Here is a 57372-nt window from a genome sequence, read left to right as displayed (position 1 = left end):
ATAAGGATTGATGGAATAAAAACATGTTTCGAATCGTTGTCTTAAACCCGAAGGGTGGCTGTGGAAAAACAACGCTGTCAGTCAACCTGGCAAGTCATTTCAGCCAGCAGGGGAAAGTAACTACCCTGATGGATCTGGATCCCCAGGCAGCTAGCGTTTACTGGGCACATCGTCGCTCCGAAGAAGAAGCGGCCATACAGCTGGTAGACGCCCATAACTGTTCAGCCAGAGTCACTCGCAGCTGGGCTATTCAGCCGCCCAGAAATACTGAAGTCTTGGTAGTGGACACCCCTGCCAGACCCGACATGCATACCATTCAGCCACTGCTCAACGAGGCCTCGGTTCTGGTAATTCCTGTGCTGCCATCGGAGTTTGATCTGCACGCAGCGGACAACTTCATAACCAAGCTAACCCACAGCATGGCATCCAGGCAAAAAATGGCTATTGTTGCCAATCGTGTACGAGAAGATTCACGAGGCTATCAGAAGCTGAAAACGTTTTTTGCCCACCGGGAAATACCGGTTATTGCCACATTGCGTGACACACAAAACTACGCAACTGCAGCCGAGAATGGTTTGGGTATTCTTGAAATTCAGGGCAACCAGTACAAGCGAGACAAAACTGATTTCGGCGCCCTAACCCTGTGGTGCGAACAACAATTCGAACAGCAGGCCGTCATCAGCCGCCCACTCTCACCAGCTCAGTACATCGGGCTCACCAATATCGCATGACAACAGGCCCCTCAAGAACTAGTCGATAAAGGCCATTACTTTGCCAATATCGTTTTGCCCTAACAGCTGCATGAGTAGACGATCAACACCCAGCGCAACGCCCACACAATCCGGCAACCCCGCCTGCAAAGCCGCTAACAATTTTTTGTCCGGTTCGATTCGCGCCTTGCCTGCCGCCCGACGCAGCGCCACGTCCGCCTGAAAACGGGATTGCTGCTCCAGCGGGTCTGTAAGCTCACAATACCCGTTTGCCAGCTCTACACCATTCAGAAAGACTTCGAAGCGCCGGGCAACCAGTTCGCCAGCAGCATCCTTTGCGAGCCGGGCCAGAGCTGACTGGCAAGCCGGGTAGCCTTCAATACACACCAGCCCGGACGGTAATGACGGTTCAACCACCAGGCTGAAGACAAGATCGAGGCATTCACTGCGACTACTGTCTGAAAAATCGCGTCCGGAGACCTCTGCAGCCAGCCTTTGCAGTTCCGAAGTTTGAGTACGATGTGGGTCCAGCGTCGTTTGCTCAACAAAAACCTCGCGATAAGTGCGCATTGCTACGGTGAGTGGTTGACCGGCAACCGTTTCCACAAGCAAGGCTAATTCAGCCATCAGTTGCTGCTCATTCCAGCCCTGCCGATACCATTCCAGCATCGTAAACTCCGGGTTGTGTCGCCTGCCTGACTCATCGTTGCGAAAAGCTTTGCCAAGGTAGTAGATCGGACCGCTACCGGCCGCCAATAAACGCTTCATGAAGAATTCAGGCGAACTCTGCAGATACCGCCTCTGACCCGAAACTTCTGCCATGATGCAATCGATATGCAGGTCTGTTACCGCGGCCTGCCCGAGTACAGGCACATCCACTTCCAGAACCCCGCGCTCAGAAAAAAACAGTCGAATATCTTTTAACGCTGCTGCGCGCTGTTGCAGGGTGTCGATCGTTGCCGTCGGTTGCCAGTGAATCATAACGTCTCTATTGTATTTGGCTTTTCCAGTTTTCTGCCTGAACACAGTATCTAGCTGGCGTATGGCGCCACAAGAAAAAAGGCAGCCAGCTGGCTGCCTCAGAACCTGTTCACGCGATTATTTGGTGGCGCGACTCAAGTACTCTCCAGTGCGGGTATCCACCTTGACAACTTCGCCAATGTTCAAAAATAGCGGCACTTTCACCACAGCACCGGTACTCAGTGTTGCCGGCTTTGTTCCTCCCTGAGCGGTATCACCTTTCAAGCCCGGGTCAGTATCAACAATTTCGAGCTCTACATGATTGGCTGCGGTAACGGCCAATGGCGCGCCGTTATACAGTGTTACGATCACATCATCCTGTTCACGCAACCACTTGGCAGTCTCGCCCACAACCGCTGCGTCAGCCTGGTGCTGTTCAAAGCTGTCCGGTTCCATAAAGTGCCAGTATTCGCCGTCAGTGTAGAGGTACTGCATGTTCCTATCCATAACATCAGCACCTTCCAGCTGCTCACCAGAGCGGAATGTTCTTTCCCAAACCCGGCCTGTTTTCAGATTGCGCAACCTAACGCGATTGAACGCCTGCCCCTTGCCCGGTTTTACAAACTCATTTTCGACGATGGCACAGGGATCACCATCGAGCATCACCTTCAGACCGGAACGGAATTCATTGGTAGAATAGTTAGCCATTATTTCCTCAATATTTGCTAGAGCATAAAAATGCCTATGATAACCGGTTCTGCCATAACTTTGGATAGTGCTGCAGACAAACCTCTAAATGACACCATCAGCTGGCAAGAAGAGCTGGCTGCCAGCATTCGCGACCCGCAAGAGCTGATACATCTACTGGAGCTGGACGAGTCTCTGCTGGAAAACGCCCTCAATGCCCACAGGGACTTTGCACTGAGGGTACCCCGCCCTTACCTGGAACGAATTCGAAAAGGTGATATGAATGACCCCTTGCTCAGGCAGGTGCTACCCCTGGGAGATGAGCTGTCGGCAGCGCCTGGGTACAGCACCGACCCGTTACAGGAAAATACGGCCAACCCGACTCCAGGCCTGATTCACAAATACCACGGCAGGGTATTGTTAATCGTCAGCCCGAGCTGCGCTATCAATTGCCGCTACTGCTTTCGTCGACACTTCCCCTACCATGACAACAAACCCGGCCGTCACGAATGGCAGCGAGCCCTCGATTATATTGCCAGTAACAATACCGTCAGTGAGGTGATCTATAGTGGTGGCGACCCGTTGGCGTCCAGCGACAAACAGCTACTCTGGCTCACCCGACAGATAGCGGACATCCCTCATGTGAAAAGGCTCAGGGTTCACACCCGACTACCCATCGTCATCCCTGCTCGAATCACCGAGCAGTGCATCAACTGGCTATCTGACACCCGCCTGCAGACGACTATGGTCATTCACAGCAACCACCCTAACGAGCTGGATGAAGCTGTTGAGAAGGCACTCAAAAACCTGCGGCGAGTTGGCGTTACATTACTGAATCAAGCCGTGCTGCTGAAGGGTATTAACGACGACGGGGCGACCCTGGTCAGACTCAGCGAACGATTATTTGAAGTCGGGGTACTGCCGTATTATTTGCATTTGCTGGACAAGGTCAGCGGTGCTGCTCATTTCGAGGTAGATGAAAATCACGCAGTATCCTTGAGAGATGTTATGCTGGCACAATTACCCGGCTATCTGGTACCAAAGCTTGTCAGGGAAATACCCGGCCAGCCACACAAGACAACCGTTGTTTAGTTGGCGAATTACCTTCGCAAACAGCGAGCACACCGCCAAACTGAAACACCCGGTAAAAGAGTGTTTTTGGACACAAAAACAACTGCACAATTTTGAAAGCTGCCAGTAGCCATAGATCAACTATTGCTTATAATGAAGCGCTAACCAACCTCTATCATGGAAACGGATTCGGCATGCAACCAGATGGCAGCTTAAAAGTCATTTTCATACATGATGACCAGAATGAAGCCAATCGTATGGCCAGCCTGTTGCGCAATGCAAAATACAAGGTTGACCCCACCCACGCAGATTCTCCTGAAGTGCTCGCCAAGCTGTTACAGGACAAGCACTGGGATCTGGTAATTGCACAATACGAAAGCCAGCAAATACCCAACAAGGAAATCTTTCCTCATCTGCGACGACTAAACCTGGACTTACCCGTGTTGTTTATTTGCGATCACTGGTCATTCGAAGCCACCAGTGATGGCTTGCGCATGGGAGCTGCCTGGGTGACTCCTGTCGATCAGGATCAGGTTTTCCTGCTGACCGTTGCGCGCACGCTGTTCAACCTCGAGCAACGCCGCAAGCTGCGACACTGGAAGCGTCGCCATAATGAAGCAGAACTGCGTGCGGAACGCCTGCTCGACAGCTCCAGAGATGCCGTCGCTATCGTTCAGGAAGGCACTTATCTCTACGCCAACGATGCCTATGCCAATATGTTTGGCTACCTCGATGCCGACGCCATGATTTGCCTGCCTGTGATCGACACGGTGGCAAAAGAAGATCAACCGCGCTTGAAAGAGTTTTTACGGCCGGTTTCTGATGAAGAAGAGTGGGAAGCCAAGCAACTGGAATTTTCAGGCTTACGATCAGACGGTTCTACTGTGCCAGTGGAGTGCTCGGTTTCACAAGTCAACTATCAGAGTGAGCCCGCGCTGGAATTTTTGATTACCGGCGACATCCTCTCGACTGATGAAGTGACTCAAACAGCACATAACACCAAAACTATCAGCCAGCGCCAGCGAACCATCGAAAACATCCAAACAGCCATACGCAAAGCTACGCAAAAAAATCAAACATCATCGCTGCTGTACATCAGCATAGATCGCTACCAACACCTTGAGCAGGAGCTTGGCTTCCAGCTCACGGAAGAATTGATTGCTGCATTAGTCGGCCGCATCGAAGCCAAACTTGAAACGCCTGCATTAATTAACCGTTTCAAGGAAGACGGCCTGGTTCTGCTGCTCAAGGAAAAAAATGCCGAAAGCGCCCTTGAAATAGCCGAGCAGCTCTGCAACGCCGCCACCGAAAAACCGCTGGAACTACATGGCCAGACGTTTAATATCACCCTCAGCATTGGTGTCAGTGGTATCACTGAAGCGGTCACGTCTCCCGAAGGCTGTATTTTCAGGTGCTTACAGGCGATTACCGATCTTCAGTCAACCCAGGATCAACCCAACTACGGCAATGGCGCAAAACTCTACGAAGCCGATTTAAATACACTGGAAACTTCCGACTACGACGCACTTGCCCGGGGCGAAAAACTGTTGGAAAAAGAGCAGTTCGACTTATCCTATCAGCCCATCATCACGCTTCACGGTGAACCTGGAGAATTCTACGAGGTGCTCCTGCGAGTCAGTCCCGAAGGCAACCCGAAAGAATTGCCAGCCGACTTTATCGACCGCCTGTTTAAAACCGATTTGGGCAGCAAAATTGATCGCTGGGTCATTCTCGAATCGGTGAAAGTTCTGTCTGAAAAAATGAAAACCGATCCAGACACAAAACTGTTTATCAATATCAGCAGCAGCACTATCTGCGATGACAGCTTTATTGCCTGGCTGAAAGTTGCACTGAAAGCATCCGGTATCGCACCAAAACAACTGATCTTCCAGTTGCGGGAAATCGATGTCGGCAGGCATCAAACCCAGGCTATAGCCTTTATCAATTCACTAAACGGAATCCAGAGTAAAGTTGCACTGTCTCACTTTGGTCTCGCCATTAACCCCACTCAGCTATTGAAAACCATTAAAGTTGATTATGTAAAATTTGATTCACTGGTGATTGAAAAAACCCAGACCGCCGATGGCAGCAACCTGGAAGACATTGAGCAACTGATCAATGCACTTATCGCCGAAGATGAAAAAATCATCGTGCCCTTTGTTGAACACGCAGACATGATTCCATCTCTTTGGCAATTCGGTATTCACTACATTCAGGGGCATTTTCTGCAGGCACCCATGGCCGCTATGGATTTCGATTTTAACGACTCGGAATGATAGAGTTCCAGCATCCGCCGTTAATGATTCATATCCCTGTCAGAAAATCCCATCAGGTACAGAATCGCATCCAGTCCAAGAGTGGAGATCGACTGTTTGGCTGACGCCTTCACCAGCGGTTTCGCCCGGAAAGCGATACCCAGCCCGGCAATACTCAGCATAGGTAAATCATTCGCACCATCACCAACGGCTATCACCTGTTCAAGGGCAATTCTCTCTGCCTGGGCAATTTCCCGTAACAACTGGGCCTTGCGCTTGCCGTCAACCACTTGCCCTGTCACCCGGCCCGTAACCTTACCATCGACAACTTCCAGCTCATTGGCATAAACGTAATCAATATTCAGGTTGGCCTGTATACGATGGGCAAAATAGTTGAAACCACCAGAAAGAATAGCAGTTTTATATCCCAGCCGGTGCAATGTGGTAATCAGGTGCTCGGCACCCTCCGTCATATTGATACGTTGGGCAACACGATCGAGCACCGACTCCTGCAAACCCTCAAGCAGGGCTACTCGCTCGGCAAAACTTTCTGAAAAGTCCAGTTCGCCGCGCATCGCCCGCTCAGTAATTTCTGCCACCTGCTCACCAACACCGGCTTCCTTGGCCAGCTCGTCAATCACCTCGGCGTCAATAAGTGTTGAATCCATATCGAACACCACCAGACGGCGATTGCGGCGATAAATATTGTCTTCCTGAAAGGCGATATCGACATCCATTTCCGCCGACAACTCAAGTAATTGTCGGCGCAAAACTGCCATATCTTCCGGCTCCCCCCTAACCGAAAATTCCACCGAGGCCTTACCGGTTTCCCGGTTTCGGTTTGCTATCTGGTCGAGGGGAAGACGCCCGGAAAGACGCGTGATTTTATCAATATTCAGGCCGTTGTTGGACGTGATAGCAGTGACTCGGGAAATCTGTTCCGCAGAGATCCCCCGAGACAGTAAGGTCACGATATAACGCGCCTTTCCCTGCTGATCGACCCAGCGTTGGTAACTTTCCGGTGTAATGGGCTGAAAGCGCACACTCATTAACAACGAGTCTGTCAGCTGAAGAATGTTATCTCGGAGCTTTTCACCGTCGGTTTTGTCATCAATCTCAACCAGCATCCCCAGACTGAGTGATGAATGAATAACCGCCTGACCAATGTCCAGAATGCTGGCTCCAGCAGATGCCAGAACCGACGTTATCGCATTGGTAATACCGGGTTTGTCTTCGCCCGTCACATTGATAATGAGAATCTCTGGCACTGCGTTCCAACCCGTTTTTTCAGCTTCTAATTGATGGCGCTCATTATAGGTGAGCACATGCCAAGTTAGAATGCGAAACCCATGAAATATTACAAATCGCTAATTCCTCAGTGACGCTTACAACTGTCGATCAATATCGATTAGACTTAGCATGTACTCATTCCTGGCATCAGAGTGCCATCGGTTCCATCTGATACCCGTGATCAATGCCCATTTTAGAGTTACTTTTTATGAAGCAATCTTCACTCACTCACCTCGACGAACAGGGCAACGCCCACATGGTTGACGTTGGCGGCAAGGCGGTCACCAGCCGCAGCGCAACTGCCGAAGTCACCGTTAACATGCAGCCGGAAACCCTGTCACTGATTGAAAGCGGCGGACACAAAAAAGGCGATGTGCTGGCAGCAGCACGCATCGCCGGCATCCAGGCAGCGAAAAAGTGCCCCGACCTGATACCCCTCTGCCATCCGTTGATGCTGACTTCGGTAAAAGTCGAGTTTGAATTCATAGATAAAACCAGCCTCCGTATTCAGGCTCGCTGTGCTCTTGATGGCAAAACCGGCGTGGAAATGGAAGCATTAACAGCCGCCTCGGTCGCGGCACTGACTATCTACGACATGTGCAAAGCAGTAGACAAAGGCATAGTGATCAACCACCTCCGACTGTTGGAAAAGACCGGCGGCAAATCTGGTAGCTGGCACGCAAAAGCGCTATAGGTAACCCATGAATATACTTTTTTTTGGCAATCTTCGGGAACAGCTGGGTACGGGACAGTTCAACTATACTGGAAGCACACCGAACACCGTTGGTGAGCTGCGCTTGGCGCTGCAACAATCCAACCCCGATTGGCAGCTACCCCTTGCAGATAACAATGTGTTATTTGCGGTGAATCAGAATATGGCTGACGAAAACACGCCTATCTCCGCAAATGATGAAATCGCATTTTTTCCACCTGTTACCGGAGGCTAGGTATTCAGATGATCTCGATTTCTGTTCAGAGTGAAGACTTCGATACCGGCGCGGAATATACCAGACTGCAATCCGGCAATACTGAAACAGGTGGCATTGCCTTGTTCTCCGGCCAGGTGCGCGATAACCCTCAACAACCTCTGGCCTACATGCGTCTTGAACACTATCCGGGCATGACCGAAGCCTCGCTCCAGCAAACGGCCGAGCAAGCGGCCAACCGCTGGCCCACACTAAAGATACGCATCATTCACCGAATTGGCGATCTGAAACCCGGCGAACAGATTGTTCTCGTTGGTGTCAGCAGCGCTCACCGGGATGCAGCATTTGCCGCCTGTGAATACATTATGGATATCCTCAAAACCTCTGCGCCGTTCTGGAAAAAAGAGCAATATCTCAACGGTGATGCCAGCTGGGTGGCAGCCAAACAGTCCGACGACAAAAGGGCTGATCGTTGGCAACCGTAGTGGTTCGTATTGCCCGTATTCTGGGTCTTATTCTTACGCTGAGTATCGCTTGTTCAAACGCAACAGCAGAAACCATTACTGTTGCCTGCGCCAGTAACTTCAAACCGACTCTGGAAAAGCTAGCGCGCGCATTTGAACAGCAGAGCAAACACCGTATCAGAATCAGCAGCGCCTCTTCGGGTGTTCTTTTTGCGCAAATAAACAACGGTGCACCGTTTCAGCTGTTTTTTTCAGCCGACGCCATTCGACCTGAAAAACTGGTTGCCTCAGGAAAGGCAAATGAAAAATCTCTGACCACCTATGCCATAGGCCGATTGGTACTGCTGCATCATCAGGCATATACCACTGACCCCGAACAGGTTATCGCCCACGCCAAGCGAATCGCTATTGCCAACCCTGCAATAGCGCCTTACGGCGTTGCCGCCAAATCATTGCTCAACAATTGGCCTGTGCAGAAAGACGCGCAGGTACTTCAAGGTAACAATATTGCTCAAGCCTTGCAGTTTTTTCAGAGTGGCCATGCAGATGCTGCACTGGTAGCCGCGTCCCTGCTCTCTACCCAGCAACGCCAAAGTGGCATTGATGTGACCACCCTGCTGACCAGACCTATCCGCCAGAAAGCGGTACTGATCAACTCACAGAAAAGCACCGACGCGGCAATGGCATTTATGGCTTTTATCCGCTCCGGCACCGCCAGACAAATTATCACTGATAGCGGCTACCTGATGCCGCTATAATGCTCTGATGGAACTGAACGGCAACGATTTATCCGCCTTGTGGATCACCCTGCAACTGGCTTCTGTCACCTGCGTGATATTACTGATGATATCGACGCCTCTGGCCTGGTGGCTGGCCCGCTCCCGTTCACGCTGGGCTGGCAGCATTGAAGCCATTGTGGCATTACCCCTCATTCTGCCTCCCACAGTAATCGGCTTTTATCTGCTGTTGGCTTTTTCCCCACAATCCTGGCTCGGAAATGCCTGGCTGACGTTGTTTGGAAACTCGCTGGCTTTCAGTTTTAGCGGTCTCGTCATCGGCTCACTGATCTACTCACTACCTTTTGTTGTGCAGCCGTTGCAAACCGGCTTCCAGCAGTTCGACTCCCGTTTACTTGAAGCAGCGGAGACCATGGGCGCGAATAAGATCGACCAGTTCGTCAATCTGGTTTTCCCCATTACCCGCCGCGCTTTTGTCACAGCAGGATTGCTCGGATTCGCCCACACAGTTGGCGAGTTTGGAATTGTACTAATGATTGGTGGCAATATCCCGGGCGAAACCCAGGTGCTCTCGATTGCACTCTATGATCATGTAGAAGCATTGAACTACCAGCATGCTCACTGGATGGCAGGAGGCTTGCTGCTGTTCAGCTTTCTGTTGCTTGTCACGCTGTACAGCCTGAATCGTCGCTCCGGGCAAGCAGGCTACAAATGAGCATTACCTTTGATCTCTGCGCAGTCCGGGGTTCTTTTCAATTACAGGTGGAAGCCGGTATCCCCAGTCGTGGCATCACTGCCATCTTCGGCCATTCCGGTTGCGGCAAAACCACCTTGTTGCGCTGCCTGTCAGGACTGCAGCCCTGCCGGGGAAGCATCAACATAAGCGGTATCGATATCGCTTGCTTGCCTCCACGCGAACGCCAGATGGGGTATGTTTTTCAGGAAGATCGCCTGTTCCCGCACCTCAGTGTACAGGGCAATCTCGACTTTGCTTACCAACGGCGCTTCAACGACCACGGACCTTCCATTGACCAGGTCTCACAGTGGCTCAGTCTGGGTCAGCTTCTACAGCACCACCCCGAGCAATTATCCGGGGGGCAAAAGAAGCGCGTGGCTATCGGCCGCGCACTGCTGTGTTCTCCCCGCTGCCTGCTGCTCGACGAGCCCCTGGCCGGACTGGATGCATCCGCCAGCCATGAGATTCTGCATCAGCTGAAGCGTCTGAGTGCACAATTGGCAATCCCTGTTCTCTATGTTAGCCACCAAATGGACGAAATCATTCGTATAGCAGACCAGCTGTTACTGATGGAACAAGGGCAATTAATAGCAAATGGGCCGCTGCTGGATCTGCTGACACGACTGGATCTGTCTCTCAGCAAAGCAGAGCAATCTGCAGCCATCCTTTGTGGGCAAGTAGCCGGGCACGAACCAAAACACGGGATGAGTACACTGGATATCGGCGGTGGCAATACACTTTGGCTAACCCGTGCCACCAGTGCTGTAGGCGAGACTCTGCGCGTTCGCATCCCCGCCCGCGATGTCAGCCTGACGCTGTCAAAATCTGCTGACACCAGCATTCTCAACATCTTGCCAGCAACCATTTCCGGTATAGAACTGGTCAATACTTCGAGAGCAGTTGTTAAAGCCGAGATTACGGGAAGCGGGCAATGTATTCTGGCCAGAATCACCCAGAAGTCTCTGCAGCACCTGGGGCTGCAGGTTGGCAAACCTGTGTATCTTCAAATCAAGAGTGTTGCGCTGTTGTCAGAAAAACTCTGACCTTTCAAATTTTTTTCTATTTGGGCCGGGGTACAGATATTAGCTCTCCCAGGCGACCATACTCTTCACCACCCAGCCGGGATAAAGGGTCAACGGCCAGCGCATCGACGTGTAACCGGCCACTATCGTCAACAGTCGCCACCCTGTCATTGAGGAACAAGTGTTTCACCTCACCCAAAATGAGAGTCTGTGGAACCTCACCGACTTCCTCTACTTTGTAGAGCTCACAGCCGTAGGCAATACGGCACTCCGCTACCCGTGGCAAACTGAAATCGTCAAACTTGGTCAGAGTTAGGTCGACACTCTTTAGCTCTGAATCGCCATGTCGCAGTGTTCTTGACGTTTCTGTCACAGCGCCTGCCAAATCCCAGTGGGGGATATGAACGACAAAGCGATGTCGTTCAACAATATTGACTATAGAATCCTTTTTATCGCCGTTGGGCTTTTTACCTATTGACAGCATCAGCAGTGGAGGTGCCGAACATATCGCGTTGAAATAGGAAAAAGGCGCGAGGTTATAGCCACCATCGCCATTATCAGAGAGCACCCAGGCCACTGGCCGCGGCACGATGGTTTGAGTCATCGAAAAATAGCGTTGGTTGGGGGATAACGTGGAGAAATCAATCTGCATGGTTAAAGCCTGACTTTTTGCTGAAGCATATCAGGAATAATGAATACTTAAAAAGGGAGTCATCGACTCCCTTTTTAACCGTCAGATTAACACAGTCAATTTCTACTAGGCTGCCTTGTCATTGAGCCATTCTGTTTCCGCATTAACAAATTCAACAGCTGTGTGCACTATATCCTCATATTGTTTCGCTACATCAATCCTCAGCTTGTTATTTACTCCGTTCAAAAGACGCCGCAAATGGCGGGTTAGAAAATCACGCTGCGCAAGCCGCAAGGATTTTAAGTCTCCTGACTTAGAGGCATCCATCTGCTGCTCCAGGTATGTCAGGTAATGCATAAATTCCAGCTCAACAGCAATATGATCAGGCAATAGTGCATCGTCAGATCTGGACAAGCCAAAGTAGTCATAGAAACGGGTGAGCTCCTCAAAAAGCGAGCTCTGGTCCTGATCCACGTAACTCGCTTCATGCAACGAGCATGCACCTTCGGACACTGACGGGTCGAAAGCCGACGTATATTCTGCACCACTGACATTGGTGGCTCCCCGTCCTTCCTGAGGGTAGGTAAAGGCCGAAGCGAGGCTTTTATATATGTCGCTTCGCTCTGCCGCATCCAGACAAGCGCTGTCATTGGTCATACGAGTTGCCCTCCCGGTAGACGCTGCACTTCAACCCGCGTATCGCGGTCAAATTCACCGGTCTGGGCAAACATTAGCCCGGCATCCAGATGAGGGTGACCACCGGCCAGCTCAACCGGGTTCAGAGGCGATGCCGATACCGCGTTCATATCCGTTTTGCCCCGGAACTGGTGGCTCTCCCAGGCATGGTAGATAATCGACTGCCCTGGCTGAACACTCGGTGCGACCTTGGCTCGAACGATATAAGAGCCGGTGTCGTTATAGACTTTTATCCAGTCACCGTCTTCAATATCTCGCTTTGACGCGTCCTCAATCGACAACAGCAGGTAAGGATCCGGACGGTGCAGTCTCAACATGGTTTCGCTGTCCCGCCACGCGCCATGAATACTCCAGCGAGTGTGCCCCCCAGTCATCATGATGGGGTAGTCGCCACCAATTTTCGGCGGTTCCTTGTGGCAGGCCAGCGCTTCGTCCATCTCATCGTACAACGCGTGATCCACAAAAAACTGGATTCTGCGGGTAGACGTCGGGTACGGCTGTTTGTCGCGGATGTGGAAAGTCAACGGTACAACCGAATCGTTCTCCGGAATCTCGCACATATTCCCGATGGAAATAGGATCTTCCGAAACACTCTCGTAACGTGCGATGCCCCGCTCGCGGGTTTCTTCCCAGGTTTGCTTGGAGAAAGAAGAGCTAAGTTCATAAATCGCTTTAGCGACTTTCTCGTTATCTTCCTCCTTGAACTCACCCCCCATAGTCATATCTTCGTAAAGCTGCCCCAGATTAACATCCAAACCATGCGAGCTCTTGATGGTTCCAATACCACGTTCCCGCGCCTTCTTCTGGATATGCTTTGACAACGATACAATGATGGCCCAATCGGTTTTGGATTCCCCCAGCGGCGGAACAGCTGCATCGCTGGTCACCAAATATGGCGACAATGTCGTTACCCACTTCAGATTGGCGTGTTCGTACCAACCAGCGCAGGGCAACACGTAGTCGGCGTGGCGCGCTGTAGTACTCATACGCCAATCCAGCACCACCGCCATTTTCAGCTTGGGCCAGAGCACATCGAGCAGTTGCTGGCTGCTGCGTTTACGGCGCAAAGGATTACTGACCATACTGAACAGCAGTCTGGGTTCTCTCTCTCTTGGCGGGTGCAACGGCTGCCACTTGTTATCAAGGGATTCATCGAGATATTCGTCGATTGACCGCTTGATGCCCAAATTCCAGGTTTGTGATTGTCGCGAAAGCGAAGGCATATCCGAGTGGACTTGCCAGAATAACTCACCTGAACCCCACAGTGGCATGCGAATGGGTGCGGAACCCGGCTTGAACAGTGACCGGCCAAAATCGTTGACGATCATCTCATGGGTATCCCCATCCGCCAGTCGCTGGTCGATGATCGGCTGAACCTTGGCAAAGTGACTTTGCACTTCTCTGATATTGGGGGTCATCGAAAATTTGTCAGTGCCATCGGGCGTCAGCAATGGGAAACCGACAAAACCGGCACCTGACCGCCCCATATTACCGGTCAGACAATAGATCATGGCAATACTGCGCTCCATCAGATTACCGTGGTAATACTTGTTCAGACAGGACTGGGTTGTGCCGGCAACCGCTTTCGCTGAGACGATTTCCTTCACCAGCCTGCGGATCATATCCGGATGCACACCGCACATTTTTGACGCTGCTTTCGGCGAGTACTTTTTCAACCGCTCACGCAACAGCGAATACACACTACGCACCTCAACCTTCTTGCCGTTATTGAGGCGGACTTTGGTGCGCACATCCAACTCCGGATCCAGGCCGTCAAGCGCAAGACTTCTGTAAGGCGCACTGGCCAACTCGTCTTTCTTTGCATCCCAGAACATAAAGAAACGTTCATCGCCGTCTTCCGCTACATCTGACTGTTTCAGGAATGTTCGGGTATCACTGCGCACTAGTAAGGGCAGGTCGGTCTGCTCCTTAACAAAACTTTCATCAACATGCCCGCCTTCAATAATTTCGCGGCAAACGGATAGCGCCAGTGCCGCATCTGTCCCCGGCTTGATCGGAATCCAGAGATCAGACTTAATCGCAGAAGCGTTGTAGTCAGGCGCTATCGAGATAATTTTCGCGCCGTTATATTTCGCTGCAATAAAGAAGTGCGCCTGTGGAATCTGGGTATAGATCGGGTTGCCTGCCCAGAACAGTATGAGATCCGATTTGAAGTAATCGTCGGCTGACCGCTCGAAGCTGATTTTGCCAAACATCTCCACACAGCCACGGTGGGAATCCCCAATATCACCGTTCATATCCAGACTCACCGACTGGGTCAGCATGCTGAATTTCGACTGTGCTGCGATACCTGTACCCAGATCGACACCGGGTCCCAGATCCCAGACCGTAGTATCTGTCCCCTCATTTACTGCGGCGTCGAGATAGGCTTCTGCAATATCATCCAGCGCTTCATCCCAGCTTACTCGCTCCCAGCGGTTACCTCCGCGAGGGCCGACTCGCTTCATTGGATGGGTCACCCTGGTCTGATCATACATCCTTTCGCTGTAACAGCAGCCTTTCTGACAGCCACGTGGATTGAAATCGGGAAGCTCCTCATTGACCTGCGGATACTGGGCTGCCTGCTCCTCCCGGTAAACCAGGCCGTCCTTCACATACACATCCCACGAACAGTGCGCCTGATACCAGCAGTTCAGCAAGTGGGTGCTGCGGACGACTCGATCCCAGGTCCACTGCCCCTTATAGATATCCTTCCAGGTGGAATATTTGGGTATTGCCCCTTGGGAAACTTTGGTTGCAGCACGCACAACAAAGCTGGGCAATGATAGCCCACCTACTACGATGCCACTCATTTTCAGAAAATTGCGACGGTCGATATTCATGCCACACCTCCTTTACCAGTCATTACTCCCGGAGTCACCATTTGTACCGGGTTACCTCCCACTTCACGCGGGTGCTTGTCAAACGGGCCAAACATATCAAGCCATTTTCTGGAAATCAGCAGATCCAGCATTTCCGACTTCTCCCCTTGGGCGACTCTCTCCCGTTCTTTTTGTAATCGATCGAGCACCTCCTCCACTTCCGGCCCAAATAGCGAAACCAGATATTCCATCGGAATTCTCGGCTTGTCGGTTGCGACCCCATTTTTATCCAGCGTTGGTGGCGACATTGGTGGCACATAGAACACATTGGGCTGAGTGCCGTACTCCGGGTGCAGCGGCAAGGCAATTTTGTGCTCGTGGACCAGTTTGTATATCGGCCCATCCGGATCATCCAGATAACCCACAAAGCGAACCCGGCCCGGACACTGTCGTGAACAGGCGGTGGTCACGCCTTCGTCAATGCGCGGGAAACAGAAAATACATTTCTGGGAAATGCCAAGTGTTTCGTTGTAGTAGATCTTTTTGTAAGGGCAGGCTTCCTGACAAAAGCGATAACCGCGACATTTATCTTCGTCAATAAGGACTATGCCGTCCTCTTCCCGTTTATCTATTGCCTTGCGAGGGCAAGCTGCCAGACAAGCCGGTTTGGTACAGTGGTTACATATTCTTGGCAGGTAGAAATAATAGCCATTAGGGTAATCCCCGGCACCAATATCCTCGTCCCAGTTCGGCCCTTTATCGGCGTCGCCGTCTACCGGTGTCAGCGGAACATGATCTTTACCGCCATAAAAAACATCCTGATAGTTAAACTCCCACGCCTTGCCATATTCATCCACTGTAGGCCTGTGACCAGCTTGGGCTACCCCATTTTTAAAACCCCCACCCATGTTCTCCCAACCATGCGGGGTTCCTGTACCCGGTTGCGAATTAACCGTGTTCCACCACTGGTGCTTCATTCCTTCCCGACGCGTCCAGAGGCGTTTGCAGGCCACCGTGCAGGTTTGACAACCGATACACTTGTTCAGATCCATTACCATTGCTACTTGTTTGTCGCTCATATCTCCCCCTACGCACCCAGTGCCAGGTTAATCCAGTCAACAGAAAAAGCCTTAATGCCGGCTCGTTCCTCATTGGCGCCATACCAAACTGCAAATCCAACTCCCGTGGATTTGCCCACCATTAAGGGAGCGATATTCTTGCCCACTCCCAGCTGTCGCGTCAGCACCAGGTGCCAGCTTCCATCCTGCTTTACAGCCTCTGCAGCAGCCACAATTGAAGGTCCGTCGTCGGATAGTCCAATACCTTTTGACAGAATCGATGAAAGAGAAGAACTGTTGGCTGTCCAGCGTAAAATGTGGATCGGCTTGTCTGGCATCCCCATTAAAGCCAGAGGAGGTGGCTCTCCAATCGGCATAGCCACTGCAAGTGCATCGGGGAAATCCACGCCATCGGGACTGACGCCCTTCCAGCTTATTTTCAGAGCAAGTGTTTTTCCGTCGTGAACACTGCCGACAGATAACGAATCCACTTTCCCGTAAGGCTTGTCATGCCATGACTGCCTGATATATTCCGTTGGCTGCATACCCAGCGGTGTTGGTGTCATCCGGACTTGTACTGCATCAACCCCCTTCCAGACATCAGCTACCGGTGACAAATAACTGCTGACGTTCTTTACACGACGACTGTCCATTTTTTACCCCTTTTTTTGCTTTCTAGACAAATAGGGCCAACGGCAATACTTCAACTGTCTGCTCTATTTTTTTCCCATTGATTACCTGTAAAAATGACTACTTTCATAGCAGCTTGACGGGGCACGTTATTCGACAAAAAAGAGAAAAGACCCTCGCACTGAACCAGACAATGACCCAACAGCTACTATCAACTTATCGTTTTGTGTGCATATCTATGTACGCTTTGTAAACCACCATACGCCTGCCCCCGACGAATTCTCTTGATGAAGGTCAACGGCATTACTCTTCAGCAAGCTGCCCTGATTAGATTCTTTTCCTGATCTAATCCAATTTGTCGCAACCCCACACTTGCACAGTCGCCTGGCATCACCGCCCGTACACCACCAATCCATTTTTAACCCACAACCATCATGACGCTTTGGCAAACGAAGGCCTGCCTGCAGGAAATTCTGCCGTTTTAAGGCGAACGTGACCGAGCACGGCACAGCCAAGTGCCGCGGTGTATTGCGGAAGGTCGCCCTCGGGCACATTGACGTGGACATCAATTTCACCGGCGATGGCTTCAACCATTCTGCCCCAGCGGAGAATTCCACCCACCAGGGTCACCTCGTTCTCAATTTTCACGCGCCTGAGAAGCTGTACCGAGCGCCCTGTCAACGACAATCCGGCACCCAACATAATGTTTTCTGGCGGGACACTTTCACTGAGATGGTTGATAACCTCTGACTCGGCAAACACCGTACAGACTCCCGAAATAGACGCTGCGTCGGAGGCATCCTTTAACAGACCATCAATGTCCTTGGTGTCAAAACCCATATAACGGACTGTCTTCTCCAGGAAAGTACCTGTCCCGGAAGCACACTTATCATTGAGCCGAAATGTCTTCACCTTCTTGTGTTCATCAATCCTGCTGGCCTTCACTGTCTGTCCGCCAATATCAAGAATGGTTCTGGTGCCGGGGAAGAGGAAACTGGCTCCCCGTGCTGCAGCCGTCACATCGGTCACTTGTGTATCTCTGACCGCAAACTGGTGTCGCCCAAATCCCGTCGTAATGCAGTACGCAATATCACCCTGATTGAGCCCCGCCTTATTGATGACATCGTTCATCACATTTTGGGTTGATGCCTCCAGCTCTATACCACTAGGGCTCATCGACTTCGACACGATATTGCCGCAGTGATCGAGTATTAAACCCTTTGTATACGTTGAGCCAATATCCAATCCAATTGTGTACGTCATGAATGCACTCCCTCCAACACTTTCGATTCACCATAAACGGCTTCATCCATAGCAAATAATGCAGCCCCGAGAGCACCCATATAATGACTGTCCTCACTGACATTCAGCTTGCACTCCAGCAGTTCTTCCAAGGCCTTGATCATGCCCGTATTTTTGGCAACACCGCCGGTAAAAGTAATTTCACCAGCAATCCCGACCCGGCGCAGCAAGCCAAAAGAGCGAAAAGCGATAGATTTGTGTACGCCCCAAAGCACATCCTCAATGGACTTCCCTTTGGCGCGCCAGGACAACACCTCCGCTTCTGCAAAAACAGTACAAGTAGTGCTTATTTTTACTGGCTTACTGGATTTCAGTGCTGTCTCACCCAATTCATCCAGCGGCAAACCAAGGGCCTTTGCTGCGGCACCAAGAAAACGACCGGTGCCTGCAGCACATTTATCGTTCATGCAGAAATCTATAATTTCACCGCCTTCATCAACTCGTATGGCCTTACTGTCTTGCCCGCCCATATCGATGACGGTCCCCGTGCCAGGAAACATATGCGACGCGCCCCGACCATGGCAGCTGATCTCGGTAACTTGCTTGTCACCAAATGAAACCTTGTATCTGCCATACCCGGTTCCGATCACAAAAGCGACGTCGTCCTCGCTGATATGGCCGTCACGAAGTGAACTGTTGAACGCGTTTTGAGCTGCTTTCATGACATTTGCGCCGGTGTCGGTCAACGCACGGGCAACAATTTTCCGATGTGAATCAATAATCACTGCCTTGGTCTGTGTTGATCCAACATCAACACCCGCTGTATAAATCATAAATGCCTCCTATTCGGAATCAGTCGAACATCACGTTTTCGACAAAGGTTTCAAGCTGGATGGAAATGTCATCAAACGTTGTCTGGTTTTCTTCAAATTCACTGATGAAATAGGGGACACCCTTTTCATCCAGCTCCTTCCCGTAAGCGACCTGTTCATCAAGCCCCGGTTCACACATTTTCGCTGAAGCCAGAATGACGGCCTCGGCGTTGCCATTTTTGACGCGCTCCAGCAGCATCTTTTCATTGGGTTTGTCATCGTCATGCTGAACAGCACTGTAGGACGAGTGAAAGAGGTAGGCATCGGCAAGGTTCTGTAATGGATCGCCGGATGTCTCGACGTCGTCAAGCAAATAGCGAAGCCCTATGAACAGATCGTCATCAACCACGTAGCAAGACCGTGATACAGCCTGCAGGAAATCAAACGGCGGCGTTTCGCAAAAACCACCCTCAAGCACAACCCTCATTTTCTCGCGCTGTTGCGCCTCTCTTTCGCGAATCATGGGCAGAATAAGCTCAGCCAGATCTATCCACTCCTCTCGAAGCAGGAATCCGGCTGACGCGATCAACGCCATCGATTCGTCAGCAGACAGCTTCCACGGCTCGGCGCGCCGAATTTCATAAATTTGATACATCAGCTTTCGAGAATAGTTATAGAGCTCGATCGACTTTCTCAGCGATTCATCACTGATAGGCTGCCCGGTTACTTCTTCAATATCGTTGGCTAGACGCCGGTACTCATGCCTTAAAAAGGCGGGTGCGGCAGCGGAACCCGGGTTCTGAGGCAAATGGAGGATTTGTGACTTATAGGGGAAGTTTCGGCCCCAGATACCCGCCAGATTCCTGGCCCCGTCGCAAATGGGCAAGCCGACAAAAAGGTCTAGCTCGATGTTTTTGTCCAGAGCCAGTCCCAGCGATGTTTTCAGGATGGAGCACAGGTAGGAGCCAAAGTGCTGGGAAACGGCGACTCCGTCGGTTTGACTGCCACAAATCCTGACCGGCAGCATACCGGCAGCATGAGCTATTTCTTCAGGGAAATAGACCTGAAAATGCCCCAAGACCTTGCCGCCGCCTTCGCGCCATTCCTTTACTGTCGGGTATTCCGCATCCTCGACCAGATCGCGAAGACTGATGAACATTTCGTCCAGATTTTTACCGACCAATTCTTCCGTCAGGGAGCTGACAAAGCGATCACTGTTATTCATACTGCTTGCTCCTTTTGCTGGCGAGAAATCAAGCCTTCGAAGAAGGCGTCAACACGGTTCTTCAGCTGTGCCTTGGAGACTGCACGAGGGTCAACCAGCTCCGACTCAATCAGCAGTATTGGCAAGCCCTTTTCCCCGGTGGAGCAGAAACGCCGGTCAGCCAGACTGGAGGAAGCGGTTCTACAGCTTTTCACACCGTGATAGACGACGCCATCAAGGTTGAATCTCGAATTCCTTTTTTCAATTTCCGGCATGTCGAAAATCACGCCGCCCTGCACTTCGCGAACCTGGCGAACAGTGCCTTCGGCAAAACTTTCAATCGGATTATTCAAGTCAAACTCAAAGGGTCTGGACATGCCACCAGAAGCCCAGGTTAAATAACCGGAGGCCACAAATACGCCACCCCACTTTGAGAACATTTCGTCAAATTCACGAATGATGGGATAGCAGGGAACACCCCTGAGTCCCAGCCGGAATTTCTGTTCAAGGGGTACAAGCTTTCCATCCACACGGGTCATGGCGCCGATGCCATGCTCTACCCGATAGCTCATTTCTTCATAGAGCTCTTTGAAGTATTGAGCGCCTTCAGCGGAACCTCTGTAGCAATTAGCCATCCCGAGGTAAGCTAACCCATCCGTCAAATGGTTAAATACCGCCGGTGTGTTGGCATTCAGATCCAATACTTTTTTGTAATAGAGGTTCATGGTATTGGAGTGCGCGAGAAACTCGCGAAATTTATCGATATCGAATTTTTTCCCGGTTATCTGTTCGCACCGGGCAATGAGTTCTTTGATCTGTCCAGCGACATAGTCAACTTCAAACTGGTAGTCGATATCCTGCGGCATACTTTTGCAGCCATTGGCTCGCTCTGAAGGCACATCAACCGTTATCGTCGGCGCATCAAAAATTCGCTCCCAGGCTTCCACCCACTTGAAATAGGTATTACAGGCATTGGTGGCAATGGAAAGGCAGGCTTGCGGAATCCGGCCCATAGGGTGGTTCCCACCACTCAGATGCAGCGCCACATCAGATTTAACATAGCCGCACACATCGGGGGAATATCCGTAGTCCTCCGACTTTTTGAGCAACTCCTCCGACATCCCCCGAACGGCCAACTGCAAGGAAGTCACTTCGGGAAATACAATGGGCAAGTCAAATGTACGCAACACCTCGCTCATGCTTCCCATCACGAACACATAAGCCGCCTTTTTATCCTCTCGAGCAGCCTTGTCCAGCGAGGAAAACCATTCTCTGGTAAGCCTTGCCGCCTCCCGCTGACCTCGACCAACTATCCCTTGATCAAAATCTGACTGAACATCCCGTGCTCTCTCTTTAACACCGACATCACTCACTTTTTTACCCTCTCGCTAAACCCTGTTAACTGGCTACTTTTCAAGCTTAAATTGCTGAACCGCAATCTTCCCGCTGCATGGCTAATCGCCAATGACTGTGAATCCCTTACCTTTTTTTCCGGACGCAGCCCCTTCAATCTGACCCGTAACTGCTTCGAGACGCCGAACACAGTCCCCCAGAGACGACATATCGCTGTCTCCCTGGGCAATTCCGTCAAAAATAAGCGATACAATACTTTCCGCCGCAACACCGATATTGACGTCCTTGTTGTTATACAAATAACCTGATACCAAGTGATCTATCCCTCCAAAGACCAGATCACGAAGATACTTGACCGGAATATTTGCGCGCAGCTCCCCCTGCTTTATTCCCTCTTCGCAAACTTCCACCAATACATTGGTATATTTTCGATTCAACTCATAAATAGCGCTGCCGAAATAGTCGTTACTGTGCCGGACCTCGAAGTACATTAAGCGAGCCAGCGCTGCGTCATCCTTTAACGACTTCAGGTGGCGCCAGATAATGTAGTAAACCTTCCTGCGCGAGCCACTAATTGCTTCCAATTGCTCCTCAAACTCATGAAGAATGGCGCTGTACCAGTTTTCCAGCACCTTGATCAACAAATCCTTTTTACTTTCGAAATAAGTGTAGAGGGTTCCTTCAGCCACTCCCGCACACACCGCTATTTCCGCCATGGATGCCTCAAAGCCTCTTTCACAGAAAACAATCCGTGCGGCGGATTCAATTTCCTTTCTTCTTAATTCACGATCCACCCTGGGTCGCCGTACCGGCAGTTGTTCGTTTTTCACATCAATAACCTTAAAAATTGATTGAAGTCATCAAATAAATACTTTCAAGCTCTAATATGAGCGCTGCTCAGTTTCAGATTAGACACACCACGCTACTTTCGTCAACTTCAAAAAACTGAAACCCAGCTTACCACCCAAAAAACTGAAATATTCTTGATATATATCATCTAAATTACTCAAATCCTGATATAAAAATTTCTAGCATTAATAGAATAACGATATAAATAGTGAGTGAGTGAAACTCAATTTATGTAAGTAATTGCAAGAGAAGCTGGTCGAAAGAACGAACTAACAGGCAATATTCAGGAAGCAGTGCAACAACAGACTGTAAAATTCACTTAAGATTATTAGCGACAAACAGCGGAGAAAAACATGCCTTCAATCAGCGATTTTATGACCGATAACCATCGCCACTGCGACAACATGTTTGCAGCTGCAGAGCAGGCGGCCAACCAGGAACACTGGGAAGAGGCAAAGAGAGCAACCAAAGAATTTCTCAACGAGATGGAGCTCCACTTCCTCATGGAGGAAAACGTCCTTTTTCCCGCACTTGAGGAAAAAACCGGTATGACTATGGGCCCAACCCAGGTTATGAGGCTGGAGCATGGCCAAATGAGAGAGCTGTTCGAGCAAATGCAGCAAGCGCTTGACTCAAAATCAAAAGATGACTTTCTCGGGGCCAGCGAGACCTTATTGATCACCATGCAACAACACAACATGAAAGAAGAGGGCATCGTCTACCCCATGAGCGACGAGCAGTTTTCCGAAAAATCAGCCGACGTACTCGAGCAAATGAAGCGTGCCTCCTGACCACACACACAAAAACCGCGCGCTCTTTCTGGACGCGCGCAAGATGGAACCCCCTGAACCCTTCATCAGAGCGGTTGAAATACTGGCAGCACTGAATCCGGGCGATTACCTGCACTTCCTGCACACACATACGCCCTTCATGCTCTTCCCGGAGCTTGAGGCTCTCGGCATGATCGAAGAGACAGTTCAGAACCATAGCGGCCTTATCCATGTTTTTGTGTGGCGAGAAAACGACAGCGCCGCACAACAGGCGGCACGGCATGACATCGCCGCAATATTGAAAGGCGACAATCACAAATGAAACTGACAGGACTTTCATTACAGCAGGCCCCCCCGATTTCATCGCCCTTTCGTTTTTTCCTGTCAGCACCCCTGTTCGGAATCGCCTCAGCGATAATAATGCTCTGGACTGGAGAAAACATATTCAACTCACGCTGGACACCAGAAACGCTCGCGCTCACACACTGCATGCTGCTGGGCTTTGTGACAACCACCATGCTCGGAGCACAAATGCAAATGCTGCCAGTATTGGCGGGCGCCACCATCAACCGGCCAAAACAAACCGGGTGGATCACTTACACTCTCTGGACGCTGGGCGTAACCCTTCTGATAGCAGCCTTTCTCTTCGGGCTGCCTCTGCTTTTTCAGGCGGCCGCACTGATACTCGCAACTGCCACCGTCTTTTTTGCAGCGGCAACAGGACTGGCACTACTGAGATCCACTTCGAAAATCCCGTCGATCCTCGGAATGAAGCTGGCGCTGACAGCGCTACTGATTACTGTCACTTGGGGCGTCATCTTGGCGCTGGGTCATACTGGATATACCCCCCTAAAAAGACCTTTTGGCACAGACATTCACGCAACATGGGGGATTCTCGGATGGATTACCTTGCTGATGATCGTCGTTGCCTATCAGGTGGTCCCACTCTTCCAGATCACCAACACCTACCCAAAACCAGTAACCCGCTGGCTTGCCCCTGTATTTTTTACACTGATAATACTGCGAATGGGCGTCTACTTATGGCATCAGGAACTCACTGCAAACCACCCACTTTTTGCTTCAAATGCCTTGCTCGTCATCGACCTGCTAATATCTTCAGCCCTGACCATCTTCGCCTCGGTCACTTTGTACCTCCAGCACCATCGGCGCAGAAATATCGGCGAAAGCCATCAGCGATTCTGGCGCATCGCCTGTATCGGTTTACTGGCAACCCTGGCCTGCTGGTGGACTTCATCACTCGCCAGAGACCCCCTAGCGGCGGAACAGGTAAGGTTTTTTTGCGCCATCTTATACACAACAACGTTTGTAACCCCGGTTATCGTCGGCATGTTATACAAAATCACTGCTTTTTTGCTGTGGTTTCACTTACAGGCAATCAACACACAACGCACCATAGCCGGCGAAACCGCAATATCCGTTCCCCACATGAAAGGGTTCATCCCCGAACAAAGAACAAAAACACAACTTTACCTCCTTGTTACAGCCCAATTATTCACCCTGTCCATCCCCGCCTCCCCTGAGATACTAACCACGGCAGCGGGGGCAGCCTGGCTGGCACACTTCTCCGTGATGGCGTTCAACCTCTTCAGCGCCAGCCTGAAATACCGGCGGCTATCAAATTCAGATTCCCGCCAAGACACCCAGAGCGAATAACTACCAACCGAAGCAATCGCCCTTTTGCTACAGGAAAAACCCACACACATCGGATATTGAATCGTTGCCGGGACCAAAAACTGAGCCTAACTCATAAAAACATCATCACCCCTGAGTTACTGCACCTATTCCAGAAAAAAACACTCTATTTTGTTGATCAAAATCAACAAAAAAACACAAAACAAGCAGTTTCACCAAATTTATCTCTGTGCTTGTTGCCCAATTTGCAACAAAAGGATTATCTTTAAAATGAGTTGGACTCATATCTAGGCGAGGTCAGTTCTGTGAACAGGCTAGCGCCACAGAAAGTCAACGGCGGAAAGCGACGATGATTAGCACCTCAATACCACAGCTCCACGGAGGTAACCATGGCTGAAACAAAGATACCGCTCAACGAGCTGAGCCTGTCTTTCGGCTGCGGCGCACCCTGCTCAAGCCCTTGCAGCAGCAACCCGGCAACCGCCAGAGAAGCTAATTCAGATAGAAACAATGCGCTGCAAGCCGAAGGCTGGATCGCCAGAAGCACTATCGACGAGCCCAGGCTCTCGGAAATAGCCAACACTTATCGTGACATCGGCTACGAAGTAAAGATTGTCTACTCGGACACAGACGCTCTCGACGAGGACTGCACCCTCTGTTTCGATGGCCTTACCGCAAGTAACAGACGCTGGGGAACTGTTCATGTTCGTAAAAGTTGAGCGAAAACATCGTTGATGTCAGCCGCTGTGAGCCGACCGACAATCGAGAGATTAACGACAACGAATCAAGAGGAAGAAGACATGGCTTTAATGATTACTGATGATTGCACCGGTTGCGACGCCTGTATAGATGTCTGCCCTAACGAGGCTATTACTGAGGGCGATATTTACAAAATTGACCCGATGAAGTGTTCAGAATGCATAGGCGCGAAAGAAGAACCCCAATGCATACTGGAGTGTCTCGCCGACTGCATTATTCCGGACCCCGAATGGCGAGAATCGGAAGAGGAATTACAGGAAAAATATAATTCTCTCCACTAAAACAGGCCACCAATAAAAGTTGAGGAGCTTTTGACAACCATATCGAACAAAAGCAGCCCAACAAAGGTATTCTTCTTATGACAGAAACTTTCGTTAATTCAGTGTCTGTTGCCGTCGCAGGGAGCGGCGGTGCAGGTGCATTAACTGTCGGCAACCTGCTATTCAATGCAGCGGCAAAACTAGGCTGGTTTGGCACATTTACACGAACTTTGGGCCCTCAAATCCGTGGCGGGGAATCCGCTGCAATGGTGCGATTAACGGCAGAGCCATCTTCCAGTCCGGATGATTACTTTAAAGTTTTTCTTGCTATCGACTGGCTGAACATTGAGCGCTTTGCATCCGAAATCCCCCTGACAACAGACAGCTGGATAATTTGTGACAGCCATGCGGGTGATGTACCAGACGTTATGGCGCAGTCGGGCGCACAGATTCTACAACTACCTATTGCCAGCTCCGCCACTGAAACAAAAAATGGTCGGCCCAACATGGTTGCGCTCGGTATCCTGGCAAGCTTGATCTCACTTCCTGAAGCAACACTATCAAGAACAATAACAGAGAAGCTGAGAAAAAAGGGACCGGAGACCATTGAAAGCTGCCTGCAAGCTGTTGAAGCTGGACGGACACTTGCCCGCAAACTTCCCACAATTACCAGAGCCGAATTTCCGCAACCGGCACAGGGCGAGCGACTGGTTATTTCGGGAAACGAAGCCACCGGATGGGGGGCAATGAAAGGCGGCATTCGCTTCGTCGCCGCCTACCCAATAACCCCTGCCACTGAAGTTTTAGAATGGATGTCACCTGCGCTACCCAAGCTGGGAGGATCATTAATACAGGTTGAGGATGAACTGGCCTCGATCAACATGGCGATTGGCGGCTCCTTCGGGGGAGTGCCCTCCATGACAGCGACTTCTGGCCCTGGCCTGGCGCTGATGACAGAGAGCCTAGGACTCGCTGTGGCCGCTGAAGTGCCCGTCGTCGTCGTGGATGTTATGCGCGGTGGCCCCTCCACCGGATTGCCTACAAAATCGGAACAAAGCGACCTGAATATAGCCGTTTACGGACTGCACGGCGATGCGCCACATCTGGTACTGGCACCAACGTCAGTCGACGACTGCCTTTTAACCACACAGTGGTCTGTCCATCTGGCAGAGTCCTTGCAAACCGCAGCTATCGTACTGTCTGATCAATTTATGGGCCAGTCCAAAGCCGCAATACACCGCCCTACAGATATTAGCTTTAACACCCAGCGACTGGTATTGAACAACTCCGGGGAGCCGTGCGACTACAAACGCTACGCCATAACGGATAGCGGCGTTTCTGCAATGGCCATACCCGGCACCCCCGGCGGCCAATACACCGCAGATGGCCTGGAGCACAGTCCAGTCGGAACACCTTCGACCAAAAACGAACACCACGCAGAACAGATGGACAAACGTCTGCGAAAACTCACCAGTTTCGACTATGGCAACTATTGGGCTGATATAGAGGGCGAAGGTGATACAGCAATCATTACCTGGGGATCTACGACTGGCGCTGCACGCGAAGCTGCCTGTCGTTTACGACAAGAGGGGATCAAAGTCCGGCTGATTGCGGTACGTCTGATACTGCCAGCTCAGCCGGAAAAAATGGCTGAAATACTGCGAGGCGTGGAAAGGATCACAGTCGTTGAGCAAACCCACTCCGGTCAATTTTTCAGCTTCCTCAAAGCCCACTACGAACTACCTGGTGAAATAAACAGCCTGCGCCGGGCAGGCCCCATTACTATTCGCCCGGGCGAAATTGTCAACAAGATCAAAGCGTGGACTCAATAATGGATACTTCTATCGCCTGTCAAGTTGCTCGCGAAGCTTCCGATTACAAATCCGATATCAAACCCGTATGGTGCTCCGGTTGTGGCGACTATTCTGTTTTGCTGGCATTAACCAAAGCCATGGCAAGCCTGTCACTACCACCCGAGAATGTTGCTGTCGTCTCGGGGATTGGATGCTCCTCACGTATCCCCGCCTATACCTCGACCTATGGATTTCATGGCGTTCACGGTCGCGCGTTGGCAACCGCAACTGGCTTAAAGGCTGCACGACCCGAATTGACTGTTATCTGCACAGGTGGGGATGGTGACGGCTTTTCCATTGGCGGCAACCACTTTGTGCATGCCTGCCGTCGGAACATGGATATCACCTATGTCGTCATGGACAATCAGGTGTACGGCATGACCAAAGGACAATCTTCACCAACCACCGACCCTTCACGAGATAGCGCGCTAACACCCGGCGGAACAGGTGTCAGCCCTTTTTATCCTCTGGTCATTGCGCTCGCATCAGGCGCAAACTTTCTGGCGCGCACGTTCGCTGGAGACCCGAAAGGTACAGCGGCAATTATTGAAGAAGCTATCACCTACCCTGGGTTTGCTTTTGTTCAGATATTGAGCCCATGTGTCACCTATCGTCCAGATCAGAAAGAGTGGCGCAATATGGTGCGGAAGGTTTCTGTTGAACCTACATCTGATCTGGGTGTAGCAGCGAAACGGCTGATGCTGGATGACGGGTTTAATACTGGCATATTGTATAAGGGAAAACGCAAAGCCTTTAAGTTAACCCAGAATAACGAAATGACTGGCGAATACGACTTTACCAGTCAATTTGAAATATAGTTCTGATTTACATTTTCGAGTTGATGCCAGACCAAGACATGCCTGCGAATTCAGGCTGAACATGTGACAAGCCAGAGCTGTTTTCAACCGACCGCCGAAACGCGCCCCTCAAAGGGCGCGGTATGAAATACTTAGTGAGCTGTCTCGACAGAAGACTCACCCGCTTTCTCCTGCTCGGCCTTGGCCTTCGCCTGCATCATCGCCTGAGAAAACAAAACATCAAAATTGATGGGCGGCAAAGCCAGCGCCGGGAATCCACCCTTGACAACGGCATTGTCAATGACTTCCCTGACGTAAGGAAATAGTGTCGCCGGACAGTGAGTATTCAACACCTGTGCCAACTGCTGCCCCTCGATACCGGTTATGGCAAACAGACCTGCCTGCTGAACTTCCACCAGATATATGGTGTCTTCCCCATTCTTTACAGCTACCGTAACAGTGAGTGTGACCTCATACTGATTATCACTGATTTTTTCAGTTTTGGTGGATAAATCCTGATTCACCTTTGGGTTGAGCTTTTCAGTAAAAGCCTTGGCACCCATCGGGGACTCGAACGACAGATCTTTCAAATAGATTTTTTGAAGTGCCAGCTGGGGGCCGGTCTGGTCAACCTGATTCCCTGCCTGCGCATCATTATTTTCTTCAGCCATGCTCCCGCCTCTTTATATATCGCAATTATTTTGATGTAGATAAAGCTATATAAGGACTATCCGATCCACTTCAAGCCCCGCCCTGCAAAAGTTTATCCAATTTGCCACTGCGTTCCATTTCCTGCATATCAGTAAAACCACCAATATGGGTATCTCCTATCCATATTTGAGGAACTGTCCGCCGCTGGCTTTTCCGGATAACCTCCATTCTCAATTCGGGGTTTGCATCCACCAGAATCTCTTTAAAAGTGACGCCCTTGTCGCGAAGAAATTTTTTCGCGGCACGACAGTAACCACAATACCGGCTACTGTATACAGTAACTTCAGCCAATACGAAGCTCTCCTCTTAATCTTTTACAACAGGCAAATTCTGGTTTTTCCACTCTGCCATGCCACCACTTAAACGGCGCACCTGGAAACCTTGCTGTTTCAGAATACGTCCAGCTGCGCCAGCATGCTGACCGAGTTTATCTGCGATCACAATCACTTTATTCTTGTGGTTATTCAACTCCGCTGAGTTTTCCTTGATCTTGTTGAACGGGATATGAATGGCGCCAACTATGTGCCCTTCCTTGAAATCTTTCGACTCGCGCACATCCAGCAATACCGCCTCGTCAGCATTCAGCATGCGAGTCAATTCATGACTGGAAAGCGGCTTGCCGCTTTTTATACGCTCTGTAAATGCAAACACGTACACCAGCACCAACAGAATACTAACCAACACCCACTGTTCGCTGATAAAAGTAAAAAATTCCACGTTTGAGCCTCAATAACGTTTTCGGTTTTGTCGCGACTTATCTAAAAGCGAGCGTCAATCTCAAATCAAATAAAGCGCGCAAGTATACACGCAAGGCAACAATTTAAGAAACCGCCAACTCCCCCCGTCGGGGGACTCCGCAATAGCACTTTATGAGCAATACCGGTAAGATTCGCAGACCATTGCCGCTTTCCCTGAAAAGCGCTTTTTTGACCTACCTCCAACGATTTATGAATAACATGAAAAAACCACTTGCACTACTGATTCTGGATGGCTGGGGCCATCGTGACAACACCGAGCACAACGCTATCCACGCTGCCAAAACCCCGATCAGAGACCACCTTTGGGCCGAGCGCCCTCATACGCTGATTGATACCTCTGGTCTGGCAGTAGGGTTGCCGGAAGGTCAAATGGGCAACAGTGAAGTGGGCCATATGACGCTCGGTGCTGGCCGTGTGGTTTATCAGAACTTCACCCGAATCAACAAAGCAATCTCCGACGGTGATTTTTTTGAAAATCCGACTTACTGCAATGCCATTGACCAGGCTGTTGGAAATAACAAGGCAGTACACATTCTCGGCCTCCTGTCTCCAGGCGGCGTACACAGCCATGAAGATCATATGCTGGCTATGGCCGAGCTGGCAGTGGGCAGGGGCGCCAGAAAAATATTTCTGCACGCCTTTCTGGACGGCCGCGACACGCCGCCACGCAGCGCAGAAGCATCACTGGTGAAAGCCTCACGTAAACTGGCAGAATTGGGGGCAGGCCACATCGCCAGTATTTGTGGTCGCTTCTATGCTATGGACAGAGATAACCGCTGGGACAGAGTTGAAGCCGCCTACAACCTACTCACCCAAGGTAAGGCAGAGTTCACTGCGAAAAATGCAGTCGATGGATTACAGGCTGCTTATCAGCGTGGAGAGAATGACGAATTCGTCAAACCTACCACCATCTGTGATGACAATCAGATGCCCGTCACCATTAATGACGGTGACACTGTACTGTTCATGAATTTCCGGCCAGACCGCGCCCGCCAGTTAAGCCATGCCTTCGTAACCGAGAGCTTTGCCGGTTTTGAACGCGCCACCCGCCCCAGACTGGCGGACTTTATCATGACAACAGAGTATGCCTCTGATATCCACACCGGCTGCGCTTTCCCTCCGGAAAGCCTGAAAAATTCGCTGGGAGAATACCTCAGCCACCAGAACAAAACGCAGTTGCGCATTGCCGAAACAGAGAAATATGCACATGTCACATTTTTCTTCAGCGGCGGGCAGGAAGAGCTTTACCCCGGCGAAGATCGAATACTGATACCCTCCCCCAAAGTGACAACTTACGACCAGAAGCCGGAAATGAGTGCCTATGAGGTCACCGACAAACTGGTTGCCGCTATTGAAAGCGGAAAATACGACACGATTATCTGTAATTACGCCAACTGTGATCAGGTTGGCCATACCGGTATTTTTGAAGCGGCGGTAAAAGCAGTAGAGATCGTTGATGAGTGCCTGGGCAAAATTGTGGATGCACTGAAAAAAGCAGGTGGCGAATGCCTGATCACTGCAGATCACGGTAACGTTGAGCAAATGTTTGATGAAGTCTCGGGACAACTACACACACAACACACCACTTTGCCTGTGCCATTAATTTATGTTGGGGAAAAGGATATTACGCTGGATGAGGGGGGTATTCTCGCCGACGTTGCGCCGACCATGTTAACGCTTATGGGTTTGCCTCAGCCTGAAGAGATGACAGGGCGATCACTGATCAAATAATTCCGGGCTGCTCTTCATGATCAAAGCCGAGGTTCCTCTACTGTGCTTATTATTGCTGCTCCTCTGCACCACCGGCTTTGCCGGTGAGCAACAGGACAGGGAAAAATTAAAAGCCGTCAGTGCCGATATTCGAAAGCTCGAACGCTCATTGAAGGATGCCACCGGACAAAAGAATAGTCTCGCTGAAGAACTGAGAGCGCTCGAAACCGAAAGCGCATCTCTCCAGAGAGAGATCTCCCAATTAAAGTCCCAACTGAATCAGCTGGAAGCTGACCTGAAGCAGCTCGGCACACAGAGGGCTGAACTGCAAAGTCAAAGCCGCAGCCAGCAGCGCCTGATCTACAGCCAGGTTAACGCCGCCTATCGTCTCGGCAAGGAAGAGCCGGTAAAACTGCTGTTGAATCAGGAAGATCCCGCACTGTTCTCTCGCACACTCAAATACTATAGCTATTTCCTGCAGGCCCGGGCCAACAAACTCAACAGCTATATATCCACACTGCATGCGCTTGCGGAAACAGAAACATCTATCAAGCAGAAGACCGATAAGATCACAGTACAGCGGCAACAGCTACAAAACCGGAATGACACCCTCAGTTCTCGCAAGACGCAGCGTCTTCAGGTTATGGCAAAGCTTGATCAGCAAATTCTCACCAAACAGCAACACTTGAAAAACCTCCAGCGGGAGCGGGCTCATCTGGAACAGGTTCTGTCTGCTCTCGAAGAGGCGATAGGCGATATTCGGGTGCCGACTGACTCCCGCCCTTTTGCCAAGCAGAGGGGAAACCTGCACTGGCCGGTAAAAGGCAAACTCAGGCACAGTTATGGCAGCCTTAGAAATACCGAAATGAAATGGGAGGGCTGGCTATTAAGCGCACCGGAAGGCTCGGGCATTCACAGCATTCATCATGGCCGTGTCGTATTCTCTGACTATCTGCGCGGCCATGGATTACTGATTATTGTTGATCATGGTGATGGCTACATGAGCCTGTACGCACATAATCAAGTATTACTGAAGGAAGCAGGAGACTGGGTAACCACCGGCGAGACCATTGCCAGAGTTGGAAACACCGGGGGCCAAAAAGAGCATGCGCTCTACTTCGAAATTCGTCAGAATGGCAAGCCAACCGATCCCAGGAAGTGGCTTGCAAAAAGCTGACAGCTGCATCAGGGAACAGCTTTTATACTTTAGAGGTCACAACTAAACTGCTGACACCTCGATTAAAGGAATATTTATGAAAACCCTCTTTCCCGCATTACTTCTTTTGGCTGCCGCGCTCCAATGGAGCGCCTCGGTGCAAGCGGAAAACCCGGCACCTTCTGCTAACCCTGTCAAAAGTCAGCTGCCATTGGAAGAACTGCGGACCTTTACACAGGTTTTCGACCAAATCCGACAAGCCTATGTGGAAGAAATTGATGACAAAACGCTGCTGAAAAATGCCATTATCGGCATGCTGGCAGAACTGGACCCCCACTCCACTTACCTCGATCAGGACGCCTTCGATAGTTTACAGGAACACTCCACCGGAGAGTTCGGCGGCCTCGGCATAGAGGTGGCAATGGAAAACGGACTGGTGAAGGTCATTTCACCTATTGACGATACCCCCGCAGCAAAAGCGGGTATCAAGGCAGGCGACTTAATTATCAAACTGGATGATCAGGCAGTGCAGGGCATGAACCTGCAGGAAGCAGTAGGCCTGATGAAAGGTGAAGCTGGCGATTCTATACAGCTGACTATCATCAGGGCAGGCGAAGAAAAGCCTCTGGAAATAGAGTTGGTCAGGGCCATTATCAAGGTTCGCAGTGTTCGCAATGACATGCTTGAACCAGACTATGGATATGTCCGCATCTCACAGTTTCAAGAACACACCGGCGAACAGTTTATCGAAAGCCTGACATCGTTAAAGAAAGACAGCCCCCTTCTCAAAGGTATCGTGCTTGATTTGCGTAATAATCCAGGCGGGCTGCTCGGCGCCTCTATTGAGGTTGCTGACGCAATTCTTGAAGAAGGTCTGATCGTCTTTACCAAGGGGCGCCTTGGCGCAGCAAATATTCGCCATACTGCAAAGCCCGGCGATATACTCAGCGGTCTCCCCATCGTTGTTATCATCAACAGCGGTTCTGCTTCGGCGGCCGAAATTGTAGCAGGGGCACTGCAAGACCATCGCCGGGCACTGGTTGTAGGGACCACCAGCTTTGGTAAAGGGTCCGTGCAGACAGTACTGCCCATATCCGAAGGCCGCGCGATAAAGCTTACAACAGCCCGCTACTTTACCCCTAATGGTCGATCGATCCAGGCCGAAGGCATTGCCCCCGACATCCGGATTCCGGATGCAGAGCTGCGCTATCTGGACTCATCCCTGTCCCTCAAGGAAAAAAACCTGGCAGGGCATCTCGACAACGACCAGGAACACGCCACCAAAACGGACCAGACCAGCAGACTGGCCGATGACCATCAGTTACTTGAGGCCCTCAACCTGCTGAAAGCAGCCAACTGGTTAAGGCAGCCAAAAGTGAGAACTGAGTCACAATTATAGAGAGAAGGGTGACAACAACCCTTTGATTTCCTCTTTTTTCATTCAAAAAAGTGCTTTTTTGCTGTTTTTGATGAATAATCCGAAGTGCTTTAGGTCTAACAAAAACAAAGGAATCAAAAGCAGTTAAGGTATGCAATTATGGGTGCATTGAGAAAAGGCGAAAATGTAACGTCCTCGCAATTGAGAAGCGACCGCTTCTTTCAGTTGCATCACTTCTGGTTTTTTGCCACAAGAGAGGGCGCAGCTGTAGGCCCGTTTGATTCAAAGAACTGCGCTGAAAAAGCTGTTAAAGACTACATCGAATTCGCTGAGAAAGCCGACCCTCAGGCTCTGGAATTTTTTACCCCCGGAACCCGATACGCCGGCTAAAAGGTCCACCTTATTCGAGGCTGTAAACAGCCTCGACAGTTTTCTGCCCGCTACTCTTTTTTCTGTTCATACCCTGACTTCAACTCCTGCACGCTGCATATAAGCCTTTGCCTCGGGAATCGTATACTCTCCAAAATGAAAGATACTGGCCGCCAATACCGCATCGGCTTTGCCTTCCACAACACCATCAACCAAATGCTGCAGATTACCCACACCGCCTGAAGCAATGACCGGCACATCCACTGCCTCGCTGATTGCTCGGGTCAAAAGCAAATTAAAACCATCTTTGGTGCCATCACGATCCATACTCGTTAACAGAATCTCGCCAGCACCGTAATCGGCCATCTTTCTTGCCCAGGCAACAGCGTCAATACCGGTGGGGTTGCGCCCTCCGTGGGTAAAGATTTCCCAGCGATACGACTCACCCTCAGCACTGACTTGCTTGGCATCAATGGCAACCACAATGCACTGCGAACCAAACCGTTCAGCCGCTTCCTTGACAAAGTCAGGATTTTTAACAGCCGCGGAATTAATGCTGACCTTATCCGCACCGGCATTGAGCAATGCCCGAATGTCCTCAATTGTTCGTACACCGCCACCCACAGTAAGCGGTATAAACACCTCACTCGCCATCCGCTCGACAATGTGGACCATTGTGTCGCGATCTTCATGACTGGCGGTGATATCCAGAAACGTAATTTCATCAGCCCCCTGCTCGTTGTAGCGCTTTGCGACCTCAACCGGGTCTCCGGCATCTCGAATGTCCACAAACTGGACACCCTTCACCACTCGACCATTGTCCACATCCAGACAGGGAATTATGCGTTTCGCCAGGCTCATTTCGGCTCCCAGTAATTTCTCAATTTTCAGAGGGGTCAAACAGATGGCCCAACTTACCGGCCTTGGTTGCCAGATATTTGGCATTGTGCGAATTGCGACCGGTTTCCAGAGAAATGCGTTCAGCAACATCAACACCCAGAGCCTCGAGCGCTGTAACTTTGCGGGGGTTGTTGGTTAACAGTTTCACCCGATTGATATTGAGGTGTTGCAGCATCGCCAGACAACCACTGTAATCTCTCAAGTCAGCACCAAAGCCCAGCTGCTCATTTGCCTCGACGGTATCAGCACCCTGATCCTGGAGGTGGTATGCCCTGATCTTGTTCAGAAGGCCTATACCCCGCCCTTCCTGACGCAAATAAAGGAGTGCCCCCCTGCCACACTCGGCTATCTGGCGCATCGCCTCTTGCAACTGCGAACCACAGTCACAGCGCAGACTGCCCAGCGCATCACCCGTCAGGCACTCTGAGTGCACCCGCACGAGCACTGCCTCATCGCCCTCGCCAGGCTCGCCCATTGAAATTGCAACGTGCTCCTTTCCGGTATCGTCCTCTTCGAAACCATGAAGATGAAACACCCCCCATTGGGTGGGCAAAAGTGATTTTTCAACAAAACGTAGTGTCACCAGGAACTCCGAAAGCCATATAATTCAAATACCCCAAGAGTGGGGCGTGTATTGTAGCGGGGAACACCGGTGAGTAAAGCCGGTCATGAGCCATTCGGTTAATACTTCTGGCGCAGAATCATCACACCCTGCTCTTCTGACATTTCAACGTTGCTAAGGAAGCTGTTCCCCAATAAGGTAATGTCAGGGAAGTCTCCGATATGGACAACACCTCTGACTTTATATTGGGTGATACTACCTATTGTCAATTTGTCGAGGCTGACCTCATAAGCTTTGGCAAGCCCGCTGGCAGTGCGCATCATCACTTCTGCCCCGTTGCGATAATTTATACCCAGCCTCTTGGCCACATGCATATTCATGGCAACAACACTGGCTCCCGTATCAACGAGGAAATTCACTGGTCGGCCATTAACAAAACCATCGACGTAATAATGGCCATTATGACCACTCAGCAAACTAACCTCTGCCAATTGAGCTTCTGAATAGCTGGCAGCGATATGTTCAGAAACACCTAGCGAGAGCTTTTTTCCATTCACTTCCAGCACCGCCTGCTTGCTGTCACTGCTTATCAGCTTAACACCTTGATGTCCTGCCTCTCCCGCCTTCAATAATATCGATTCACCATCGATAGTTATCAGTGCACGTCCGTTAAACAGGCCGTCGACTCGTAATTCGGGTGCGGAACATACCGTGCCGGATACACTAAGTGGAACCAATAATGCCATCATCCTCAAAAAGCTGTTAAGCAAAACGGGCTTCATCATCACCACCATTTTGCTACCGAAAAAAGGATTAACCAGGCCATAAAGCCCGCCACGATATCATCCAGCATAATGCCCACACCTCCATGTACATGTTTATCAAGGTAACCGATTGGCCAAGGTTTCCAAATATCAAATAACCGGAACAGCAGGAATGCAGCCAGCACCCAGGACCAGCTAAAGGGGATGGCCGTCATTGACAACCAGAGCCCCACCATTTCATCCCAGACAATTCCGCTGTGATCGTGCACCCCCAATAACTTTGCCGTTTTACCACAGAGATAAATTCCCAGCAAAGCCATCAGCAGTACAACACCCAGGTATTCCAACAACGAGAGCTGTGTGAGCAGAGGTAAAAACAGGATACCCACCATCGTACCCGCTGTACCGGGCGCTTTTGGTGACAACCCGCTGCCAAACCCGAATGCCAGTAATTGCACCGGATTACGCAACAGTTGAGAAAAACCGGGGTTCACAAATACTCCTGAATCATAAAATCACACTCAGCAAAAATGCTGATAGCCTCCTACGTCGCAATTCAACACCTCTCCCTGTCGACCGATACAAACAACCGAATCACCTTCAACAATGTGTCCAATAGCAGAGGCCTCCAACTCACCCAAAGAGATCATGGCTTCAACGATATCCACCTGCTTTTCGGGCACAGTAAAACAAAGCTCGTAGTCATCTCCACCGGTCAATGCCCATTGAATCACTTGCGCATCCTCACGAATAATCGACTTCAGTGCTGCTGACAATGGCAGTTTGTGCAAGAATATTTCAGCCCCTACACCACTCTGACATGTAATATGACCTAGGTCAGCCAACAAGCCGTCGGATACATCCAGAGCAGAAGAGGCGATACCGCGCAACCTCACTCCTTCCTGCAACCTTGGAATAGGTTGATAAAAACGCGATAGCAAGTACTCACTTATTCTCTGCAGATCAACATTAAGATGCTTGATGAGTGACAGCGCAGCGGCCGCATCACCCAGCGTTCCCGTTACGTAAATATGGTCTCCCGGCTTTGCCCCCGAACGCATTAGCGCCTGCCCGGCAGGGACCGCTCCGAAAACAGCAATGCTGATGGTCAGCAGGCCGGCCGTGGTATCCCCCCCTACCAAAGGGCAGGAAAAAGTCGCGGCATCTTCCAGCAAAGCTGAACTGAATGGTGCCAGCCAATCCTCTTTAACACCGGGGATGGTAAGCGCGAGGGTAAACCCCAAAGGGCTGGCTCCCATCGCAGCAAGATCACTCAAGTTGGTTCTTAATGCCCGCCGGGCAATATCATTTGGTGCGGCATCCTGGGGAAAGTGCACCCCTGAAACCAGAGTATCAATACTGGTAACAAGTTGCTTATCGGTTCCTACCTGGAGAATTGCACCGTCATCTCCGACACCGGCAACCACGGACTCACCGTGTTGAGCTCCTGAAAAGTAACGCTCGATAAGGGAGAATTCGTTCATGAGTATAATCGTTCAGCTGCGAAGCTAAGCTCTGGCAGCCTTAATTTCTACCGCTCGGCTGCTGGTTGCAACCTTGTCCAAAATACCATTGATATATTTATAAGTGTCCGTAGGACCAAACTTTTTAGCCAGATTGACCGCTTCATTGATCACTACTTTATAAGGCACATCCACCCGGTAGAGTAATTCATAGCAACCTATCCGCAAGAGCGCTGTGGATACAGGATCCAGATCATCAGCATCCCTGTCCAGGTGACAGCTATAGGCACCATCAATGTCACCCAGCTTTTTGGGAATGCCGTGCAACAGTTCGCCAAAATATTCCGTATCCACTTTTGACATGTCGTTATCAGTATAAAATTCGGCTTCAATGGCAATGACACTCGAACCCGATAGCTGCCATTGATAAAGAGCCTGAACCAGTAAGTGGCGAGCTCGTCGACGCTGTGAGGGTAATGACACGCTATACTCCTAGATCAGTTCCGGTATCTGACAATACAGATTAACCATTTCAAGAACCGTCAACGCCGCTTCCTCACCCTTGTTTTCTTCATTATCGCCAGAACGGTCCAACGCCTGTTGCAAGTCTTCTGTTGTCAAAACTCCAAAGGCAACGGGCAGACCCGTTTGCAATGCCACTTCACCAATGCCGCGGGCACATTCACCACAGACATATTCAAAATGTGGCGTGCCGCCACGGATAACACAACCTAAGCAAATCACTGCCGAGAATTTTCCGGTTTCCGTTATTTTCTTTGCGGCTGACGGAAGCTCGAATGCGCCAGGCACTCGCACAACTGTCACTGCCTTCTCAGGCACGCCATGCCGAACCAAAGCTCGCAACGCACCTCGCAACAGCCCTTCCGTAATCTCCCCATTCCAGCGAGCCACCACAATCGCAAAGCGGGCGTCACCGGCATCAAAACTGCCTTCCACAGGTCGAAATTCACTCATTTTTCAGTACCAGTTACTATTCGCCTGTCAATCACAGGCAATATACTCAACCACTTCCAGATCAAAACCGGAAATGGCACTAAATTTAAAGGGCGCACTCATCAAGCGCATTTTGGTTACACCCAGATCCCGGAGTATTTGGGAACCCGTACCAATCTGTTGATATACCTGTTCAGCCGCGCTCGGCGCTCTTTGCAAGCCGCCAAGAAATGCTTCTATCTCGTGCTCGACATCGTTTGCCGTTTCCGGCGAAAAGATGAGCACCACAACACCGCGGCCTTCATTGGCTACGGTTCTCAAAGCCTTGTGCATGGTCCAGCTCTTGTAGCCCTCTTCACTCTCCAGAGCCAGTACATCCCTGGCGCTATTGGAGAGATGCACCCGAACCAGCACCGGCTCACCATTGGCAATATCGCCCTGGGAAAGCACAAAGTGCTTTTCCTGCCGGATATTGTCGAGATAGGTTTTAAGGGTGAATTCGCCGTAGCGAGTACTCACTTCACGCTCAGTGATACACTCCACGGTCTTTTCGTGAAGAACACGGTAGTGAATCAGGTCTGCGATCGTGCCAATCTTCAGCTGGTGCTTTTTCGCAAAGGCTTCCAGATCTTCACGGCGCGCCATAGTGCCATCATCATTCATGATTTCGACGATTACCGATGCCGCCTCAAACCCTGCCATGCGAGATAAATCACATCCGGCCTCAGTATGCCCGGCACGGCATAACACACCACCGGATTGCGCCTTAAGCGGAAAGATATGGCCGGGTTGCACAATATCACTTGGCTGTGCATTTCTCGCCACAGCAGACTGGATGGTTCTGGCCCGGTCTGCCGCAGAAATCCCTGTTGTCACACCTTGCGCAGCCTCGATGGAAACCGTGAAGTTGGTGCCGTGGCTCGCTGCATTATCATCCACCATCAATGGCAGGTTCAACCGCTTGCAGCGCTCTTCGGTAAGCGTTAGGCAGATCAATCCTCTGGCATGGGTCGCCATAAAATTGATATCTTCCGGACGCACCATTTCCGCGGGCATCACCAGATCGCCTTCATTTTCGCGATCCTCATCGTCCATCAGAATCACCATCCGGCCCTGCCGAATGTCCTCGATTAACTCTTCAACGGTATTCAGTTGCATAACTTCTCTTAATGATTGTTTTCCACAATTACTTTCAGACGTTGGCTGCGGCGTCCCCCTGAAGCAACCGCTCCAGGTACCTGGCAACCAAATCCACTTCAAGATTCACTTTGCTGCCCGACTGATACGTTCCCATTACGGTGTTTTCCAACGTGTGAGGAACAATATTTAACTCGAATTCAGCACCTTCAACCCTGTTGACTGTCAGACTGGTGCCATCGACCGTAATCGAGCCTTTATGGGCAATATACCTGGCCAGATGATCCGGGGCTCGCAGCCTGAAGCGTTCAGATCGAGCTTCCGGGTGGCGGCTTACCACTTCACCTACCCCATCTACATGCCCCGATACCATATGACCACCAAAACGAGCAGTAGCCGCCATTGCTTTTTCCAGATTTACTCTGGTGCCAACACGCCACTCGCCAATAGTGGTCAGAGCAAGACTCTCAACAGAGACATCTGCAACGTAGCCATCACCTGGCAATTCAACCACTGTCAGACAAACGCCGCTGGTGGCAATGCTATCACCCAACGAAATGTCCGCCAGATCCAGTTGATCAGCTTTGATCCGCAACCGCACGTCACCCTCACGCGTTTCACAGGCAGCCACTTCACCAACAGCTTCAATAATTCCGGTAAACATGCAAAACCTCAATCTCAACGCTGCAACGCAGCTGTTATCCGCCAATCGTCACCGACAGCCCGTAAATCCGTAATGATCAAAGGCACTTGCTGGGCCATTTCCTGAAAGGGCAATTCAAGCAATGGTCGGCCGTGGCTTCCCAACAGCTTTGCCGCCATGTAGACCACCAATTCATCAACCAGTCCAGCCTCCATAAACGCACCCGCCAACCCTGCACCTGCCTCAACCAGGACATCGTTACAGTCCCGCATTGCCAGCTCTTTCAGCAGCGCTTCCAAGTCAACGCGTCCGTCTCTTGGCAAACAAATCACTTCAGCATTTTCCCGCACACCTTCTGCGGCACTCGCCATGAGCACTGAACCGGGTTGGGCGAATATTCTTGCCGATGCGGGTGTTCTCAGTCGACTATCAACTAACACCCTCAGCGGTTGCCGCTGCACAAGCTCATCAGCCAGTATTCGTTCCAGGCCCAGTTCGTCAGCCCGAACCGTCATGGCGGGGTTATCCTGCAGCACTGAGCCAACACCGGTGATGATTGCTGCATGGCGGGCTCTGAGTCTTTGTACATCACGCCGGGCATCTGACCCGGTTATCCACTGGCTTTCGCCGCTCGCCATTGCTGTACGGCCATCCAGACTCATGGCCAATTTCACCGTCACCCAGGGTAGCCCGCGACGCTGACGCTTCACAAATCCTTTATTCAGGGATTCCGCCTGCTCCTCCTGCAAAGGCCCCACTACTTCAATACCAGCACTGCGCAGTTTCTCCAGCCCGGCACCCGATACCCGCGGATTAGGGTCTTCCATAGCGTAGACTACGCGCAGCACACCTGCACTAATCAACGCGTCAGCGCAGGGCGGCGTGCGGCCATAATGACTGCATGGCTCCAGTGTGACATATACCGTACTACCTGAGGCTCGATCTCCCGCTGCATGCAAAGCATTAACTTCAGCATGGGGTCCACCGGCCTTTCGGTGCCAACCTTCACCGACAATATCGGCGCCTTTGACTACCACACAACCCACACAGGGGTTAGGCCGCGCGGTATAACGCCCTTTCGCAGCGAGCCTCAAAGCATGAGACATCATCCGATTGTCAAAAGCAGTCAGCATTATTCAGGTGTTCTTGGCGGCCGCAGGCGTGCTTTCGAGCTTGTCCAGCTCAGCACGAAACTCACTGATATCCTGAAAGCTGCGGTATACCGAAGCAAACCGGACATAGGCAACTTCGTCCAGCTCACGCAACCTTTTCATTACCTCTTCACCCAGCAACCGGGAAGGAATCTCGCGTTCTCCCGTCGCTTGCAGGAAATGCTTAATCTGGGTAATGGCGGCTTCCACTTCTTCCACGCTCACCGGGCGTTTTTCCAGCGCACGTTGCAACCCAGCACGCATTTTTGCTTCATCGAATGGCTCGCGGGTGCCATCACTTTTAATCACCCGAGGCATTAACAGTTCAGCCATTTCGTAGGTAGTAAAGCGTTCCTTACAGGAAAGGCATTCCCGACGGCGACGCACCTGACCACCCTCAGCAACCAGTCGTGAGTCAATCACCTTGGTATCATCTGTGCTACAAAAAGGACAATGCATGCTCAACCCCTGGGGGCATCAAAAACAGGACGCGTATATTACCATATTTTGGCCGCACTCCCCGCACACCCACTGAGCGCATTAAAGATGCCACGGCTTAATAAAAAGCCCCGCCTGGGCGGGGCTCTGGAAGTATTCCTCAATAAACCCGTCACTGCCGATCAGGCATAAACCGGGAATCGGGCACAGATCTCCAGCACTTTCGCTTTCACATCAGGAATAACTGTTCCAGATGTTCCGTTTTCCAAGCTATCAAGCACATCGCAAATCCAGTGCGTCAGCTGTACGGTTTCAGCAACCCCAAAACCACGTGTCGTGATGGCCGGAGTTCCAACTCTTAATCCGGAGGTGACAAATGGCGAACGAGGATCATTCGGCACCGCATTTTTATTCACCGTGATATAAGCCTCCCCCAGAGCGGCATCAGCATCTTTGCCGGTATATTCCTTGCCAATCAGATTAACGAGCATCAAATGGTTTTCCGTACCGCCGGAAACAATATCAAGTCCGCGCTCAACAAATGTTGACGCCATCGCCTTGGCATTTTCTATTACCCGCTGCTGATAGACTTTGAACTCATCGCTCATGGCTTCTTTAAAGGCAACGGCTTTGGCTGCAATCACATGACACAAAGGGCCACCCTGGCCACCCGGAAAAACAGCTGAATTGATTTTTTTGGCAATCTCTTCGTCATTGCAAACGATCAGGCCACCACGCGGGCCACGCAGGGTTTTGTGAGTAGTCGATGTCACAACATCCGCAAATGGCACAGGATTAGGGTACACGCCCGCCGCGATCAGGCCTGCCACATGCGCCATATCAACCATTAAATAGGCACCCACTTTATCCGCTATCTCGCGGAACCGGCCCCAGTCGATAACCTGAGAATATGCAGAAAATCCGGCGACAATCATCTTCGGCTTGTGTTCAAGAGCCAGAGACTCAACTTCACTGTAATCAATCAAACCGGTATCAGTATTAACACCGTATTGAACAGCACGATAGATTTTGCCGGAAAAATTGGGTTTCGCGCCATGAGTCAGGTGACCACCTGCATCCAGACTCATACCCAACACCGTTTCGCCTGGCAGCATCAACGCCTGATAAACTGCACTGTTCGCCTGAGAACCCGAGTGTGGTTGCACATTGGCAAAATTGGCGCCAAACAACGCTTTCACACGCTCAATCGCCAGCTCTTCCGTTTTATCCACAAATTCACAACCGCCGTAATAACGCTTGTGTGGATACCCTTCTGCATACTTGTTGGTCAACTTGGTACCTTGCGCCGCCATCACCATCGGGCTGGTGTAATTCTCGGAGGCAATAAGCTCAATATGCTCTTCCTGACGGGTCTCTTCCTGCTGTATGGCCCGCCATACTTCGGGATCAAACGCTGCGATAGTTAAGTCTTTATCAAACATGATTTCAAATCTGACTGAGTGGTGGATGTTAGGTGAAAATGAAGCGCGAATTCTACACGAACAGCAGAGCAGTCTCCATGCCTACTGGCGAAAATATGATCAGCAATTCGCCACCAATCTTTAACAACCAGGCATTGATGGAACGGTCGTGAAAACTACACGCCCGGCATCAGGCCGGGCGCAGATTCTGCAATAATTAAACCGTTATTTCTTGCTGGCAAACAACTGCATGATACTGGCAAAGTCGATATCCGCATTATTGCGGCCATCCACCTGCGAGCCCTGACTGTGCTCTGCGTAAAGGTCTGCAGCCAGCTGTCCCATTGGCGTGTAAGAACCACTGCCGCTTGCTGCCTGTTGAGCCAACCCCAGATCCTTTTGCATCAGCTTGACCATAAATCCGCCCTGATAGTTGTTGCTGGACGGCACGCCATCCATCACTCCCGGGCAAGGGTTGTATTTTTCCAGCGACCAGTTGCAACCCGAGCTTTTCAACATAATTTCACTGAGTGCAGCCGGATCGAGGCCATTATCAATGCCCAGCTGAAGCGCCTCCGCAGTACCAGCCATGTGAATGGCCAATAACATATTGTTACAGATTTTTGCTACTGACCCGGCACCGTGGTCGCCAGCGCGAAACACGTTGTTACCCATTGCGCTCAGAACAGTTTTTGCCTGCTCAACATCTTCAACCGGACCGCCGCACATAAAAGCCAGGGTTCCCGCAGCCGCAGCCGCAACACCGCCTGAAACCGGCGCATCAACAAACTTCAGCCCGCGCTTTTGGGCTTCTTCAGCGACGCGGCGAGAATTTTGTGGCGCCACCGTTGAACAGTCAATGATCAGCGCACTACTTCCCACGTGGTCCAGCAGCTTGTCGTTATCAATCATCACACTTTCAACAATGTGACCGTTTGGCAGCATGGTGATAATAAAATCGGCACCATCAATTGCCTCTACGGCAGTACTGGCTGCATGACAGCCGCCGTCTACTGCATGCTGCAAAGCTGCGGGTGACAAATCAAAAGCATGTACCTCAAACCCGGCTTTTACCAGGTTTATGGCCATTCCTCCTCCCATATTACCCAAGCCAACAAAAGCTACTTTCTGTGCCATGGTCTACTCCTGATCAATCTTTAAATTACTCGGATGTTATTGTCCGCAAATACAAACGCTATTACAGTTCTGCCAGAGGGTGTTCGCCATCCCAGGGTGGAGTGAAGTGCTGCTCCACAAACTCCGGTGTTACTTCCGCGACCGTCGCCGGTTTAAATTTCGGATCTCTGTCCTTTTCAATCAGCAGCGCCCGCACACCTTCCTGGAAATTACCAATACGGGCACAATTCGCTGAAATAATCATTTCCATTTTAAAAATATCGTTCAGGGACATACCCTTGCCGCGCTGTAACTGCTCCCAAACCAGATAAATGGTGGCGGGACAGCCTTGAGCCATCCCCTTTGCTGCATTTACCAACCATTTGTCATCACCATCGTAACCGGTTATTGCCGCAACAACTTCCGGCACCGATGAATAGTCAGTGCTCTGCTGGATATAATCGTAGTGCGCTTCCACCTGGCCAGCAGGTTTGGCTCCCGAAGACTTGCTTTCAAATTCGGCAATCACCTCAGCAACCTGGTCGTGGGCATTTTCCGACCAGGCAATCGCTGCCAATGCATCGATCACCGCCTGGCGCTGATCATGGGTGACAAAACTGTCTGCCAAGCCTACATAAATAGCATCAGCGGCGTTGATGGATGCTCCCGTCAGGCCAAGAAACAGGCCGGTATTACCCGGCGCGTGATTCAAAAACCAGGTGCCGCCGACATCCGGGTACAATCCGATAGTAACTTCCGGCATCGCCATCCGCGTGGTCTCGGTAACAACGCGATGACTACCACCACTCATTAAACCGAGTCCGCCGCCCATAACAACACCGTTACCCCAGACAACCAGAGGCTTGCTGTAAGTATGAATGGCATAGTCGAGCCGATATTCTTCGGCAAAAAAGGTTTCCGGATAGTCGGTAGCGTCCTTCATGCCGTGATAGAGCTGCACAATATCGCCGCCGGCACAAAAGGCTTTATCTCCCGCACCCTGCAAAATCACACAGGCGATACTATCGTCATCTGCCCAGACATTGAGCTGTGGATGCAGCAACCGAACCATCTCAAGACTGAGAGAGTTCAGCGCTTTTTCCGCATTCAGTGTCGCTACCGCGATTTTCTTGCCATTGCCTGAAGGAATCTCTTCAAACAGGACGACATCTTCTGTTACGACTTGATCTGTCATTAATTCCTCAACCTACCTGTCTTGTTTCTACATTTTGCAAGGAGACACGTATCTAACAACCCCCAAACGGGATCAGGCGTTTTTCCACTCCGGCTTACGCTTTTCAACAAAAGCACCGACACCTTCTTTCTGGTCTTGCGTATCCCAAAGCTTCACAAATAATTCACGCTCTTTGGTGTAGGCGCTATTGATGTCACCACCGCGAGCCTCCATGATCAATTCCTTACAGAAGCGAACAGAAGTGGGGGACTGCTTGGCGGCTTTTTCCGCCAGCTCTATTGCTTTTTCAAGGCCCGCCCCGGTCGGCACAACTTCACTTACCAAACCAATTTTTTCAGCCTGATCAGCTTTCAAACGTTCACCGAGCAGTATCATGCGCTTGGCCCACTGCTCGCCAACCAACCAACTCAACTGCTGCGAACCCAAACCACAAGGCAATAAACCAACCGCAGCTTCAGGCAAAGCCATTTGGGCTTGCTCTTCACAAATTCGAACATCGCAACTCAACGCAACTTCCAGGCCACCACCCATGGCAAAACCGGTAATAGCCGCAATAGAAACACCCTTATAGGAAGCCAATGCTTCAAAGGCCGAACCAAAGGCTTGGGCAAACTCAAATGATTTACCTTTGTCATCGTGATTAAAACGGTTCAGGTCAGCACCCGCACAGAAGAACTTTTCGCTTTCACTGGCAATCACCAGCGCATAGTTATCTTTATCTTCATTTAACTCAGCAACCAGGTTTTCTAGATGCTTGAGACTTTCTGGTGTCCATGTGTTGGCCGGCGGATTGTTCATGGTAATAATCGCCGTATGGCCACGTTTTTCAAATTTTAGCAAATCGCTCATGAGCTGCTCCTTACATGTCTGTCATCTTTCCTGACAATGCATTCACTGTCAGGACTCAACCACCCGAAGAAAACCTAACGAATAACATCCACTGCACCTTCCTGCAGTATCCGGCGGGCAACAATGACTCGCATAACCTCATTGGTGCCTTCAAGAATCTGGTGCACACGAGCATCACGAAAATGGCGCTCAATTGGGTACTCCTTGATATAACCATAACCACCATGCAGCTGAATCGCTTCATTACAGACCTGAAAACCGATATCGGTAGCAAAGCGTTTTGCCATTGCACAGTAGGTCGTTTTATCCGCATCACCATTATCCAGCTTGGAGGCCGCCAGACGCACCATCTGCCGGGCGGCAACCAGATCTGTAACCATATCCGCCAACTTGAACTGCAAAGCCTGAAAATCAGCCAAGGCCTGACCAAACTGCTTGCGTTCCAGCATGTATTTTTGAGAATGATTAATGGTGGCTTGCGCCGCACCGACGGAGCAGGTTGCAATATTGATGCGACCACCATCAATACCTTTCATGGCAATTTTAAAACCCTCGCCCTCTTCCCCCATCAAGTGATCGGCGGGAATACGCACGTCTTCAAAGGTAATCGCGCGGGTGGGCTGACTGTTCCAGCCCATTTTGTCTTCATTCTTGCCGTAATGAATGCCTGGCAGATCGGCAGGAATGGCAAATGCCGAGATACCTCTGGCACCATCCTGTTGGCTACCGGTACGAGCCATCACAACCAGCAGATCGGTAGAACCGGCACCGGAAATAAACATTTTGCTGCCGTTAATGACGTACTCATCACCATCGAGAACAGCACTGGTACGCAGCGACCCCGCGTCACTACCTGCGCCAGGTTCGGTGAGGCAATAAGAGGCTAGTTTCTGACCGGATGTCAGCTCGCCACACCATTGCTCTTTAACCGCACCCGTTCCCCAGGTGCACACCATCCAGGCGGCCATATTGTGAATAGAAATAAATGCCGCAGTCGACGTACAACCGGCCGCCAGCTCTTCCAGAATAATGGCGGCATCAAGGCGGGAAAGCCCCATTCCACCATGTTCCTCGGGGCAATACATACCACAAAACCCCATTTCGCCCGCTGCCCGTAGCACATCGACGGGAAAAATTTTCTTTTCATCCCACTCGGCAGCGTTGGGGGCCATCTCGCCCTCAGCAAAGGCGCGGGCAGCCTCCTGAAAGGCCGCCTGTTCGTCGTTCAGACTAAAATCCATCGGCAATATACCTGCTTATGACTTTGGTTTTATTGATTTTGTTACTTTATTGGAATTTATTGATTGCACTGGCAAACAGCACTTCATCAGCCGGCAGCTCTTTGGTTTTTTCCAACGGCTTCGATACCCAGGTTTCATTAATCAAATCTCGCCAGGTAATATTGTTGTTGGTGCTGTTACCGCCCCAGGAACCACATCCAAGTGAAAAAGTCTGGCGCATGCCGTTCCAGAGATTACCACTGTTCGAAGGAGCCTGAGGCTGGTTAACCATAACCCGGGAAGTTTTCGTTTCCATCGCGTACTTCAGGATATTGTCATCGTTGTGAGAATAGATACCGCAAGAGTGCCCCTGCCCCTGATACGCCTGAATAGCGTTAGTCAACGCAATCGCCTCATCCAGATCAGCAGCTTTGTAGAAAGCCATGGTGACAGACATCTTCTCCCCGGAGAAAGGCGCACAAGCTCCCGCTTCAGTTTCAGGCACAATGAAGAACTGCTTGCCTTCCGGCAGGTCGAAACCTGCCATTCCGGCGATATTCTCGGCAGGCTGGGCAACAATGGCAGAATTGATGTGGCCATCTTCCCAGATCACAGCCTGCAACTTCTCTTTTTCCTCAGCGCTAACCACATAACCGCCCTGATCCTGCAATTTTTGCAGCAGGGCATCATAAACTGGTGCAAAGGCAATGACTGAATTATCAGACGAACAGGATGCCGCCAGGTCCAGTGTCTTCGAAATACGGATTTTTTCGGCTGCTTCATCCAGGTCAGCTGTGTCATCAACCGTGATGACAGCGTTACCTACACCCACACCCAGCGCAGGCGTACCAGAAGAGTACGCCGCCGTTACCATTGCCGCACCACCTGTCGCCAGAATACGGTCACACTGCTTCATCAACGCGTCGGTTTTTTCCATACTGGGGATATCGATGCCAATCACCAGATCCTCCGGCGCACCACAGGCTTTGATGGCCTCGCGCAGCAAGCCAACGATCTTGGCGTTGGTAAGCTTGGAACGCGGGTGCGGTGCCAGAATAATTGAATTGCGGCCCTTGATCGCCGAGATAGACTTGATTACGGGTGTTGCTTCAGGGTTGGTGCAGGGAATCAGCGCACCAATCACCCCCACAGGTTTGGCGATTTTAATGATATTGCGCGCTTTGTCTTCTTCAATAACACCTACAGATTTGTCATCGATGATGTCATAGAGCGTTGCGCGGGTTTTACGTGAAATTTTCAGAAACTTGCCTTCGTAGTTTCCGAGTTGTGTTTCGTCAACGGTGAACTGGGCAATTTCTTCTGCCACCCCAGGGCGAGCCACTGCCCAGACCATCGCCGTGATCAGCTCATCGACCTGTTCCTGGGTGTAGTTCTCTATCTGCTTTTGAGCTGCACGTGAACGCGCAATTAACTGTTCTATTTCGGCCGCTGCTTCATTGGCAATATCAGTCATTTTCACACCCCTGTCAGTATGTTCGTTTCATGGTGACCGCTAAAAAAGGGAAGGAAGTAAAACACAGTGTTACTTCGCGGTAAATGCGGCAGAGCATTCGACCACATCTTCCTGAAAGACTACATTGACTATATTGTGTTTTTGATGGATTATATTGCTCCTAAAGTTACCCCTGTGTTTATTAACCAACTCCCTGCCAGCAAACTGCAGGCAGGCTTTTGCCGCACATGGAGAACGCTATGCAGCTGGAAAAATTTGACTCACACAACCTCATCAGTACAAAACAGCTTTCCAGGGTGGTCCGGTGCGTCTGAGCCACTGCCATAACATCTATGATCTTCGCTTGCGGGCAAAGCGCAAGCTGCCAGCCCCCATATTCCATTACATTGACGGCGGCGCAGAAGATGAATGGACGTTGCGCCGCAACTCCGGGGCATTTAACGATTACGAACTAATTCCCAACTACCTTACCGACGTCAGCAATATAAATACTGCCACACGTCTGTTTAACCGCCATATTGACTGGCCGGTCATTCTGTCTCCCACAGGCATGAATCGCCTGTTCCATCATCAGGCAGAACCTGCAGTTGCCAGAGCAGCAGCTAAAAGTGGAACTTTTTACACACTCTCAACCTTGGCAACAACCTCTCTTGAGAATATCGCCAAAGAAACAGGTGGCCCCAAGATATTCCAGATCTATATACTCAAGGACCGCGGATTAACTGCCGAATTTGTCCAGCGTTGCAAGGTGGCAGGCTACGACGCCCTTTGCCTGACAGTAGATACGGCAATCGCCGGCAATCGCGAGCGCGATCTGGTGCATGGCATGAGCATGCCGCCCAGATTTACCGCGAAAAGCCTGTGGAGCTATGCAACTCATTTTGAGTGGGCGCTAAATCTGTTACTGCAACCGCAGTTCACGCTCGCTAACATCAGCAGTAAAACCCATGCCCTGGGCACAAACACAACATCAGTGGCTGACTATATAAACAACCAGTTCGATCCAAGCATCTGCTGGGATGATGCCGCATGGCTGGCAGAACTGTGGGGAGGACCCTTGACCATCAAGGGGGTGCACTCAGTACACGACGCCCTTAAAGCAAAAGAGATAGGCGCCACCAGCATCATGATTTCCAATCACGGCGGCCGACAGCTGGATGGCGCACCTGCCGCTGTAGATTGCCTTCCACCAATAAAAGAAGCCCTCAAAGACGATCTGGAGCTGATTGTCGACGGCGGTATTCGTCGTGGCAGCCACGTAGTCAAAGCACTTGCACTCGGCGCCGATGCCGTCTCCATCGGCCGCCCCTACCTCTACGGCTTGGCAGCAGGTGGCGAAGCAGGTGTTGAAAAGGCGCTGCACATACTCAAAACAGAAGTCGCTCGCTGCATGGCTCTGCTTGGCTGCCGCACCTCAAAAGATATCAATAGAAGACATGTTCAATGCCGTACTCGCCTCGCCTCGAACACCACCAGTGAGGACCTCTCACTGCCTGAAAATAATAATGTACCCCCAAACAGAGAGAACCTCAGACAATGTTGAGCATTCTTGGCCTGATCGTCGCACTCAGCCTGCTGATTCTAATGACCATTCGCGGTATGAGCCTGCTGGTTGCCGCTCCCCTGGCAGCCGTTATTGTTGCCTTGTCAGGATCACTGCATCTACTGCCATCTGCAGGAACAGAAACAAATTTTATCGAAGCCTATATGAATGGGTTTAACTCATTTGTTGGTTCCTGGTTTTTCATGTTTCTGTTTGGCAGCATTTTCGGCAAGTTTATGGAAGAAACCGGTGCCGCACATAGTATTGCCCATTGGATCACCGCAAGAATCGGCGCCCAGAACGCCATGCTGGCAGTAGTACTGGCGTGTGCAGTGATGACTTATGGTGGTGTCAGTGTGTTTATTGTTGCCTTCAGCGCCTACCCCATTGCTGTCAGCCTGTTCAAAGAGGCAAACCTGCCTCGGCGTTTTATTCCGGCAACGATCGCCTTTGGCTCTATAACATTCACCATGACGTCGGCCGGCTCACCGGAAATTCAAAACTGGATACCCATAAAATATCTGGGCACCTCACCATACGCCGCGTGGGAAGTGAGCATTGTCGTTGCCATCATCATGGCCGTCATGGGGTATTTCTGGTTGAACCGCATGCTCAACCATGCCGTAGCCAGTGGTGAGGTTTTTGAAACCCGCGAAGACGACCCGGTAGCAGAAAAAACAGGCGCAATTAGCGGGCCGAACCCCATTGCATCATTGCTACCACTGTTATGCATTCTGCTGATAACCTTCTTTTTTCATGAAAGTCTCAAGCAATCCGCACTACTGGTAGCACTGTTTGCCGGTTGTATAGCCGCCTGGCTACTGGCGCCAAAAAACTTCAAGAATATCAACGTAACGATGGGCGAAGGGGCCATGGGCGCACTGATAGCCATCGCCAACACCGCCGCCGTTGTAGGCTTTGGCTCTGTTGTCAAAGTATCACCCGCCTTCGACATGCTGGTAAATTCGCTGAATGCCATTCCTGGCAACCCGTTGGTAGCTGCCGGAGTCAGTATTTCACTTATCGCTGCGGTCACCGGTTCTGCTTCGGGAGGGCAATCCATCGCATTGCCTGTGCTGGCTCCGGATTTTCTCGAATCGGGAGAAGACCCCGAGGCACTGCACAGGGTGGTTGCCATTTCTTCCGGAGCACTGGATTCCCTGCCTCATAACGGCTTCGTCGTCACACTGATTCGGGCCATTTGCGGTGAATCCCACAAAACGGCCTATGCCCCGCTTGGTGCGGTAACGGTAATCGTTCCTTTAATAGGCACTATTATCGCCACCGCATTGTTATCGCTGTAACAGCCCACAAGGATGCCTGACGCTTATGACCCTGACATCTGAATGGCCATTACCCCAGCAAGGCATCCGCTTTATGACACCGAAGTTCCTCGTGGAATTTTTGCGAAAATACCCGTTGAGTCGCGACCTTTACCCCCTTGCCACAGGCTACTACCCCGCGGCCGCAGGGCACAGCCTCAAGCGCCTGAAACACAACAATCATTTGCTGGTATATTGCAGCTCCGGCAAAGGCTCACTGGCAGCCTATAACAAAACCTGGCGCGTCAGCGCAGGAGATTTCTTTATCATGCCGAAAGGCGTTGCCCATCAGTACCGGGCTAACCGAAACACCCCCTGGACGATCTACTGGGTCCACTACGACGGCGACCAGGCCAACGATTACAATCAATTCGTTGGAAACAGTTCGCTCGTCAGCCATATCGGGCCCCAGCCACGCCTGCTGGCAGACTTCGAAACACTCTTCAGTCTGCGAAAAGCCAATTATTCGAAACCGGCATTTGTGCATGCCGCCTGCCTACTCAAACAAATGCTCACCAGCATTGCGACACTGGAGCGCCTGAATCACTCCCTGCGTGGACAACAACTCGACATTCACCATATTCAGCAATTAATGCAGGTACGGGTTGCAAGAGACCTGGACCTGGCATCCCTGGCGGAAGAAGCACGATTGTCAAAATACCACTTCTCACGAAAATTCAAGCAGCTAACGGGCCATTCTCCGATACAGTATTTTATTCACCTGAAAATGCAGTATGCCTGCCAGTTACTGGACAGCTCCATCGACTCCATCAAACAGATTGCCGCCAAGGTGGGTTTTGATGACCCTTACTACTTTTCCCGACAATTCAAACAGGTCATAGGCTTGTCTCCCAGCCAGTACCGACAGGAACGTCAGGCTTAGTTTTTTGCAAGAACCAACCGAGTATGACGCGCTACATGCACAGCCTAGCCCAACCCAACAAACGGAGATTTTCTTGTACTTATGATAACTGTCCATCTAAACTTGTCAGTTATGCAATCTACCCTAGGATCAACAATAATTTAAGGAAATCAGCCATGGCTAAATCTATTACCTGTTTACTAGCGGCAATTACTTTATTTTTTTCCACTCAGGGCTTCACCCTTTCTGCTACAGATGAGCACAATATAAACCTCCTGATAAATGGTGGTCCCGCCAGCGTTCGCAACGCAGCTAAAAACCTGTACCACACTGGCGAAACAAACACCGAAATACTGGACGTTCTGGCTGAAGTTCTACTGCAAAATTATCACAAGTCAGACAACACAAATATCGATGCAATGTCCTGGGCCAGCAAGGCCTTAGGCAACTCCGGCCTGAGTCGTTACCGTAGCACACTGGCAGAAGTTGCGGAGAACGGTGCTCATCGAAAACTGAAAAAGTATGCAAAGAAATCTCTCAAAAACCTGGGCGAAGATAACGCAGAACAATATACGAAAGGCAGTATCTCCTTAGCTAACCTTCGCGAAGGAAAGGGTTCTAAACCAACAGTTTCTCGCAAACCAGCAAAATCATCACCTACTAAAACAGCCGCCAGCGGGGGGGCGTCACTCACGGAGGTGAAAGTCGGCATGAGCATGTCTCAGGCTTATGCTTTAGTCGGAGAACCAACGGCTACAACAACCTACCAAACCGGAAAGGCATGGATCCCCTTCAACTTTAAGGGTGGAGATGTCGCCAGAACAGCAGCCTTATACAAAGGGAAAGGACGTATTGTTTTTTCTAACGAAAGCCATTACTCCGCATCCTGGCGTGTTCTTGAGGTACTCATAGACCCTAACGAAACAGGTTACCCCTAGCAGACACTATCTGTTCAGCAGGCCCAGCTACGGGCTTGGGCTTGCGGACCTTTTCTATGACATCAGTAGTTCTATTCATTTTTGTGAGTTGTATTCTCTTCAGTCTTTGCCGGAAACAATTAGCCAATCCTTCCTGCCATGGTTTTTATCGTTTCTTCGCATTTGAAGGCATACTCTTACTTCTGGTCATCAATTACCGTTTCGCAAACCTTAACTCATGGAACACAAATCAAGCCATCTCATTCTGCTTGCTAATAACTTCGCTGATCATTGTGATTCTGTCCGTCAGACAACTCCGCAAAAAAGGCGGGAAACAGAAAAGACTAAATACACCGGAGAACTTTGGCTTTGAGAATACAACACAGCTCGTCACTCAAGGTATCTATAAATATATCCGGCACCCAATGTACAGCTCGCTACTGATACTGAACTGGGGCATTATGTTTCAGCAGCCAACCTGGTTTACAGTGTTGATTGCTGCGCTGGTTAGCTTGATGCTGATTATTACAGCCAAAGTCGAAGAAACTGAAAATATCAATTTTTTTGGCGAGAACTATCTAAGCTATCAACGCCACAGCAAAATGCTGATACCCTTTGTGCTTTAGAGAGTCCTTTATTTGGCTACTATGAACATTCTACTACTCCCAGACCAAAACAATAGCAGGGCAAGTCTTTCCTGTGATTGATATTCAACAGCTCCAGTATCAATACAGAGGCGCGCCTACTGCGTCGTTGCGCAACATCAACCTTCAGATTAAAAAGCAGAGCCTGTTCGGGCTGTTGGGCCCTAATGGTGCAGGAAAAACCACACTGCTCTCAATAATCAGCGGGCTGCTCACCTGCTCCACTGGCAGAGTAACCATCGAGCAGCACGATATTAACCAACACCGGCAACTCTGGAAGAAAAAAATATCGCTGGTTCCCCAAGAATATGCTTTTTACAATCGATTGTCTGTTGCTGAGAACCTACGCTTTTTTTCGAGTCTTCACAGCCTACCCTCTCACAAACGCACATCACATATTGCAGAGGCCATAAAAGTTACACAATTGGAGAACCATTCAAACTGTTTAGCCAACACTCTATCCGGCGGGTTAAAACGACGCCTTAACCTTGCCATTGGCTTGCTTAACAAGCCGCAATTACTGCTACTGGACGAACCAACTACAGGAATAGACCCTCACTCCCGCCACTTCATTCTGGAGACTATTCGACGCCTGAACCAAGAAGGCACAACTATACTTTACACATCCCATTATATGGACGAGATAGAGTCACTGTGCGATGAAATAGCTATCATCGATGATGGCAAAATTCTTTTACAGGGAACACTGAATGAACTGCTTATAGGCAGCAAGAAAACAAGCCTGCAGCTCCTACTCACAACTCCAATATCAAACACACAGCACCAAGCTCTACAAGCAAAAGCCAACTGGCCATACACGTTAACCCGGAATCATCAGCAACTGGAATTTCACACAGACAATATCGAGTCAATCATCCTTATTTTGCAATCATTAACACAACTGAACATCCAGGTAGAACAAATACACTATGGTACCGACAGCCTTGAGGAGTTGTTCCTGAACCTGACTCAACGGCAACTGAGAGACTGACAATGCCCGTACTTCTGAATCTGATAAAAAAGGAGTTTGTGCTACTGTCGAGAGATCTCCACGGACTTCTCCTACTGTTTGTGATGCCGGCATTATTTATTCTGATAATGACTTTCACTCTACAAAACCAGTATGCCGACGTTAACGAAATTGATATAAATTATTTCCTGATCAACAAAGATAATGGCAAGCATAGTGCCAACATCGCCCATTTCCTGCACGGGATGGGCAATTTCAAACAATTGCCTGGGGAAGCTGATGCAAACCAGCTGATGAAAGATGTTCGCAAGGATAAAGCGAAGTTTTTGGTCGTGATTGATGCAGGGTTTGAGAGAGCATTACGGCAAAACTCAACCACTCTTCAATTGTATTTTGCCCCGTCAACCACACCAGCAATGGCTTATTTAATCGAATCACAGATAAAACAACAATTGGTGCGCCTATATTTTGAACTCGATTTCGACGAATTTTCTGAGTATCGGGAAAGTAGCGAAGACATCAACAGCAACCAGCTCATCGCGACTCACTCGCTCTACCCCGGTGGCATCAAGCCTACCTCTGTACAACAAAATGTACCGGGCTGGCTGCTCTTTGCAATGTTTTTTATCGCCATTCCGTTATCGACAACAATGATTAACGATCGCCAACAAGGAATTTCGTCCCGACTGAAGAGTATCGGGGTGCCATCATCGCTCATCCTGGCAGGAAAATTATTACCCTACTTGTCCATAAATCTACTTCAGGTGGTTCTGATGCTCCTTATAGGCGTGCATCTGATCCCCGCCCTAGGCGGAGAAAAGTTGCACCTTGGGTCTAGCCCAGCAGGATTGGCTCTTGTTTCCGTTTGTGCCAGCCTCGCCTCAGTCAGCTACTCCCTGTTAATAGCTCAATGGGCAAGCACTGTGGAACAGGCCACCATATTTACCGGGGTTTGCAATATCATTATGGCCGCCATTGGGGGCGTTATGGTACCTCAGTATATTATGCCACCTGCGATGCAATCGTTAAGCAACTTCTCGCCAATGGCCTGGGGACTAAACGGCTTTTTTGAAGTGCTGCTCCGAGGCGGCAATGTGAAAGACGTATTGATAGAATCCGGCGCTTTATTTATGTTTGCCTCGGCAGCACTCATACTAACGGCAGTTTCGGCTCGTCGACAGTAGCTGTGTAACATAAACGCTAACAGGCAACAGGTCTCCATAAGAACTCATGATGAATATAGACATTCTTGAAGCAGAATTAAAGCAGTTGATCGTTGATGAATGTGATGTCGATGTAAAGGCACAGGAAATTGATTCTCACGAACAGTTGATCGGCAGCGACGGACGCTTAGGGCTCGACTCACTGGACGCGTTAAGCATTGCTTTAGAGGTGAAAAGCCGGTACGGAAAACGAATAGACGGCGGCAATGAAACGCGCATGGCCCTATCTTCTGTTGCGTCACTTGCGAAATTCATCATCACCGAATAGCCTATGT

The 57372-nt window shown here is 50.5% G+C and carries 62 protein-coding genes (1 of these 62 cut by a window edge); 29 read left to right on the top strand and 33 right to left on the bottom strand.

Annotated features, from left to right (window positions below):
* The first annotated feature begins 23 nt into the window (after positions 1 to 23).
* The gene (locus H7A02_00575) at positions 24 to 731 is read left to right on the top strand and encodes an AAA family ATPase (protein MCP5170749.1); all 708 of its coding nucleotides are present in this window, start codon (positions 24 to 26) and stop codon (positions 729 to 731) included.
* Between the two features lie 18 nt (positions 732 to 749).
* Here the strand turns inward: H7A02_00575 and genX are convergent, their stop codons facing one another.
* Both genX and efp read right to left on the bottom strand, forming a co-directional pair.
* Positions 750 to 1688, bottom strand: a complete 939-nt coding sequence (gene genX / locus H7A02_00570) for an EF-P lysine aminoacylase GenX (protein ID MCP5170748.1) — start codon at positions 1686 to 1688, stop codon at positions 750 to 752.
* A 120-nt stretch (positions 1689 to 1808) separates the two neighbouring features.
* Positions 1809 to 2378, bottom strand: coding sequence for an elongation factor P (efp, locus tag H7A02_00565; protein ID MCP5170747.1), 570 nt, complete (start codon positions 2376 to 2378; stop codon positions 1809 to 1811).
* Positions 2379 to 2414: 36 nt separating this feature from the next.
* On the opposite strand from efp, the gene epmB reads away from it, so the two are divergent.
* Together epmB and H7A02_00555 are read left to right on the top strand one after the other, a co-directional pair.
* Positions 2415 to 3449, top strand: coding sequence for an EF-P beta-lysylation protein EpmB (gene epmB, locus H7A02_00560; GenBank protein ID MCP5170746.1), 1035 nt, complete (start codon positions 2415 to 2417; stop codon positions 3447 to 3449).
* A gap of 173 nt (positions 3450 to 3622) precedes the next feature.
* A complete protein-coding gene (locus tag H7A02_00555; GenBank protein MCP5170745.1) occupies positions 3623 to 5704 on the top strand; it encodes an EAL domain-containing protein in 2082 nt (693 codons plus the stop codon).
* 20 nt (positions 5705 to 5724) lie between these two features.
* On the opposite strand, the gene serB is transcribed toward H7A02_00555, so the two are convergent.
* Positions 5725 to 6951, bottom strand: coding sequence for a phosphoserine phosphatase SerB (gene serB / locus H7A02_00550; protein ID MCP5170744.1), 1227 nt, complete (start codon positions 6949 to 6951; stop codon positions 5725 to 5727).
* A gap of 230 nt (positions 6952 to 7181) precedes the next feature.
* On the opposite strand from serB, the gene moaC reads away from it, so the two are divergent.
* The 6 genes from moaC to modC are packed head-to-tail and all read left to right on the top strand — an operon-like array spanning position 7182 to position 10879.
* Complete coding sequence (gene moaC / locus H7A02_00545; GenBank protein ID MCP5170743.1) at positions 7182 to 7667, top strand: cyclic pyranopterin monophosphate synthase MoaC; 486 nt, start codon at positions 7182 to 7184, stop codon at positions 7665 to 7667.
* A gap of 7 nt (positions 7668 to 7674) precedes the next feature.
* Positions 7675 to 7920 (top strand): MoaD/ThiS family protein, encoded by a 246-nt coding sequence (locus H7A02_00540; protein MCP5170742.1) that lies wholly within the window; start codon positions 7675 to 7677, stop codon positions 7918 to 7920.
* A gap of 8 nt (positions 7921 to 7928) precedes the next feature.
* A complete protein-coding gene (locus H7A02_00535; GenBank protein ID MCP5170741.1) occupies positions 7929 to 8384 on the top strand; it encodes a molybdenum cofactor biosynthesis protein MoaE in 456 nt (151 codons plus the stop codon).
* Entirely contained in the window at positions 8372 to 9121 is a 750-nt protein-coding gene (gene modA / locus H7A02_00530) for a molybdate ABC transporter substrate-binding protein (protein MCP5170740.1), read from the top strand. The genes H7A02_00535 and modA overlap by 13 nt, the downstream gene beginning before the upstream one ends.
* A 7-nt stretch (positions 9122 to 9128) precedes the next feature.
* On the top strand, positions 9129 to 9815 hold the full coding sequence (gene modB / locus H7A02_00525; GenBank protein MCP5170739.1) for a molybdate ABC transporter permease subunit: 687 nt from the start codon (positions 9129 to 9131) through the stop codon (positions 9813 to 9815).
* Positions 9812 to 10879 carry a molybdenum ABC transporter ATP-binding protein gene (modC, locus tag H7A02_00520; protein ID MCP5170738.1) on the top strand — a complete coding sequence of 356 codons (1068 nt, stop codon included), beginning with the start codon at positions 9812 to 9814 and terminating at the stop codon, positions 10877 to 10879. The genes modB and modC overlap by 4 nt, the downstream gene beginning before the upstream one ends.
* 16 nt (positions 10880 to 10895) lie before the next feature.
* Here modC and H7A02_00515 read toward each other — a convergent pair whose 3' ends face one another.
* The 10 genes from H7A02_00515 to H7A02_00470 all read right to left on the bottom strand — a co-directional run bounded on the left by H7A02_00515 (position 10896) and on the right by H7A02_00470 (position 22136).
* The gene (locus H7A02_00515; GenBank protein MCP5170737.1) at positions 10896 to 11510 is read right to left on the bottom strand and encodes a flavin reductase family protein; all 615 of its coding nucleotides are present in this window, start codon (positions 11508 to 11510) and stop codon (positions 10896 to 10898) included.
* Positions 11511 to 11615: 105 nt separating this feature from the next.
* Positions 11616 to 12146, bottom strand: coding sequence for a molecular chaperone TorD family protein (locus H7A02_00510; GenBank protein MCP5170736.1), 531 nt, complete (start codon positions 12144 to 12146; stop codon positions 11616 to 11618).
* Positions 12143 to 15028 (bottom strand): molybdopterin-dependent oxidoreductase, encoded by a 2886-nt coding sequence (locus H7A02_00505; protein MCP5170735.1) that lies wholly within the window; start codon positions 15026 to 15028, stop codon positions 12143 to 12145. Before H7A02_00505 ends, H7A02_00510 begins: the two co-directional genes overlap by 4 nt.
* The gene (locus tag H7A02_00500; protein MCP5170734.1) at positions 15025 to 16065 is read right to left on the bottom strand and encodes a respiratory nitrate reductase subunit beta; all 1041 of its coding nucleotides are present in this window, start codon (positions 16063 to 16065) and stop codon (positions 15025 to 15027) included. Before H7A02_00500 ends, H7A02_00505 begins: the two co-directional genes overlap by 4 nt.
* A gap of 29 nt (positions 16066 to 16094) precedes the next feature.
* Positions 16095 to 16718, bottom strand: a complete 624-nt coding sequence (locus tag H7A02_00495) for a hypothetical protein (GenBank protein ID MCP5170733.1) — start codon at positions 16716 to 16718, stop codon at positions 16095 to 16097.
* 409 nt (positions 16719 to 17127) lie between these two features.
* Positions 17128 to 17958: a hypothetical protein gene (locus H7A02_00490; GenBank protein MCP5170732.1), complete on the bottom strand. Its 831-nt coding sequence runs from the start codon at positions 17956 to 17958 to the stop codon at positions 17128 to 17130.
* The gene (locus H7A02_00485) at positions 17955 to 18770 is read right to left on the bottom strand and encodes a 2-hydroxyglutaryl-CoA dehydratase (GenBank protein ID MCP5170731.1); all 816 of its coding nucleotides are present in this window, start codon (positions 18768 to 18770) and stop codon (positions 17955 to 17957) included. Before H7A02_00485 ends, H7A02_00490 begins: the two co-directional genes overlap by 4 nt.
* 19 nt (positions 18771 to 18789) lie before the next feature.
* Entirely contained in the window at positions 18790 to 19974 is a 1185-nt protein-coding gene (locus H7A02_00480) for a 2-hydroxyacyl-CoA dehydratase (protein ID MCP5170730.1), read from the bottom strand.
* Positions 19971 to 21326: a 2-hydroxyacyl-CoA dehydratase gene (locus tag H7A02_00475; protein MCP5170729.1), complete on the bottom strand. Its 1356-nt coding sequence runs from the start codon at positions 21324 to 21326 to the stop codon at positions 19971 to 19973. The genes H7A02_00480 and H7A02_00475 overlap by 4 nt, the downstream gene beginning before the upstream one ends.
* 81 nt (positions 21327 to 21407) lie before the next feature.
* Positions 21408 to 22136: a TetR/AcrR family transcriptional regulator gene (locus H7A02_00470; protein ID MCP5170728.1), complete on the bottom strand. Its 729-nt coding sequence runs from the start codon at positions 22134 to 22136 to the stop codon at positions 21408 to 21410.
* A 372-nt stretch (positions 22137 to 22508) separates the two neighbouring features.
* On the opposite strand from H7A02_00470, the gene H7A02_00465 reads away from it, so the two are divergent.
* The 7 genes from H7A02_00465 (at position 22509) to H7A02_00435 (ending at position 28268) form a co-directional block, all read left to right on the top strand.
* On the top strand, positions 22509 to 22946 hold the full coding sequence (locus H7A02_00465) for a hemerythrin domain-containing protein (GenBank protein ID MCP5170727.1): 438 nt from the start codon (positions 22509 to 22511) through the stop codon (positions 22944 to 22946).
* Between the two features lie 43 nt (positions 22947 to 22989).
* Positions 22990 to 23247 carry a DUF2249 domain-containing protein gene (locus H7A02_00460; protein ID MCP5170726.1) on the top strand — a complete coding sequence of 86 codons (258 nt, stop codon included), beginning with the start codon at positions 22990 to 22992 and terminating at the stop codon, positions 23245 to 23247.
* Positions 23244 to 24599 (top strand): hypothetical protein, encoded by a 1356-nt coding sequence (locus H7A02_00455; GenBank protein MCP5170725.1) that lies wholly within the window; start codon positions 23244 to 23246, stop codon positions 24597 to 24599. Before H7A02_00460 ends, H7A02_00455 begins: the two co-directional genes overlap by 4 nt.
* 368 nt (positions 24600 to 24967) lie before the next feature.
* Positions 24968 to 25297 (top strand): hypothetical protein, encoded by a 330-nt coding sequence (locus tag H7A02_00450; GenBank protein MCP5170724.1) that lies wholly within the window; start codon positions 24968 to 24970, stop codon positions 25295 to 25297.
* Positions 25298 to 25378: 81 nt separating this feature from the next.
* Positions 25379 to 25618 (top strand): YfhL family 4Fe-4S dicluster ferredoxin, encoded by a 240-nt coding sequence (locus tag H7A02_00445; protein ID MCP5170723.1) that lies wholly within the window; start codon positions 25379 to 25381, stop codon positions 25616 to 25618.
* A gap of 77 nt (positions 25619 to 25695) precedes the next feature.
* Positions 25696 to 27429, top strand: coding sequence for a 2-oxoacid:acceptor oxidoreductase subunit alpha (locus tag H7A02_00440; GenBank protein ID MCP5170722.1), 1734 nt, complete (start codon positions 25696 to 25698; stop codon positions 27427 to 27429).
* Entirely contained in the window at positions 27429 to 28268 is an 840-nt protein-coding gene (locus H7A02_00435) for a 2-oxoacid:ferredoxin oxidoreductase subunit beta (GenBank protein ID MCP5170721.1), read from the top strand. The genes H7A02_00440 and H7A02_00435 overlap by 1 nt, the downstream gene beginning before the upstream one ends.
* A gap of 131 nt (positions 28269 to 28399) precedes the next feature.
* Here the strand turns inward: H7A02_00435 and secB are convergent, their stop codons facing one another.
* From secB to H7A02_00420, 3 genes are all read right to left on the bottom strand, one after another.
* On the bottom strand, positions 28400 to 28918 hold the full coding sequence (gene secB / locus H7A02_00430) for a protein-export chaperone SecB (protein MCP5170720.1): 519 nt from the start codon (positions 28916 to 28918) through the stop codon (positions 28400 to 28402).
* 70 nt (positions 28919 to 28988) lie between these two features.
* On the bottom strand, positions 28989 to 29249 hold the full coding sequence (gene grxC / locus H7A02_00425; protein MCP5170719.1) for a glutaredoxin 3: 261 nt from the start codon (positions 29247 to 29249) through the stop codon (positions 28989 to 28991).
* A 15-nt stretch (positions 29250 to 29264) separates the two neighbouring features.
* On the bottom strand, positions 29265 to 29675 hold the full coding sequence (locus tag H7A02_00420) for a rhodanese-like domain-containing protein (GenBank protein MCP5170718.1): 411 nt from the start codon (positions 29673 to 29675) through the stop codon (positions 29265 to 29267).
* 239 nt (positions 29676 to 29914) lie between these two features.
* On the opposite strand from H7A02_00420, the gene H7A02_00415 reads away from it, so the two are divergent.
* From H7A02_00415 to H7A02_00400, 4 genes are all read left to right on the top strand, one after another.
* Positions 29915 to 31447, top strand: coding sequence for a 2,3-bisphosphoglycerate-independent phosphoglycerate mutase (locus H7A02_00415; GenBank protein ID MCP5170717.1), 1533 nt, complete (start codon positions 29915 to 29917; stop codon positions 31445 to 31447).
* 16 nt (positions 31448 to 31463) lie between these two features.
* Positions 31464 to 32603 (top strand): peptidoglycan DD-metalloendopeptidase family protein, encoded by a 1140-nt coding sequence (locus H7A02_00410; protein MCP5170716.1) that lies wholly within the window; start codon positions 31464 to 31466, stop codon positions 32601 to 32603.
* 76 nt (positions 32604 to 32679) lie between these two features.
* Positions 32680 to 33981, top strand: a complete 1302-nt coding sequence (locus H7A02_00405; GenBank protein MCP5170715.1) for a S41 family peptidase — start codon at positions 32680 to 32682, stop codon at positions 33979 to 33981.
* 138 nt (positions 33982 to 34119) lie between these two features.
* Complete coding sequence (locus H7A02_00400; GenBank protein MCP5170714.1) at positions 34120 to 34350, top strand: hypothetical protein; 231 nt, start codon at positions 34120 to 34122, stop codon at positions 34348 to 34350.
* 66 nt (positions 34351 to 34416) lie between these two features.
* Here H7A02_00400 and hisF read toward each other — a convergent pair whose 3' ends face one another.
* From hisF to H7A02_00315, 17 genes are all read right to left on the bottom strand, one after another.
* A complete protein-coding gene (gene hisF / locus H7A02_00395; GenBank protein ID MCP5170713.1) occupies positions 34417 to 35190 on the bottom strand; it encodes an imidazole glycerol phosphate synthase subunit HisF in 774 nt (257 codons plus the stop codon).
* 19 nt (positions 35191 to 35209) lie between these two features.
* Complete coding sequence (gene ribA, locus H7A02_00390; protein MCP5170712.1) at positions 35210 to 35812, bottom strand: GTP cyclohydrolase II; 603 nt, start codon at positions 35810 to 35812, stop codon at positions 35210 to 35212.
* Positions 35813 to 35910: 98 nt separating this feature from the next.
* Entirely contained in the window at positions 35911 to 36576 is a 666-nt protein-coding gene (locus H7A02_00385) for a TIGR02281 family clan AA aspartic protease (GenBank protein ID MCP5170711.1), read from the bottom strand.
* The gene (locus H7A02_00380) at positions 36576 to 37049 is read right to left on the bottom strand and encodes a phosphatidylglycerophosphatase A (protein ID MCP5170710.1); all 474 of its coding nucleotides are present in this window, start codon (positions 37047 to 37049) and stop codon (positions 36576 to 36578) included. Before H7A02_00380 ends, H7A02_00385 begins: the two co-directional genes overlap by 1 nt.
* Positions 37050 to 37076: 27 nt before the next feature.
* Positions 37077 to 38039, bottom strand: coding sequence for a thiamine-phosphate kinase (gene thiL, locus H7A02_00375; protein ID MCP5170709.1), 963 nt, complete (start codon positions 38037 to 38039; stop codon positions 37077 to 37079).
* Between the two features lie 24 nt (positions 38040 to 38063).
* Positions 38064 to 38501: a transcription antitermination factor NusB gene (gene nusB, locus H7A02_00370; protein MCP5170708.1), complete on the bottom strand. Its 438-nt coding sequence runs from the start codon at positions 38499 to 38501 to the stop codon at positions 38064 to 38066.
* A 9-nt stretch (positions 38502 to 38510) separates the two neighbouring features.
* Positions 38511 to 38993 carry a 6,7-dimethyl-8-ribityllumazine synthase gene (locus H7A02_00365; protein MCP5170707.1) on the bottom strand — a complete coding sequence of 161 codons (483 nt, stop codon included), beginning with the start codon at positions 38991 to 38993 and terminating at the stop codon, positions 38511 to 38513.
* 27 nt (positions 38994 to 39020) lie between these two features.
* Entirely contained in the window at positions 39021 to 40130 is a 1110-nt protein-coding gene (gene ribB / locus H7A02_00360) for a 3,4-dihydroxy-2-butanone-4-phosphate synthase (GenBank protein ID MCP5170706.1), read from the bottom strand.
* Between the two features lie 34 nt (positions 40131 to 40164).
* On the bottom strand, positions 40165 to 40773 hold the full coding sequence (locus tag H7A02_00355) for a riboflavin synthase (GenBank protein MCP5170705.1): 609 nt from the start codon (positions 40771 to 40773) through the stop codon (positions 40165 to 40167).
* A gap of 14 nt (positions 40774 to 40787) precedes the next feature.
* Positions 40788 to 41885 (bottom strand): bifunctional diaminohydroxyphosphoribosylaminopyrimidine deaminase/5-amino-6-(5-phosphoribosylamino)uracil reductase RibD, encoded by a 1098-nt coding sequence (gene ribD / locus H7A02_00350; protein MCP5170704.1) that lies wholly within the window; start codon positions 41883 to 41885, stop codon positions 40788 to 40790.
* A 3-nt stretch (positions 41886 to 41888) separates the two neighbouring features.
* Entirely contained in the window at positions 41889 to 42362 is a 474-nt protein-coding gene (gene nrdR, locus H7A02_00345) for a transcriptional regulator NrdR (protein ID MCP5170703.1), read from the bottom strand.
* 161 nt (positions 42363 to 42523) lie between these two features.
* On the bottom strand, positions 42524 to 43783 hold the full coding sequence (locus tag H7A02_00340; protein MCP5170702.1) for a serine hydroxymethyltransferase: 1260 nt from the start codon (positions 43781 to 43783) through the stop codon (positions 42524 to 42526).
* Between the two features lie 204 nt (positions 43784 to 43987).
* On the bottom strand, positions 43988 to 44899 hold the full coding sequence (gene mmsB / locus H7A02_00335; GenBank protein MCP5170701.1) for a 3-hydroxyisobutyrate dehydrogenase: 912 nt from the start codon (positions 44897 to 44899) through the stop codon (positions 43988 to 43990).
* A gap of 61 nt (positions 44900 to 44960) precedes the next feature.
* On the bottom strand, positions 44961 to 46073 hold the full coding sequence (locus tag H7A02_00330) for an enoyl-CoA hydratase/isomerase family protein (GenBank protein MCP5170700.1): 1113 nt from the start codon (positions 46071 to 46073) through the stop codon (positions 44961 to 44963).
* A 72-nt stretch (positions 46074 to 46145) separates the two neighbouring features.
* Complete coding sequence (locus H7A02_00325) at positions 46146 to 46922, bottom strand: enoyl-CoA hydratase (protein ID MCP5170699.1); 777 nt, start codon at positions 46920 to 46922, stop codon at positions 46146 to 46148.
* 74 nt (positions 46923 to 46996) lie between these two features.
* Positions 46997 to 48163, bottom strand: coding sequence for an acyl-CoA dehydrogenase family protein (locus H7A02_00320; GenBank protein MCP5170698.1), 1167 nt, complete (start codon positions 48161 to 48163; stop codon positions 46997 to 46999).
* 46 nt (positions 48164 to 48209) lie between these two features.
* On the bottom strand, positions 48210 to 49616 hold the full coding sequence (locus H7A02_00315) for an aldehyde dehydrogenase family protein (GenBank protein MCP5170697.1): 1407 nt from the start codon (positions 49614 to 49616) through the stop codon (positions 48210 to 48212).
* A gap of 304 nt (positions 49617 to 49920) precedes the next feature.
* On the opposite strand from H7A02_00315, the gene H7A02_00310 reads away from it, so the two are divergent.
* The 9 genes from H7A02_00310 to H7A02_00270 all read left to right on the top strand — a co-directional run.
* Positions 49921 to 51159: an alpha-hydroxy-acid oxidizing protein gene (locus tag H7A02_00310; GenBank protein MCP5170696.1), complete on the top strand. Its 1239-nt coding sequence runs from the start codon at positions 49921 to 49923 to the stop codon at positions 51157 to 51159.
* Positions 51153 to 52463 (top strand): GntP family permease, encoded by a 1311-nt coding sequence (locus H7A02_00305; GenBank protein ID MCP5170695.1) that lies wholly within the window; start codon positions 51153 to 51155, stop codon positions 52461 to 52463. Before H7A02_00310 ends, H7A02_00305 begins: the two co-directional genes overlap by 7 nt.
* Before the next feature lie 25 nt (positions 52464 to 52488).
* Positions 52489 to 53364, top strand: a complete 876-nt coding sequence (locus tag H7A02_00300; GenBank protein ID MCP5170694.1) for an AraC family transcriptional regulator — start codon at positions 52489 to 52491, stop codon at positions 53362 to 53364.
* Positions 53365 to 53387: 23 nt separating this feature from the next.
* Positions 53388 to 54281: a hypothetical protein gene (locus tag H7A02_00295; GenBank protein MCP5170693.1), complete on the top strand. Its 894-nt coding sequence runs from the start codon at positions 53388 to 53390 to the stop codon at positions 54279 to 54281.
* A 56-nt stretch (positions 54282 to 54337) separates the two neighbouring features.
* Complete coding sequence (locus H7A02_00290) at positions 54338 to 54886, top strand: isoprenylcysteine carboxylmethyltransferase family protein (protein ID MCP5170692.1); 549 nt, start codon at positions 54338 to 54340, stop codon at positions 54884 to 54886.
* Between the two features lie 73 nt (positions 54887 to 54959).
* Complete coding sequence (locus tag H7A02_00285) at positions 54960 to 55895, top strand: ABC transporter ATP-binding protein (protein ID MCP5170691.1); 936 nt, start codon at positions 54960 to 54962, stop codon at positions 55893 to 55895.
* 2 nt (positions 55896 to 55897) lie between these two features.
* Positions 55898 to 57058 carry an ABC transporter permease gene (locus H7A02_00280; protein MCP5170690.1) on the top strand — a complete coding sequence of 387 codons (1161 nt, stop codon included), beginning with the start codon at positions 55898 to 55900 and terminating at the stop codon, positions 57056 to 57058.
* 46 nt (positions 57059 to 57104) lie between these two features.
* Entirely contained in the window at positions 57105 to 57365 is a 261-nt protein-coding gene (locus tag H7A02_00275; protein ID MCP5170689.1) for an acyl carrier protein, read from the top strand.
* A gap of 3 nt (positions 57366 to 57368) precedes the next feature.
* Positions 57369 to 57372, top strand: partial view of a hypothetical protein gene (locus H7A02_00270; GenBank protein ID MCP5170688.1) — the beginning only. Its footprint extends 1175 nt past the window's final position; the window shows 4 of its 1179 coding nt (coding positions 1-4); it begins with the start codon at positions 57369 to 57371; the stop codon falls past the right edge of the window.

The sequence above is a fragment of the Pseudomonadales bacterium genome (genome assembly GCA_024234435.1).
Taxonomy (GTDB): Bacteria; Pseudomonadota; Gammaproteobacteria; order Pseudomonadales; family Porticoccaceae; genus JACKOF01.
Note: the sequence above shows the minus strand (reverse complement) of the source record. Positions and strands in the feature narration are given on the sequence as shown.

Bases quoted from the DNA above. Each gene is read 5' to 3' on its own strand.
- H7A02_00575 (MCP5170749.1), top strand. From the start codon at position 24: ATGTTTCGAATCGTTGTCTTAAACCCGAAGGGTGGCTGTGGAAAAACA.
- efp (MCP5170747.1), bottom strand. From the start codon at position 2,378: ATGGCTAACTATTCTACCAATGAATTCCGTTCCGGTCTGAAGGTGATG.
- epmB (MCP5170746.1), top strand. From the start codon at position 2,415: ATGATAACCGGTTCTGCCATAACTTTGGATAGTGCTGCAGACAAACCT.
- H7A02_00555 (MCP5170745.1), top strand. From the start codon at position 3,623: ATGCAACCAGATGGCAGCTTAAAAGTCATTTTCATACATGATGACCAG.
- moaC (MCP5170743.1), top strand. From the start codon at position 7,182: ATGAAGCAATCTTCACTCACTCACCTCGACGAACAGGGCAACGCCCAC.
- H7A02_00540 (MCP5170742.1), top strand. From the start codon at position 7,675: ATGAATATACTTTTTTTTGGCAATCTTCGGGAACAGCTGGGTACGGGA.
- H7A02_00535 (MCP5170741.1), top strand. From the start codon at position 7,929: ATGATCTCGATTTCTGTTCAGAGTGAAGACTTCGATACCGGCGCGGAA.
- modB (MCP5170739.1), top strand. From the start codon at position 9,129: ATGGAACTGAACGGCAACGATTTATCCGCCTTGTGGATCACCCTGCAA.
- modC (MCP5170738.1), top strand. From the start codon at position 9,812: ATGAGCATTACCTTTGATCTCTGCGCAGTCCGGGGTTCTTTTCAATTA.
- H7A02_00515 (MCP5170737.1), bottom strand. From the start codon at position 11,510: ATGCAGATTGATTTCTCCACGTTATCCCCCAACCAACGCTATTTTTCG.
- H7A02_00510 (MCP5170736.1), bottom strand. From the start codon at position 12,146: ATGACCAATGACAGCGCTTGTCTGGATGCGGCAGAGCGAAGCGACATA.
- H7A02_00505 (MCP5170735.1), bottom strand. From the start codon at position 15,028: ATGAATATCGACCGTCGCAATTTTCTGAAAATGAGTGGCATCGTAGTA.
- H7A02_00500 (MCP5170734.1), bottom strand. From the start codon at position 16,065: ATGGTAATGGATCTGAACAAGTGTATCGGTTGTCAAACCTGCACGGTG.
- H7A02_00495 (MCP5170733.1), bottom strand. From the start codon at position 16,718: ATGGACAGTCGTCGTGTAAAGAACGTCAGCAGTTATTTGTCACCGGTA.
- H7A02_00490 (MCP5170732.1), bottom strand. From the start codon at position 17,958: ATGACGTACACAATTGGATTGGATATTGGCTCAACGTATACAAAGGGT.
- H7A02_00485 (MCP5170731.1), bottom strand. From the start codon at position 18,770: ATGATTTATACAGCGGGTGTTGATGTTGGATCAACACAGACCAAGGCA.
- H7A02_00480 (MCP5170730.1), bottom strand. From the start codon at position 19,974: ATGAATAACAGTGATCGCTTTGTCAGCTCCCTGACGGAAGAATTGGTC.
- H7A02_00465 (MCP5170727.1), top strand. From the start codon at position 22,509: ATGCCTTCAATCAGCGATTTTATGACCGATAACCATCGCCACTGCGAC.
- H7A02_00460 (MCP5170726.1), top strand. From the start codon at position 22,990: ATGGAACCCCCTGAACCCTTCATCAGAGCGGTTGAAATACTGGCAGCA.
- H7A02_00455 (MCP5170725.1), top strand. From the start codon at position 23,244: ATGAAACTGACAGGACTTTCATTACAGCAGGCCCCCCCGATTTCATCG.
- H7A02_00450 (MCP5170724.1), top strand. From the start codon at position 24,968: ATGGCTGAAACAAAGATACCGCTCAACGAGCTGAGCCTGTCTTTCGGC.
- H7A02_00445 (MCP5170723.1), top strand. From the start codon at position 25,379: ATGGCTTTAATGATTACTGATGATTGCACCGGTTGCGACGCCTGTATA.
- H7A02_00440 (MCP5170722.1), top strand. From the start codon at position 25,696: ATGACAGAAACTTTCGTTAATTCAGTGTCTGTTGCCGTCGCAGGGAGC.
- H7A02_00435 (MCP5170721.1), top strand. From the start codon at position 27,429: ATGGATACTTCTATCGCCTGTCAAGTTGCTCGCGAAGCTTCCGATTAC.
- secB (MCP5170720.1), bottom strand. From the start codon at position 28,918: ATGGCTGAAGAAAATAATGATGCGCAGGCAGGGAATCAGGTTGACCAG.
- H7A02_00415 (MCP5170717.1), top strand. From the start codon at position 29,915: ATGAAAAAACCACTTGCACTACTGATTCTGGATGGCTGGGGCCATCGT.
- H7A02_00410 (MCP5170716.1), top strand. From the start codon at position 31,464: ATGATCAAAGCCGAGGTTCCTCTACTGTGCTTATTATTGCTGCTCCTC.
- H7A02_00405 (MCP5170715.1), top strand. From the start codon at position 32,680: ATGAAAACCCTCTTTCCCGCATTACTTCTTTTGGCTGCCGCGCTCCAA.
- H7A02_00400 (MCP5170714.1), top strand. From the start codon at position 34,120: ATGGGTGCATTGAGAAAAGGCGAAAATGTAACGTCCTCGCAATTGAGA.
- hisF (MCP5170713.1), bottom strand. From the start codon at position 35,190: ATGAGCCTGGCGAAACGCATAATTCCCTGTCTGGATGTGGACAATGGT.
- H7A02_00385 (MCP5170711.1), bottom strand. From the start codon at position 36,576: ATGATGAAGCCCGTTTTGCTTAACAGCTTTTTGAGGATGATGGCATTA.
- thiL (MCP5170709.1), bottom strand. From the start codon at position 38,039: ATGAACGAATTCTCCCTTATCGAGCGTTACTTTTCAGGAGCTCAACAC.
- H7A02_00365 (MCP5170707.1), bottom strand. From the start codon at position 38,993: ATGAGTGAATTTCGACCTGTGGAAGGCAGTTTTGATGCCGGTGACGCC.
- ribB (MCP5170706.1), bottom strand. From the start codon at position 40,130: ATGCAACTGAATACCGTTGAAGAGTTAATCGAGGACATTCGGCAGGGC.
- H7A02_00355 (MCP5170705.1), bottom strand. From the start codon at position 40,773: ATGTTTACCGGAATTATTGAAGCTGTTGGTGAAGTGGCTGCCTGTGAA.
- ribD (MCP5170704.1), bottom strand. From the start codon at position 41,885: ATGCTGACTGCTTTTGACAATCGGATGATGTCTCATGCTTTGAGGCTC.
- nrdR (MCP5170703.1), bottom strand. From the start codon at position 42,362: ATGCATTGTCCTTTTTGTAGCACAGATGATACCAAGGTGATTGACTCA.
- H7A02_00340 (MCP5170702.1), bottom strand. From the start codon at position 43,783: ATGTTTGATAAAGACTTAACTATCGCAGCGTTTGATCCCGAAGTATGG.
- mmsB (MCP5170701.1), bottom strand. From the start codon at position 44,899: ATGGCACAGAAAGTAGCTTTTGTTGGCTTGGGTAATATGGGAGGAGGA.
- H7A02_00330 (MCP5170700.1), bottom strand. From the start codon at position 46,073: ATGACAGATCAAGTCGTAACAGAAGATGTCGTCCTGTTTGAAGAGATT.
- H7A02_00325 (MCP5170699.1), bottom strand. From the start codon at position 46,922: ATGAGCGATTTGCTAAAATTTGAAAAACGTGGCCATACGGCGATTATT.
- H7A02_00320 (MCP5170698.1), bottom strand. From the start codon at position 48,163: ATGGATTTTAGTCTGAACGACGAACAGGCGGCCTTTCAGGAGGCTGCC.
- H7A02_00315 (MCP5170697.1), bottom strand. From the start codon at position 49,616: ATGACTGATATTGCCAATGAAGCAGCGGCCGAAATAGAACAGTTAATT.
- H7A02_00305 (MCP5170695.1), top strand. From the start codon at position 51,153: ATGTTGAGCATTCTTGGCCTGATCGTCGCACTCAGCCTGCTGATTCTA.
- H7A02_00300 (MCP5170694.1), top strand. From the start codon at position 52,489: ATGACCCTGACATCTGAATGGCCATTACCCCAGCAAGGCATCCGCTTT.
- H7A02_00295 (MCP5170693.1), top strand. From the start codon at position 53,388: ATGACGCGCTACATGCACAGCCTAGCCCAACCCAACAAACGGAGATTT.
- H7A02_00290 (MCP5170692.1), top strand. From the start codon at position 54,338: ATGACATCAGTAGTTCTATTCATTTTTGTGAGTTGTATTCTCTTCAGT.
- H7A02_00280 (MCP5170690.1), top strand. From the start codon at position 55,898: ATGCCCGTACTTCTGAATCTGATAAAAAAGGAGTTTGTGCTACTGTCG.
- H7A02_00275 (MCP5170689.1), top strand. From the start codon at position 57,105: ATGATGAATATAGACATTCTTGAAGCAGAATTAAAGCAGTTGATCGTT.